This is a genomic window from Planktothrix serta PCC 8927, from assembly GCF_900010725.2.
GTDB lineage: Bacteria > Cyanobacteriota > Cyanobacteriia > Cyanobacteriales > Microcoleaceae > Planktothrix > Planktothrix serta.
The window spans coordinates 1-57,671 of record NZ_LR734824.1; the positions used below are offsets into that span (position 1 = coordinate 1).

General features: G+C 39.6%; 54 protein-coding genes and 1 pseudogene (1 of these 55 running past the window's edge). 32 read left to right on the forward strand and 23 right to left on the reverse strand.

Annotated features, from left to right (window positions below; translation table 11 throughout):
* Positions 1-251 precede the first annotated feature (251 nt).
* The 3 genes and pseudogenes from PL8927_RS00300 to PL8927_RS28295 all read left to right on the forward strand — a co-directional run.
* On the forward strand, positions 252-446 hold the full coding sequence (locus tag PL8927_RS00300; RefSeq protein WP_026785549.1) for a hypothetical protein: 195 nt from the start codon (positions 252-254) through the stop codon (positions 444-446).
* A 160-nt stretch (positions 447-606) separates the two neighbouring features.
* Entirely contained in the window at positions 607-888 is a 282-nt protein-coding gene (locus PL8927_RS28290; RefSeq protein WP_231505867.1) for a hypothetical protein, read from the forward strand.
* 18 nt (positions 889-906) lie between these two features.
* Positions 907-1,272 (forward strand): annotated as a pseudogene (locus PL8927_RS28295) (Uma2 family endonuclease); the annotation flags it as partial.
* A 233-nt stretch (positions 1,273-1,505) separates the two neighbouring features.
* Here PL8927_RS28295 and petM read toward each other — a convergent pair.
* Positions 1,506-1,607, reverse strand: coding sequence for a cytochrome b6-f complex subunit PetM (gene petM / locus PL8927_RS00310; RefSeq protein WP_083616392.1), 102 nt, complete (start codon positions 1,605-1,607; stop codon positions 1,506-1,508).
* Between the two features lie 88 nt (positions 1,608-1,695).
* Between petM and PL8927_RS00315 the strand changes: the two genes are divergently transcribed.
* Positions 1,696-2,547, forward strand: a complete 852-nt coding sequence (locus PL8927_RS00315; protein WP_083616394.1) for an alpha/beta hydrolase — start codon at positions 1,696-1,698, stop codon at positions 2,545-2,547.
* Positions 2,548-2,559: 12 nt separating this feature from the next.
* Positions 2,560-2,877, forward strand: coding sequence for a cupin domain-containing protein (locus tag PL8927_RS00320; protein WP_083616396.1), 318 nt, complete (start codon positions 2,560-2,562; stop codon positions 2,875-2,877).
* On the opposite strand, the gene PL8927_RS00325 is transcribed toward PL8927_RS00320, so the two are convergent.
* Positions 2,874-3,566 (reverse strand): hypothetical protein, encoded by a 693-nt coding sequence (locus PL8927_RS00325; protein WP_083616398.1) that lies wholly within the window; start codon positions 3,564-3,566, stop codon positions 2,874-2,876. The genes PL8927_RS00320 and PL8927_RS00325 overlap by 4 nt on opposite strands.
* A gap of 123 nt (positions 3,567-3,689) precedes the next feature.
* On the opposite strand from PL8927_RS00325, the gene PL8927_RS00330 reads away from it, so the two are divergent.
* Positions 3,690-4,502, forward strand: a complete 813-nt coding sequence (locus tag PL8927_RS00330; protein ID WP_083616400.1) for a PHP domain-containing protein — start codon at positions 3,690-3,692, stop codon at positions 4,500-4,502.
* Between the two features lie 6 nt (positions 4,503-4,508).
* Here the strand turns inward: PL8927_RS00330 and PL8927_RS00335 are convergent, their stop codons facing one another.
* The 3 genes from PL8927_RS00335 to PL8927_RS00345 all read right to left on the reverse strand — a co-directional run bounded on the left by PL8927_RS00335 (position 4,509) and on the right by PL8927_RS00345 (position 8,817).
* Positions 4,509-5,939, reverse strand: coding sequence for a sensor histidine kinase (locus tag PL8927_RS00335; protein ID WP_083616402.1), 1,431 nt, complete (start codon positions 5,937-5,939; stop codon positions 4,509-4,511).
* A gap of 245 nt (positions 5,940-6,184) precedes the next feature.
* Positions 6,185-7,288, reverse strand: a complete 1,104-nt coding sequence (locus PL8927_RS00340) for a GGDEF domain-containing protein (RefSeq protein ID WP_083616405.1) — start codon at positions 7,286-7,288, stop codon at positions 6,185-6,187.
* Positions 7,289-7,782: 494 nt separating this feature from the next.
* A complete protein-coding gene (locus PL8927_RS00345) occupies positions 7,783-8,817 on the reverse strand; it encodes a hypothetical protein (RefSeq protein ID WP_083616407.1) in 1,035 nt (344 codons plus the stop codon).
* A 260-nt stretch (positions 8,818-9,077) separates the two neighbouring features.
* Here PL8927_RS00345 and PL8927_RS00350 point away from each other — a divergent pair, with 260 nt between their 5' ends.
* Both PL8927_RS00350 and PL8927_RS00355 read left to right on the forward strand, forming a co-directional pair.
* Positions 9,078-9,371: a nucleotidyltransferase family protein gene (locus PL8927_RS00350; protein ID WP_083616801.1), complete on the forward strand. Its 294-nt coding sequence runs from the start codon at positions 9,078-9,080 to the stop codon at positions 9,369-9,371.
* Positions 9,368-9,709, forward strand: a complete 342-nt coding sequence (locus PL8927_RS00355; protein ID WP_083616409.1) for a HepT-like ribonuclease domain-containing protein — start codon at positions 9,368-9,370, stop codon at positions 9,707-9,709. Before PL8927_RS00350 ends, PL8927_RS00355 begins: the two co-directional genes overlap by 4 nt.
* A 132-nt stretch (positions 9,710-9,841) precedes the next feature.
* Here the strand turns inward: PL8927_RS00355 and PL8927_RS00360 are convergent, their stop codons facing one another.
* Complete coding sequence (locus PL8927_RS00360) at positions 9,842-12,262, reverse strand: tetratricopeptide repeat protein (protein WP_231505868.1); 2,421 nt, start codon at positions 12,260-12,262, stop codon at positions 9,842-9,844.
* Between the two features lie 254 nt (positions 12,263-12,516).
* Between PL8927_RS00360 and PL8927_RS00365 the strand changes: the two genes are divergently transcribed.
* A complete protein-coding gene (locus PL8927_RS00365) occupies positions 12,517-12,711 on the forward strand; it encodes a hypothetical protein (RefSeq protein WP_156093047.1) in 195 nt (64 codons plus the stop codon).
* Positions 12,712-13,064: 353 nt separating this feature from the next.
* Here PL8927_RS00365 and PL8927_RS00370 read toward each other — a convergent pair whose 3' ends face one another.
* The 5 genes from PL8927_RS00370 to PL8927_RS00390 all read right to left on the reverse strand — a co-directional run bounded on the left by PL8927_RS00370 (position 13,065) and on the right by PL8927_RS00390 (position 20,965).
* Entirely contained in the window at positions 13,065-13,796 is a 732-nt protein-coding gene (locus PL8927_RS00370; protein ID WP_083616414.1) for a hypothetical protein, read from the reverse strand.
* Positions 13,797-14,202: 406 nt separating this feature from the next.
* Entirely contained in the window at positions 14,203-16,089 is a 1,887-nt protein-coding gene (locus PL8927_RS00375) for a tetratricopeptide repeat protein (RefSeq protein ID WP_156093048.1), read from the reverse strand.
* A 108-nt stretch (positions 16,090-16,197) separates the two neighbouring features.
* The gene (locus tag PL8927_RS00380; RefSeq protein ID WP_083616418.1) at positions 16,198-17,679 is read right to left on the reverse strand and encodes a TldD/PmbA family protein; all 1,482 of its coding nucleotides are present in this window, start codon (positions 17,677-17,679) and stop codon (positions 16,198-16,200) included.
* A gap of 145 nt (positions 17,680-17,824) precedes the next feature.
* Positions 17,825-19,984: a hypothetical protein gene (locus tag PL8927_RS00385; RefSeq protein ID WP_083616419.1), complete on the reverse strand. Its 2,160-nt coding sequence runs from the start codon at positions 19,982-19,984 to the stop codon at positions 17,825-17,827.
* A 276-nt stretch (positions 19,985-20,260) separates the two neighbouring features.
* On the reverse strand, positions 20,261-20,965 hold the full coding sequence (locus PL8927_RS00390; RefSeq protein ID WP_083616421.1) for a DUF1997 domain-containing protein: 705 nt from the start codon (positions 20,963-20,965) through the stop codon (positions 20,261-20,263).
* A gap of 131 nt (positions 20,966-21,096) precedes the next feature.
* Between PL8927_RS00390 and PL8927_RS00395 the strand changes: the two genes are divergently transcribed.
* The 3 genes from PL8927_RS00395 to PL8927_RS00405 all read left to right on the forward strand — a co-directional run bounded on the left by PL8927_RS00395 (position 21,097) and on the right by PL8927_RS00405 (position 22,917).
* Positions 21,097-21,759, forward strand: coding sequence for an NAD(P)H-binding protein (locus PL8927_RS00395; RefSeq protein WP_083616803.1), 663 nt, complete (start codon positions 21,097-21,099; stop codon positions 21,757-21,759).
* The gene (locus PL8927_RS00400; protein ID WP_083616423.1) at positions 21,759-22,463 is read left to right on the forward strand and encodes a glycoside hydrolase family 24 protein; all 705 of its coding nucleotides are present in this window, start codon (positions 21,759-21,761) and stop codon (positions 22,461-22,463) included. Before PL8927_RS00395 ends, PL8927_RS00400 begins: the two co-directional genes overlap by 1 nt.
* A 172-nt stretch (positions 22,464-22,635) precedes the next feature.
* A complete protein-coding gene (locus PL8927_RS00405) occupies positions 22,636-22,917 on the forward strand; it encodes a UPF0175 family protein (RefSeq protein ID WP_083616425.1) in 282 nt (93 codons plus the stop codon).
* A 27-nt stretch (positions 22,918-22,944) separates the two neighbouring features.
* Here the strand turns inward: PL8927_RS00405 and PL8927_RS00410 are convergent, their stop codons facing one another.
* On the reverse strand, positions 22,945-23,262 hold the full coding sequence (locus PL8927_RS00410) for a helix-turn-helix domain-containing protein (RefSeq protein ID WP_083616427.1): 318 nt from the start codon (positions 23,260-23,262) through the stop codon (positions 22,945-22,947).
* Positions 23,259-23,633, reverse strand: coding sequence for a type II toxin-antitoxin system RelE/ParE family toxin (locus PL8927_RS00415; RefSeq protein WP_083616429.1), 375 nt, complete (start codon positions 23,631-23,633; stop codon positions 23,259-23,261). Before PL8927_RS00415 ends, PL8927_RS00410 begins: the two co-directional genes overlap by 4 nt.
* Before the next feature lie 180 nt (positions 23,634-23,813).
* Here PL8927_RS00415 and PL8927_RS00420 point away from each other — a divergent pair, with 180 nt between their 5' ends.
* On the forward strand, positions 23,814-24,080 hold the full coding sequence (locus PL8927_RS00420; RefSeq protein ID WP_083616431.1) for an AbrB/MazE/SpoVT family DNA-binding domain-containing protein: 267 nt from the start codon (positions 23,814-23,816) through the stop codon (positions 24,078-24,080).
* Positions 24,077-24,391, forward strand: a complete 315-nt coding sequence (locus PL8927_RS00425) for a putative toxin-antitoxin system toxin component, PIN family (RefSeq protein ID WP_083616432.1) — start codon at positions 24,077-24,079, stop codon at positions 24,389-24,391. Before PL8927_RS00420 ends, PL8927_RS00425 begins: the two co-directional genes overlap by 4 nt.
* A gap of 100 nt (positions 24,392-24,491) precedes the next feature.
* On the opposite strand, the gene PL8927_RS00430 is transcribed toward PL8927_RS00425, so the two are convergent.
* On the reverse strand, positions 24,492-26,687 hold the full coding sequence (locus PL8927_RS00430) for a phosphoketolase family protein (protein WP_083616435.1): 2,196 nt from the start codon (positions 26,685-26,687) through the stop codon (positions 24,492-24,494).
* Between the two features lie 245 nt (positions 26,688-26,932).
* Here PL8927_RS00430 and PL8927_RS00435 point away from each other — a divergent pair, with 245 nt between their 5' ends.
* From PL8927_RS00435 to PL8927_RS00445, 3 genes are all read left to right on the forward strand, one after another.
* Positions 26,933-28,318, forward strand: a complete 1,386-nt coding sequence (locus PL8927_RS00435) for a cytochrome P450 (RefSeq protein WP_083616437.1) — start codon at positions 26,933-26,935, stop codon at positions 28,316-28,318.
* A 232-nt stretch (positions 28,319-28,550) separates the two neighbouring features.
* The gene (locus PL8927_RS00440) at positions 28,551-29,900 is read left to right on the forward strand and encodes an AAA-like domain-containing protein (RefSeq protein WP_083616439.1); all 1,350 of its coding nucleotides are present in this window, start codon (positions 28,551-28,553) and stop codon (positions 29,898-29,900) included.
* A gap of 195 nt (positions 29,901-30,095) precedes the next feature.
* Positions 30,096-30,899: a HEAT repeat domain-containing protein gene (locus tag PL8927_RS00445; RefSeq protein WP_231505869.1), complete on the forward strand. Its 804-nt coding sequence runs from the start codon at positions 30,096-30,098 to the stop codon at positions 30,897-30,899.
* A gap of 40 nt (positions 30,900-30,939) precedes the next feature.
* On the opposite strand, the gene dnaN is transcribed toward PL8927_RS00445, so the two are convergent.
* Together dnaN and dnaA are read right to left on the reverse strand one after the other, a co-directional pair.
* Positions 30,940-32,100 (reverse strand): DNA polymerase III subunit beta, encoded by a 1,161-nt coding sequence (gene dnaN / locus PL8927_RS00450; protein ID WP_083616441.1) that lies wholly within the window; start codon positions 32,098-32,100, stop codon positions 30,940-30,942.
* A 909-nt stretch (positions 32,101-33,009) separates the two neighbouring features.
* Positions 33,010-34,383 (reverse strand): chromosomal replication initiator protein DnaA, encoded by a 1,374-nt coding sequence (gene dnaA, locus PL8927_RS00455; protein ID WP_083616443.1) that lies wholly within the window; start codon positions 34,381-34,383, stop codon positions 33,010-33,012.
* 233 nt (positions 34,384-34,616) lie between these two features.
* Here dnaA and PL8927_RS00460 point away from each other — a divergent pair, with 233 nt between their 5' ends.
* The 5 genes from PL8927_RS00460 (at position 34,617) to PL8927_RS00480 (ending at position 38,541) form a co-directional block, all read left to right on the forward strand.
* Positions 34,617-35,906 (forward strand): HhoA/HhoB/HtrA family serine endopeptidase, encoded by a 1,290-nt coding sequence (locus PL8927_RS00460; RefSeq protein WP_083616445.1) that lies wholly within the window; start codon positions 34,617-34,619, stop codon positions 35,904-35,906.
* Positions 35,907-35,973: 67 nt separating this feature from the next.
* Positions 35,974-36,516, forward strand: coding sequence for a peptide deformylase (def, locus tag PL8927_RS00465; RefSeq protein WP_083616448.1), 543 nt, complete (start codon positions 35,974-35,976; stop codon positions 36,514-36,516).
* Between the two features lie 179 nt (positions 36,517-36,695).
* On the forward strand, positions 36,696-37,265 hold the full coding sequence (locus PL8927_RS00470; RefSeq protein WP_083616450.1) for a TerD family protein: 570 nt from the start codon (positions 36,696-36,698) through the stop codon (positions 37,263-37,265).
* An 81-nt stretch (positions 37,266-37,346) separates the two neighbouring features.
* On the forward strand, positions 37,347-37,916 hold the full coding sequence (locus PL8927_RS00475) for a TerD family protein (protein ID WP_083616452.1): 570 nt from the start codon (positions 37,347-37,349) through the stop codon (positions 37,914-37,916).
* Between the two features lie 28 nt (positions 37,917-37,944).
* Positions 37,945-38,541 (forward strand): TerD family protein, encoded by a 597-nt coding sequence (locus tag PL8927_RS00480; RefSeq protein WP_083616454.1) that lies wholly within the window; start codon positions 37,945-37,947, stop codon positions 38,539-38,541.
* A gap of 164 nt (positions 38,542-38,705) precedes the next feature.
* Here PL8927_RS00480 and PL8927_RS00485 read toward each other — a convergent pair whose 3' ends face one another.
* Positions 38,706-39,467 (reverse strand): phycobilisome rod-core linker polypeptide, encoded by a 762-nt coding sequence (locus tag PL8927_RS00485; protein ID WP_083616455.1) that lies wholly within the window; start codon positions 39,465-39,467, stop codon positions 38,706-38,708.
* Positions 39,468-40,365: 898 nt separating this feature from the next.
* Between PL8927_RS00485 and PL8927_RS00490 the strand changes: the two genes are divergently transcribed.
* From PL8927_RS00490 to PL8927_RS00500, 3 genes are all read left to right on the forward strand, one after another.
* Positions 40,366-41,028 (forward strand): DUF3120 domain-containing protein, encoded by a 663-nt coding sequence (locus tag PL8927_RS00490; RefSeq protein WP_407947365.1) that lies wholly within the window; start codon positions 40,366-40,368, stop codon positions 41,026-41,028.
* Positions 41,029-41,148: 120 nt separating this feature from the next.
* Complete coding sequence (locus PL8927_RS00495; RefSeq protein ID WP_083616459.1) at positions 41,149-42,126, forward strand: adenylate/guanylate cyclase domain-containing protein; 978 nt, start codon at positions 41,149-41,151, stop codon at positions 42,124-42,126.
* Between the two features lie 136 nt (positions 42,127-42,262).
* Positions 42,263-42,787, forward strand: a complete 525-nt coding sequence (locus PL8927_RS00500) for a hypothetical protein (protein ID WP_083616461.1) — start codon at positions 42,263-42,265, stop codon at positions 42,785-42,787.
* 214 nt (positions 42,788-43,001) lie between these two features.
* Here the strand turns inward: PL8927_RS00500 and PL8927_RS00505 are convergent, their stop codons facing one another.
* Positions 43,002-43,271 (reverse strand): hypothetical protein, encoded by a 270-nt coding sequence (locus tag PL8927_RS00505; RefSeq protein ID WP_083616463.1) that lies wholly within the window; start codon positions 43,269-43,271, stop codon positions 43,002-43,004.
* Between the two features lie 634 nt (positions 43,272-43,905).
* Between PL8927_RS00505 and PL8927_RS00510 the strand changes: the two genes are divergently transcribed.
* The 4 genes from PL8927_RS00510 (at position 43,906) to PL8927_RS00525 (ending at position 47,816) form a co-directional block, all read left to right on the forward strand.
* Positions 43,906-44,505, forward strand: a complete 600-nt coding sequence (locus tag PL8927_RS00510) for an NfeD family protein (protein ID WP_083616465.1) — start codon at positions 43,906-43,908, stop codon at positions 44,503-44,505.
* 98 nt (positions 44,506-44,603) lie between these two features.
* The gene (locus PL8927_RS00515; protein WP_083616466.1) at positions 44,604-45,929 is read left to right on the forward strand and encodes a flotillin family protein; all 1,326 of its coding nucleotides are present in this window, start codon (positions 44,604-44,606) and stop codon (positions 45,927-45,929) included.
* Between the two features lie 70 nt (positions 45,930-45,999).
* On the forward strand, positions 46,000-47,316 hold the full coding sequence (locus PL8927_RS00520; protein ID WP_083616469.1) for a flotillin family protein: 1,317 nt from the start codon (positions 46,000-46,002) through the stop codon (positions 47,314-47,316).
* Between the two features lie 104 nt (positions 47,317-47,420).
* Positions 47,421-47,816 (forward strand): ribosomal maturation YjgA family protein, encoded by a 396-nt coding sequence (locus PL8927_RS00525; RefSeq protein WP_083616471.1) that lies wholly within the window; start codon positions 47,421-47,423, stop codon positions 47,814-47,816.
* Positions 47,817-47,842: 26 nt separating this feature from the next.
* On the opposite strand, the gene nfi is transcribed toward PL8927_RS00525, so the two are convergent.
* The 5 genes from nfi to PL8927_RS00550 form a co-directional block, all read right to left on the reverse strand.
* On the reverse strand, positions 47,843-48,505 hold the full coding sequence (gene nfi / locus PL8927_RS00530) for a deoxyribonuclease V (RefSeq protein WP_083616472.1): 663 nt from the start codon (positions 48,503-48,505) through the stop codon (positions 47,843-47,845).
* 162 nt (positions 48,506-48,667) lie between these two features.
* The gene (locus PL8927_RS00535) at positions 48,668-50,392 is read right to left on the reverse strand and encodes a diflavin flavoprotein (RefSeq protein ID WP_083616474.1); all 1,725 of its coding nucleotides are present in this window, start codon (positions 50,390-50,392) and stop codon (positions 48,668-48,670) included.
* 106 nt (positions 50,393-50,498) lie between these two features.
* Positions 50,499-52,229, reverse strand: a complete 1,731-nt coding sequence (locus tag PL8927_RS00540) for a diflavin flavoprotein (RefSeq protein ID WP_083616475.1) — start codon at positions 52,227-52,229, stop codon at positions 50,499-50,501.
* A 158-nt stretch (positions 52,230-52,387) separates the two neighbouring features.
* On the reverse strand, positions 52,388-53,623 hold the full coding sequence (locus PL8927_RS00545) for an RNA-guided endonuclease InsQ/TnpB family protein (RefSeq protein WP_083616477.1): 1,236 nt from the start codon (positions 53,621-53,623) through the stop codon (positions 52,388-52,390).
* A 422-nt stretch (positions 53,624-54,045) separates the two neighbouring features.
* Positions 54,046-55,074, reverse strand: coding sequence for an adenosine deaminase (locus PL8927_RS00550; protein WP_083616479.1), 1,029 nt, complete (start codon positions 55,072-55,074; stop codon positions 54,046-54,048).
* A gap of 603 nt (positions 55,075-55,677) precedes the next feature.
* On the opposite strand from PL8927_RS00550, the gene PL8927_RS00555 reads away from it, so the two are divergent.
* The 3 genes from PL8927_RS00555 to PL8927_RS00565 all read left to right on the forward strand — a co-directional run.
* Complete coding sequence (locus PL8927_RS00555; RefSeq protein ID WP_083616481.1) at positions 55,678-57,018, forward strand: adenylosuccinate synthase; 1,341 nt, start codon at positions 55,678-55,680, stop codon at positions 57,016-57,018.
* Positions 57,019-57,227: 209 nt separating this feature from the next.
* Positions 57,228-57,443 (forward strand): hypothetical protein, encoded by a 216-nt coding sequence (locus PL8927_RS00560; RefSeq protein ID WP_083616482.1) that lies wholly within the window; start codon positions 57,228-57,230, stop codon positions 57,441-57,443.
* 40 nt (positions 57,444-57,483) lie between these two features.
* A protein-coding gene (locus PL8927_RS00565) for a hypothetical protein (RefSeq protein WP_083616484.1) crosses the window boundary here: on the forward strand, positions 57,484-57,671 show its 5' portion. The gene runs 28 nt beyond the window's last position; 188 of the gene's 216 nt are visible here — the first part of the coding sequence; the start codon lies at positions 57,484-57,486; its stop codon lies off the right edge, out of view.

The following is a 57,671-nucleotide window of genomic DNA, read 5'->3' on the forward strand; positions in this document are numbered from 1 at the left end:
GTCTTAACTGACTACGTTTTTTGAGTCAAGACACCCTGTTGGATGCGTAGCTAGTCCCTGGCTCTGTCGTTAGTGGTTAAACATCTTTATCGGGTTAAGGAAGTGCTGCTAACCTAACAAGCTCTTAAAACCTTATTGAAGCTAACTTTACCCTAGAAATAGGAGTTAGGAGGGCAACCATACCCTCCTCCCCGAAAGGGGGAAAAATATAAAGCCTAACTAAAAGTTAGGGGTTTCTACCCATTTTTCCGATGAATAAACAACCCCATATCCCCGATCCAGAAACATCTAAACGCTTGCTTGCTAACCTCCGCCGCTCTCGGATGGAGGTTCAAGAAGTGAATTTAGAATTAGGAGAAATTAATGCGATGCTGGCAGAACAGCTTCGCGAACAAAGATTGAAGCGAGTCAGGCGATCGCTCAATAACTCAACAGCAGAATTGTAAAATTAAGCTGCTACGCAGCTTATAATCCCTACACTGTATCGGCTCAATGGCTCACCATTTGGCTCAATATAAAAGGCTCATTTAGATCATTTGGCTCATTTTTGCCACCAAAGCATGATATAATCAAGCGCGATCGCACATTATCGGGCAGGTATCGAAGATGACAGCCACCCTGATTCAGCCACCCCAAGAGAAACAAAGTCCCCTTGCAAATCATGTTCTTTTAAAAAATATTAGTTGGCAAACCTATCAATTGCTGTTACAAGATTTAGCGGAGCAGCCGGGGATTCGCTTGATTTATGACCAAGGTTTACTAGAAATTATCACACCTTTAGATCCCCACGAAGGTAACAAAAAACTATTAGGCCGTTTGGTAGAAACTCTGACTGAAGAATTAAATATTGAAGTCAGGAGTTTGGGATCGAGAACTTGCCAACGTTAAGAGTTAAATCGAGGTTTTGAACCTGATCAATGTTACTATATTCAAAATGAACCTTCAGTCTGGGATAAAGAGCAAATTAACCTGCAACAAGACCCACCACCTGATTTAATTATTGAAATTGATATTACCAGTAGCTCTATTAATCAATTAGAACTTTATAAAGCTTTTCGTGTACCGGAAGTTTGGCGGTATGATGGAAAAAATATAATATTCTATCAATTAGAAGGAGAAGCCTACCGAGAAACTGATAACTCTCCTACTTTTCCCTTTCTTTCTCAAACTGACATTATGCACTTTTTGGAACTCAAGAAAACGACTAGGGAAAATGCTTGGATTGGCTTATTTCGTAAGTGGGTAAAAAGTCAAATTCCAACAGAAAAATAAAATATTACAACCCCTACACGGATTGCTATTGCATCCCCTAGTCCAAGAAAAAGGCGATCGCTTGTTGAATCAAAACCCTGAAAATGTCAGCATAGCCCATCGTCAAGCTTATAGTTATTATATTCACTATCCCAGTTAGACTGTTGACGGTTGAGGAGTCAGAGGAAACAAAGGTGCAGGCCAAAAACCAATTTTCTCCCACCTCCCCGGCTCCCTCGGCTCCTCCTACTTCCCTATTCTCCGCCTTGGATTTTCAGTAACAGAAACCCACCACACAGACCGACGAGAATCATAGAAAAACAGACAAAGGCGGTTGAGAAGATTTCTCCAGCCATAATATTGCATCTCCATTGATGATAATTAAGGCTTATTGTATCGGATGGTTGACACCGACTATAGTAGTTTGAACGCTAAACTTGATTTATGTCCAATTTTGCTGAACTCGGACGTTTATTTTTTGAGGGGATAGAAGTTTATCCCCAGATTGCTTATCGCCGAATTAATGATGTTACGGTTCATCTGGATATCTATAAACCCAGAAACCTAAGAGGAAAGAATAAAACCCTGGTGGCGATTCATGGAGGGGGGTGGATATCAGGAACAAAGGAAGAAGTTCTTCCGCAACTGATTCCGTTTTTAACTCAAGGATGGTCTATTGTTAATGTTGAATATCGGATAGGAACTGTAGCGTTAGCTCCGGCGGCGGTTGAAGATGTGCGTTGTGCTTTGCGTTGGGTATTTTCCCAGGCTTCTAAATATCAATTTGACCCGGATAAAATTGTCGTTATTGGAGGGTCAGCCGGGGGACATTTAGCAACTTTATGCAGTATTTTACCCAATGCTGCTGGATTTGATCAATTAACGGAAACATCTGATCACAAACCTCCTAAAAACTTACCAGAATTAAAGGTTGCAGCGATTATTAATCTGTTTGGGATTATGGATGTTAACGATATTTTAGCCGGAATTAATCGCAAAGATTATGCCGTTCTTTGGTTCGGTCAACAACCCAATACTCAGGAATTAGCAGCTAAAATTTCCCCGATTAATTATGTGCGATCTGGATTACCGCCTTTGTTAACCATTCATGGAAATAAAGATGAGTTAGTTCCCTATCAACAAGCGGTTAAAATGCACCAAAAGTTAGATGACTTTGGGGTTCCTAATCAATTATTAACCTTAAAAGGCGCAGGCCATGGAGGCTTTTCTCCAGAACAAGCTTATTTACTGTATCAAACCATTCAGAATTTTTTGCAAACTTATAAACTTGGATAAGAGGATTAAATCATGATCGGAAATTCTTTGAATTTAAAAGATAAAATCCAATACGCAGCCGCAGGGGTTTTAAGTTCAGTGCTTTGGAAAGACAATATTTGCCAATATACCCTATTTTGTTTGGCAGAAGGAACCGATATTTCCGAACATACCTCTAGCCGCAATGCAACGGTTCAGGTATTAGAAGGAAAAGGGATATTAACGTTAAATGGGGAAGAAATTCAATTAGAAGCGGGAGTTTTTATCGTGATGGCGGCTAACGCGCCTCATGCGTTAAAAGCAGAGTCTAATTTAGCCTTTTTACTCACTCTATCCGCACCGGAATCTTAAACCTGGATTTGTCGGCGTTGATGTTGTTCTTGATTGAATGCTATTTCTTCCGAGGTGAGTAAATAGTATTCAATTTGCGATCGCATATCCCATTGAACTTCGGCAAAAAATAATAGGGTTCCACCCAGGATTAAACCACTAATTAAAAATTGCCAACCCATAAAATAAGGTAATACAAAAATACCCAATAAATGCAGGAATCCAGCAATTAAAAATGCACGGGAATGTAACCCGATTCCTGTTCCTAAATAACCTAACGCACACAATCCTAACCACAGGGGACAAAGATTGCTTAAAATCTCTGACCATCCCCAAAAAATCCCCAGATTCGTTAATCCTAAACCCAATACCATCAACCCCACCCACCAATAAACCATCCAAATCAATCGTTCAACTTGTACCCAATAATAACTTAACGCCATCATTCCGACGGTTCCCACGATGGTTAGAATTGACCACCAATAAGCTTGGGTAATCCAGCTAATGGGTAAAAATTGAGCAATCGCAAAGATAATCAACGAAATCCAACCCCAGAGCAAGAAAACTTGATCAATTCGGGTGTAAAAACTCGATAACAGCGTAATATTACCGAATTTCAAGTTTATTTTTAATAATCCCTTTAAGTCTTGAATATCCAAATGGTGCTGCTTGCTGCGAATAATCGGTTTTGTGGGATGAAAAAAGCTCATGTAAACTAAAGATTAATAATTTTCATAAATCTTAACAAACTCTCTGCAAAGGATCAAGACCCAATCCCAGATTCACCGGACTATACTCAAATTAGGGATTCCCCTTAAAATTACGTTACACGGATGTTAGAACTTCACTGTCATACCACCTACTCCGATGGTCAACTCACTCCGACTGAACTGGTTATCGCCGCCACCGAAGCCGGAGTTAAAGCCTTAGCTATTACAGACCACGATACTGTATCCGGTTGGGAAGAGGCTTTTCAGACGGCGGCATTTTATGATATAGAAATTGTACCGGGGGTGGAATTATCAACGGTTTACAATGAACGATCACTGCATATTTTAGGGTTTTATCCCGATAAAAATAAACTCGAAAATCCCCTCAAAGAACGTTTAAGTGGGCGTAAAAATAGAGCGAATCAAATAATAGAAAAACTAGGTAAACTCGGTTATCCGATTGAGTTAGAGCCGATGGGAGAAGGAGTGGCTGCGGCACGTCCTCATATTGCAAAGGCTATGGTAAAAGCGGGTTATGTTAAGTCTTCCCAAGAAGCTTTTGAACGGTGGTTAGGAGAGCATAAACCTGCCTTTGTTCAGTATGACAAATTTTCTAGTATTGAGGGGATTCAATTATTAAAATCCTGTGGTGCGGTTCCTATTTGGGCGCATCCTTATTTATATCACGGGGGAAAATTTGAAACGGTTTTTAAAGAATTATTAGAAGCGGGATTAATGGGGCTGGAAGTTTATCATCCTTATCATAGTTCTTCGCAAATTCAACGGTTAGAAAAACTTTGTGATGAGTATGGGATATTAAAAACTGGAGGGAGTGATTATCATGGGGTAGGAAGCTTAAATCAGTTTAATTTATCTCTGGGTTTATTAGAACCCCTTAAACAAACTGCTCATCGTTTAGCGGTTTCAGTTAATTAAACATTATTAAAAAATCGGTAATAAAATCTCAAATTCTGTCCCCACACCGAGAGTAGAAATAAAGTTGAGTTGACCCCCATGTTTTTCGCTAATAATTTGGTAGCTAATTGCTAATCCTAATCCGGTTCCTTTTCCGGCTGGTTTAGTGGTAAAAAAGGTATCAAAAATTCGAGATTGAATTTCCGGGGGAATTCCGTTTCCATTATCCCGAATCTGAATTGATAGCCATTCTGAGTTAACATCAATATTAAGAATATCTTGGTCAATTGTTTCTTTGTAAGTGGGTAAAGAATACAATAAACGATTCCCTTGAGAAAGTTGAGCTAACTGAGCCGGATAGATTTGCTCTTCAGATAGCATTTTAACTTGAGTATCAATCTCAATTCTAGGAGATATTTGACCGTTTTGTTTTCCCTCTTCTAACGCATCAATTGCATTAGAAATCAGATTCATAAACACTTGACTCAGTTGACCAGAATAGCACTTAAATAAAGGAATATCACCATAATTTTTAATCACTTCAATTCCTTGTTTTAGGCGATTTTTTAAAATCAATAAAGTTCCATCAATACAATCATGGATATTAATTTCCCGGCGATAATTATCACCGACATGAGAAAAACTATGCAAACTATTAACAAGTTGACTCAGACGTTCTGAACTGACGACAATACTTTTAATTACCTCTCCTAAGTCTTGTTGCAAAAATTCAAAGTCAATTTCGGCTTTGAGATCATCAATCAAAGCACAAGGTTTTTCTGTATTCTCTTCATAGGTTTTAATCAACTTCATTAAATCTTGATAATAATTCGATAGACAGCCAGAATTACCTAAAATACAATTCACTGGGTTTCTGATTTCATGGGAAACCCCGGCGACCATTTTTCCTAAACTGGCTAATTTTTCGGTTTGAATCAGTTGCGATTGAGCTTGCTGACGTAATAATTCAGTGGTTAATTGATTAATATGAGATTGAGCGACTAATAATTGTTGAATATCGAGAAGTTGATGCCAATTTTCTGTTAACTGAACTACAATCGGTTCATACAATAATTCAGGCGATCGCTGTACAGCATGGTGAGCCGCTTCTACAATTAAAGTATTTCCGGGTAAAACTAATAATTCCGTTTGAGAAAACCGTTGTAATGAGCGAATAGAACGTTGTAAAAACAATTCTCGCCCATAAGGACGACTTAAACGTTCTAAAAATCTTCGTCGAGAAATCATCCCACTCAATTGACCTTCTTCGGTTAAAATTACCCCAGGAATTAGGGGATTTACTTCTAACTTTTGAGTGAGAATTATTCCCGGTTCGTTGATATCAACTTGAACATCATACAAAGATAACTCTTGTAGCGTAGATTCTAGCTCTAAGTTATGAATGGATGAGAAAGGAAGGACTGAGGATGGCGTTTCCATATCGTAGACATTGACCATAATGATATCTATGACAATTAATTAAAGTTTAACTTGTATTTAACTTGTAGGATAAGGGATGCTTTTTCACCCTGAAAACCTTTGATTCTATTTTATTCTATAATTTATAGTTTGAAGCGAAATTTAAAATTTAACGTGTTATTAATATGTTTACCTATTGTTAAACTTCTTCGGAACGAATACTCCTAAAACCCCAAATACTGCGTTAAGACAGGGCGGTTTACTCCGTGATTTTAGCTATTTTTCTAGTGATTTTGAAGCGATACTTGAGGACTTGTAACCCAGAGGTAGGGGTCTCTCATGCTGAAAGAGACCACCCGATCTCGTCCTTGATTTTTAGCTTCATACAAAGCTTGGTCAGCTGCAATAATTAAATCTCCTGGTGTTTTAATCTGGTTCATGATTTCGGAATTACCAAATTCTACAGTCGCAATTCCTAAACTTATGGTGACATGGGAACTCACGGAAGAACTAGGATGATGAAGCTGAATTGCTTTGATATTATCTCGCATTTTTTCAGCAATTAAAATAGCTTGATCTAGGTAGATTTTAGGTAAAACAACTACAAATTCTTCTCCCCCATATCGGGCGACTAAACCTTGATCTAAGGTCAGGGTTTGTGCGATTACTTGAGCTATTTGTTTAAGACAATCATCTCCGGCTTGATGTCCGTAGGTATCATTATAAGCTTTGAAGTAATCAACATCAGTAAAAATCAGAGAAAGTGGAAATTTCGTGAATTCAAGTTGTAACCATTGTTGTTCAAAATATTGATCAAAAAAATGACGGTTAGCGACTTGAGTTAAGCCGTCTAAGCTGGCTTTGATTTGTAGTTCCTGATATAATTCTTGTAAGATTTGATTGGATAATTGATGAATTTGAGCCTGAGCGAGTAAAAGTTGGTACATATCAATCAATCGATAAATTTGAGGTGCGAGTTGAACAACGATGGGTTCATAAACTAAATCCGGTAAGCGTTTTAAAGCCGATTGAGTCGCTTCTAAAATGGGAGTGGAACCAGCCAAAATTAAAAGCTGTTTTTTTTCCAAGCGATACAACAGTTTTAACGGACGCTTTAAAAACAATTCAATTCCATAAGGACGACTTAACCGTTCTAAAAATCGCCGTCGAGAAATCATCCCAAAAAATTCTTGCTTTTGCGTTAAAATGACTCCGGGGAATAAAGGATTATAATTAAAATAGTTAGCAACAACTTCCCCACATTCTGAAACATCAACTTGACAATCATACAAGTGCTGATCTTGTAGGGTTGAGGATAAACTAGAACAGAGGATAGAAGGGATGGGGTGCGACAGGTTGTACAAATCAAATTCGTTGGAACTTAGCATAAAATGTTGATGTTGTTTGTAAAGATATGATATTCTGATCGATTAAGGTTTTCACAAACCTGCATCAGATCAGTTACCATCTATCATAACTAAGTTGCCATGTAAAGCTATAGGCAAAAATTAGTTTAATATATTCACGAAACCAACAATTTTAGTCTCAAAAATTATCCTATTAAATTATTGAATATCCGTAGATTTGTTGAAATTAAAAGAGTAATTTAACCGAGAAAATACTTAGGAATTATGCAGAAACCGAGTTTTTTATACCGCTACGCGCTCTTAGAACAGGGAACACTTCGACCCTTCGGCAAGCTCAGGGCATCGCAGGCTCAGTGCTTCGCAGTAAGCAGTGAAATATAGCGGTTTTCAGTCCGATGAGGTACCGTTAACCCTTTCTATAAAAACCAGCCAGCGATGGCATCAGGTACAGGAGTAACTGATGCCATCGCACACCTCTATAAGCAGAAATTTTGGTAGAAGCCACCCCTACGGTTTTAATCATTATCTGATAGAATTTGTAAACGAATTCTGCCCTCGCTACCATCGCCTAATTGCACTTCAATAATTTGACCTGCTAACTGTTCTAAACAGCCTAAAAGCGATCGCAAATGGGGGGTACTTGCTCCCGTATCCACATATAAACGATCGGCTAAACTTCCGACTCGTTTCCAACTGCTATAGAGTTTAACCATCGTTTGTTCGAGAGCAGTAGCTTGTTTGACTAAATCAGAAGCCGTATTTAAACATCCCACCCGCAGCGCTTCTTCTAATGCCATTTCCATATCGACAGAAGACTGATTTAAGGCTTGAACTTGAGCCGCAGCATCCAAATATTTCGATAAATTTTTAGCTTCTGATGTTAACTGTTTAATCGTATCAACATCAGGATTTTCGATCATTTCCCGTTGCAATTCTGTTATATGTGCTTCGGGTAATTTTTCCATTTCTCGAACTAATGGCGCCAAATAGCGAGGCGGCATTGAACCCTCCGTTGCTTTTTCCCGAATTTCATCAGGAATTAAATCGGAACTCATCGCCGTCCATTCATCATTGAGTTGTCGAACTTCGCGGCGAGTAATGCGATCGCCTTTACAAGCAGCATCACTCACCATTTGTTGCACTTCTGCGGGTGCTTTTGCAGTTTCTATAAATGCTCGTTTACTAAAATTATTAATCGCATCGGGGTTAAGATGACCTTGAAGTAATAGGGCATCAGCGCTATTTGCTAATTCAATTAAAGCATAAGCTTGACTCTTGCTAATTTCCCGTTCTTTTAACCAATTTAAAAAGCCTGTACCCCGTCCTTCCCCGCCTTTTTTTTCTCGATCGCGGACAACTCTTAAGATTCTGCCGCGCCAGATTTCCGTTTGCAAGTCGAAGCGATCGCAAACTTTCCAAGCGACATCAATTTGGTGTTCAAAATCCAATTCAGGAATTTCTGCTTCTGGATCAGGGAGTTCAAAATGCAGATCCTGAAATTCAGCTAAAACCTGGATCAGTTCATCGGGAGTTTGGGGACTGTCGGCCATCGGACGCACGCTTGTTGGGAGACTGCCGGATCATTATTGCACAATTGGGGAACTTCTGGAGTTCTTCTGGGGGTGTTGTGTCCAGTTCAGGCAGGCTATCATCGTTAATAATTTACAATTGTTTAACTCTTGTTCTAGCGATTTTGGGCTATTTTTGGTAAAATGTCGAGCTAATCAAGCCGATGAGCTTAATTGATTTTAAGAGACGAGCGATCGCAGATTTATTAATGATTACAGTAAAAATAATTAGGATTGAGATCATGAAAATTAGAGAATTCCTACAACAAAAACGAGAAGATATTTTGCAAATAGCCGATCAACATGGAGCATTCAATGTGCGAATATTTGGCTCGGTTGCCAGAGGGGAAGAAACAGAGAATAGTGATATTGATTTTTTAATTGATTACGATATTTCTAAAATTTCTCCTTGGTTTCCAGTGGGGTTAATTGAAGATTTAGAGCAAATTTTAAATCGTAAGGTTGATGTGGTGACAGCGAAATCTTTACATTACTTTATTCGAGAAAAAATATTGAATGAGGCAATTAAATTATGAAAGAAAATAGAATTTACTTAATCCATATTCGAGATTGTTTACAACGCATTAAATCTTATACGGCTACGGGAAAAGATGGCTTTTATGAACAGACGATGATTCAAGATGCAGTGATGAGAAATCTTGAGGTGATGTGTGAATCTATCAGACTATTACCTGATGAATGGAAAGCATCAGAACCTAATACACCTTGGCACAGAATTGTTGGATTTAGGAATAGACTAGCCCATGAGTATTTAGGGATTGATTTAGAGGTTATATGGGATATCGTTGAAAATTACTTACCCGGGTTAGAAACCGCAATTGAAAAAATAGCAGAAAGATTTTGGCAGGTATAAACTATTGATTGAAATTCGACTGTTTAGACTATTAGCACAGAAACCGGGTTTCTGACTATTATTTCTGGGATGAAATCAAGACTTATTGTTCAGAAACCCGGTTTCTTGGTTTGTGTACCTCAGTCCTATTTATTATTCATTAATGATCGACTTTCTCACCCTCTCAACTCGTCGAGGCGCTTCAATTTCTGTAAACAGTTGAATAGCATTATCAAAATTAGGTTGACTGTTTTCCCTATCCCCCATCTGTTGATAGGTTAACGCCTGTTGATAATAAGCTTCAGCAATGTCACATTTTGCCCCAATTTGTTCTAAAATTTCTATCGATTCTTGATGATGAGTGAGTGCGGTTGTAAAGTCGCCCTGCATTCGGTAAAGTTCTCCTAGACCTGTTAAGGCTTTGGCTTTTACTTGAGTAAAGTTAGTTTCTTGAGCAAATGATATGGCTTGATTATACATTTCAAAAGAATTTAGAGTCTCGCCAATATTCTTATATGCTACTCCCAAGCATAGAAAAGTGTAACCTTGGCTCCAAATAGTCACTTTAGCTTCTTTTAAAGGTTTACTTTTATTAAGATAAGATAGTGTTGTTTCAGTGTTACCCCAATATGAATTTATTAAAGCAAGGTAAACATAACTGCATAATTGAATATGATAAAAGTGATCTTGATAAAGTTGATTCTCTTTTGTTATTAAGATTATTTTTTTGTTAGAGAGTGTGAAAATCGTTTCTTCAAATAAAAGATAAGATTGTCCTAAATCCCCTATATCTAAATAGCACAATCCTTGATTAAATAAGGATACAACGGATAATCTATACAATTGATATAAATAAAAATCTAGTTCTGGACTTTGTTCAGAATCAATATATAGTGTTTTTATTTTTTCTGCTATTGATTTACATTCCTTATGATGATTTATTGCTTGATGTATAGAACCTCTTAGCCATTGTATATCACCTAATATCTTGTATAACCTAGCTTTAACATAACTATTCTCTAGCTTGTCTTTAACTTTATTAATTAATGAAGCAGTTTGTTGTAATAAGCCAAATCTAGCAAATGATCCACCTAGTGGTTCACCTCTTTGCCACTTGTTATACCTTTCTTTTTCTATTATAGAACCTGCTTGTTCAAAATCATCAATTTCTACATAATGATAATAAGCTTCTAACGCGGTTAACCCATCTTTTATCGTTTCAACACTTTCAACACTCTCCGTCCAAAACTCCGCAGCTTTAATATTAGCGGTTTCCCAATCTTCACTTTTTCTTAAACGTGCGATCGCTTCTTCCCTAACCATTGGATGTAAAAAAAATTCACCCTTGTTAACTTCTACTAAAGAACGATTTTTTAACGACTCAATCACTCTGCGCTGTTCACCTTCTGGAACATCCCATAATAAACACAATAACCCATTATCAGGAACAGTGGGAACATCTTGATAGCGGTAACACCCCAACCGACATAATAATTTAAACGCATTAATATCAAGTTCTTGCAAACGCTTAAACTGAGAATTAACTAAATTTTTTAAATCGGGTTTAGCTAAAATTTCAGCTTGGTTACAATTCCAATAAGTTTGAATATCTCCTTGATTATCTTCTTGAATTGCACCGCAAAGAATCCGCATCGCCTTAGCATTTCCCCCATAGACTTTGTGCATTTCAGTTAAAATAGACTCATAATTATTAATCTGATAATATTTAAAATATTGTTTCCAGGTACAATAGTCTAACTCAGGTAAACGATAGGTTTCAACCGTAATATCCCCTTCACACAAACGTTCACGACTGGTAATTAAAGTTACTGACTGCACCATCGGATCTGTTAACATTCTCAATAGTTCGATATAACATCGATGGGGTTCAATAAATCTAAACTCAGAATCTAGTGCAGGTTCTAAGTTATCAATTAATATCCCTATTTTTTGATTTTGTAACAATCGTTTGAGTCGTCCCAAGGACACCATAAAATCCCGTCCAGGTTCCTCCTCAAAATCCTTTTTCAGCCATTCCTCAACAATAGTTTCAACAGGCGAGATGGTTTCCCTTTCCTTCGCCATCGTCAAATATAAGATTTTATCAAAATTTTGATTCTTCAGAAATTCTGTAGCCAGAGTTGTTTTCCCAATTCCTGCTGCGGCTTGAATTAAAATAATTTTCGCACCTTGATTAATTTTGGTTTTAAGGTGAGCGATCGCATTTTCCCGACCAATAAAATTAATATTTTCGTTAACAATATTTTCGGGAATGGTGATCTCATTGTTACTATCAATAAAATTAGATGCAGGGGTTATAGGTGTGGAGGGAGAGGCGATCGCAACTTTATTATAGTAACGCTCGACAACCGCTTGCACATTATCCCGCTTTACCTTTTCTTCACATAAGTTTGACAACCTTTGCCAAAGTTTGTATGCAGCCGTCTTAACACTTTCACCTACAAACCCCTCGCTATTTCCAATTTCATCATAACTTTTGCCCTCTTTACCCCTCCACGCCTCTTTCAAGATAGTAGTTTCAAGGGTACTCAAGGTTTTGAGCTTCTTAGCCATTAGTTGTGAACTGATAAAGTCCAAAACTGAATTGATGTCCATAGATGTATCCACTGGTAAGTCGCAGCCTCTAATAATAACTATAGATGACTTTGACTGACTTTGGTTAACTCAGGCTCACTTTATCACCCTTTTAAAGCTAAAAAGATCATTTTTTAAATGATTGACTTTCATCTACTGACCATTAAAGAAATTCATTTTATTCTATTGATTAGAAAGACAGTAAATTATCAATCTTTCAAGGAGATAAAACTATGTCTAGCAAAGAAAACACCCCCCGTTATGACGTTAAAACTAGCAGTGATCATACCCTTGGTGGCTTCGGCTCGAAGATACACAGAACGGTCATCCGGGATAACGCCACTGGTCAAACTCACACGGGTACTTCGTATACCAGTGCAGAAAAGTCCCGCGATAATGCGTTTGATAAAGCCAATAAAAATCGCTAAACAGGAGATCTACCCCCTTCTGCAAGAGGAACAAACCACGTCTGGGCACATTTAGATGCCGACAAGTGCGTTTATAACAAGTAGAGACTTACCTAGGGGGGCGGGTTCGCCAATATCTCGAATACCTGCTAGAAATTTCACTGAACCCTCCCCTTTTTATTATCAATTAACTCCTTAATACTAAAAACTTTAGTCAGTTTTAACCAACTAAAGTTTTAGCTTTATTAAGTCTTTAACCTATTTTAATAGGTTTGAGCTTTGAGCCTGAATTTTAATTCAAGGCTGTTTTTTCTAGTTGATTAATCATCAACTCATCCTAGATGGTGCGTGCGCGTTGCTTACACACCCTACAATTAACGAGTGTAACGACCATTATTCGGATAAGGTTGGGGATAAGTTTGATTGGTGTTACGATCATAACGCTCATAGCGATCGCTCCCATTATAAGTTCCTGAATTATACCGACCATTATAATTCCCATTAGTCTCACCCCGTTTCCAAGCTTCATATTCTTGATCTAAACGTTGATCAAGAGCATTATGAGAATCTCGGATCATTTGGGCTTTTTGCGCTGAGGATAAATTGTTATATTGGGGTTTTTTCACCTCTTGTCGCATTTGCTGTTCTAACTCCGCATGACGCTGTTGACGATATTTATCAAATGACTGTTGACTATTGCGATCGTTGCGATTATTGGTATTATAACGACCATTATTATTATAACGATCGTTGTTATTATAACGACCATTATTATTAGATTGCCGTTGTTTCAAGTTGTCATATTCTTGATCTAAACTTTGATCCAGAGTATTATGAGCATCTCGAATCATTTGGGCTTTTTGGGATGAGGATAAATTGCGATATTGAGGTTTTTTCACCTCTTCCCGCATTTGCTGCTCTAACTGTGCATGACGCTGTTGACGATATTGATCAAAATTATTGAGATTATTTTGAGCCAGAATTAAATCTTGAGAGGACTGTCTTGGAGAAGTTGTGTTAATTGGGTTATTAGGCATCACAGCATAGGCTGGAAGCATGGAACTGGCTGCTAATACCACTGTCGCTAAGGTTAATGTCGGTTTCATAGGTCTACTCAACTTGAGAAAATGGTGGATTCTTTTCCTTATTTTAAACTAAAACTTTCTGCCGTAGTTTACATCATCCTGAAAGATGATTTTACCAATTTTGATAAGAATTCCTAGGCTATCTGGGAAAAATGCGAGTCAGCAATTGCTCTAACTCCTGACTTACTTTAATAGTCGATGGACATCCCAAAAGGTTCCCTAACCAGCGAGAACCCAATAAACCCAGTTTCTATCGGTGTTTAGTTATTAGTGAAAGCATTAAGAGTTAATTAACTGTCCACTTTTTGTCTAATCCCAGTCAATATTCCTCAAAGCTGTGTTCACCCTGATAGTCACTTGAAGGGAAAACCTTAATGTTTAGTAGGCGTAAACAGGGTAACTTTATCCTCCTACCCCGACCTAGGGATTAAAGTCGCTTTAATAATACTCCAGTTTGCCAATAATAGGCTTCTTGTTTAACAGCTAAAACCTGGAAAAAGGGTTTCCATTTTTCAGCAAAATAATTGATATCATAAAAAACCAATGATCTTGTATCTCGTCCTAATGTAAACATGGCAAAATCTTGATTAATATATTCCAAATAGTTTTGCATACAGGCTTGTTTTTGTTCTTTTGGCCAGATATTATTATTAGATAGCCAGAGTTCAGGAAATTCTCTGATTTTCTCAAAAATATAACGTTCTTGAATAGTAATAAAAGCCAGTCCTCCGGGTTTTAAAATTCGACGGAGTTCTAACAGCCAAGCATCTGCTAAATCATCAATATGAGTAAACACTGAGCCCGCATAAATTAAATCAAAATAGCGGTCTTCAAAGGGTAAATGGGGCATTGTTGTCCCTACAAAAAAATGAAAGGGAGGACTCATATTTTGTTGACACCATGCAATACAATCCGCGTTAATATCCGTTCCCCACATTTCACAAATATCAGATAAATCGGCTAACTCCCGAAGAATTCGCCCCGATGCACAGCCAAAATCTAAAATCCGGCTTCCTGTTTTTAAGAAATAACCAGACTCTCGCAATACACTCAACATTACCTGAACTTGAGTTTTTCCAGAGTTAAGATAATACTGCTCATTTTCGGCAAAAACTAACATGATCTCTTTGGGGGGAACCGGAAATTGCCATTTCCCTGTCTGGGAATTTTTGCCCAAAGGAACAGGTTTAGGTAACAGATAAGAAGGCGCTTGTCCCGATTTAGGGTAATATTTTAACCAGTCAATCGGTTCTAATTGACCTGATGATGGGGTAGAAGGTGAAATAGAAGAAATTCCGATGAGTTCATTCAATTTTTGTTGGGTTGAAATATCATCCGGTTGCAGTTGTAAAGCTTTTTCAAAACAAGCGATCGCCTCTTGTTTTTGTTGTACATTCAGATACGCTAAACCTAAGTTATAATAACAGGAGGCTTCCGTTGAATTTAATTCCAGCGCTTGTTGATAAGCTGGAATGGCATCTTGCCATCGTTGTAATTGAATGAACCCTTCCCCTAAATTTTTATAAGACCAAAAGAAATCCGATTTAATTCGATGGGCTGTGGTATAAACATCAACGGCTTCTTGCCATCGTTTTAAATTGCAGAGGGAATCCCCTAAATTAATATAACACCAAAAGAAATTCGGATCAATAGAAATAGCTTGTTGACAAACTGGGATGGCTTCTTCCCATTGTTCTAACTGAATTAAGGCTTTGCTTAAACCAACATAAGACCAAAAAAAGTCCGGTTTTAATTCAATGGAATGGCGATAAATTGGAATCACCTCTTCCCATCTTTCTAAGGTGGTTAATACTTCTCCTAACTGTTGATAAACTCCCCAAAAATCAGGATCTAATTCCATCGCTTTTTTATAGATAGGAACGGCTTTTTCCCATTGTTGGGTCTGGGTTAAACATTGTCCTAAACTATTATAAGCCCAAAAGCAATTAGGGTCTAATTTAATCGCTGTTTCATAGATAGGAATAGCTTCTTCCCATCGCTTTAATTTAATTAAAGCTTCTCCTAAATTATTATAAGCCCAAAATTCATTAGATTTTAATTCAATCACTTTTTGATAAGCTATAACCGCTTGTTCAAATTGTTCTGTTTTTAGAGAATAATAGCCAATTCTTTGATACCCTAAAAGTAAGCTGGGTTCAAGATTAATCAATTTTTGGTAACAAATGATTGCTTCGTTAAACTGTCCACTCTCTTGATATTGAGTGGCTTGTTGAGATAATTCACTCATCAGGGAAGCATAGGGATGAGAGGATTGAGTAATAATTAAACTATCTTCTGGGTTAGATTGGGTCATATTTTGGGGTACAAACTGTTGCAATGGGTTACTTTTATTTATTCTATCAGTGAATGGCTGTATTTACTCAATAAACCCTGATTAATAATGCCTTTTCTATCAGAATCATCAGCCTCCAATATTAATATTTTGTACCCGAACTGGAACGCAAGCATGGGTCATTTGAGCAATTTGTAAAGGTTCTCCTTTTCCACACATATTAGTGCCACATTGTTGCCATTCAGAAGCAGGGCCAATAGCATCGACTTGGTTCCAAAAATCCGTTGTCATGGCGTGATAGGTGACATCTTTTAACATTCCGACAATTTTGCCATTTTTGATTTGCCAAAACCCATCGCCACCAAATTGAAAATTACGCCGTTGTTGATCAATGGAAAAACTACCAATACCATCTATTAAAATTCCCTCTTTGGTATCAGCAATCATCTCGGCTAATGTTGCCGTATGACTGCCTCCAATTGGCCCTGGTTCTAATCCTAAATTGGGAATTCTCACCATCGGTAAACTTGACCAACTATCAGCAAAAGCACAGCCCTTACTACTTGATTTTCCTAAGCGATAAGCGGTTTCTCGATCTGTTAAATAATCCACTAAAATACCCTCTTTCACTACATACCATTCTTGAGAGGGAACTCCTTCATCATCATAACCGATGGTACTCCGTCCTGCGGGTTGGGTGCGATCGCATTTAAAATTAATCCAAGGCGCTGCATATTGGAGAGTTCCGAGTTGATCCGTTGTGGCAAAACTGGTGCCTGCAAAGTTAGATTCATAGCCATAAACCCGATCTAATTCGGTGGGATGACCAACGGATTCATGAATAGTTAAATAAAGATTTGTCGGCTTTAAAATTAACGTGCTTTGAATTCCTGACGGCCCTTTAGGAGCATAAACTTTTTCTAAAGCTTCTTCGGCGACCCGTTCAATTTGACTCAATAAATCGGTTTGATCAATATGTTCATAACCAAGATTTAAAGGAGGTCGTTCATAACTGCGACTTTGAGCATCCCCATTCGCAACCGCCGTACAGCGATATCCACTATAACTGCGATAAATTGTTTGTTCAATTAATGACCCTTCTGTGGAAGCAAAGAGTTTATTTTCTTGGTTAAATTGTAGATAAGAATTTGCTTTTCTAATTCCTTGTTCTTGATACTGAAGTAAGCGATCATTGATCGTTAATAATAAATTAGCTTTTTCGCTAATTGGAATTGAAAAGGGATCAATTTTAATCGGTGTAATATAGGTATCTTGGTAGGCTTTAACGGGAACTAAACGCACAGGATTTTGTTGACATAAACGGCTTCCTTTGGCAATTTCAATCGCCAAATTAACCATCCGAATTAATTCTTCTGGGGTTTGGCGATAACTCGCAGCAAATCCCCAAGCGCCCTTCAGCAAAACTCGGACTCCAAAACCAGATTTCTGATGATCGGTGAGGTGACTTAAGGAGTGATCATGAGCATGAAGTGTTTGATTTCGATAGGTACAAAAACGAATATCTCCATACTCACATCCCGCTTGATCAATTAAATCAATCGCAAGAGTAGCTAAATCACAGGTTTTTTGGCGGGTAGAGGTTGTTAGCATATTTTGTTAATGGGGTAATAGAAAGAAACCCCCAAACTAAAAATAATAATAAAAAAGATTAGGAATAACATAGAACAATTGAGGTGTGTTGTCTGTTAACCGTCAACCGTCAACCGTCAACCGTCAACAGCCAACAAGCCTCTACCTATTCCAAGAATAAATTAGGATCGGGTGCACCTTGTCCATCCGTAGGACTCGGTTCAACAGCCGATGGAGGCGCGGGTTCGGGTGCAGGCGCCACCACTTCAGCCGCAGGTTCTGGGGGTGTATAGGGATCATCCGAGTAACCTGAATCTGGTGCTGCATTTGAGGGGCTAGAATAACCACTATCCTCAGAATAGCTGGGTTCTGAATAATTGGAATACCCACTATCGCCAGAATAGCTGGGTTCTGAATAATTGGAATACCCACTATCGCCAGAATAGCCCGAATCATTAGAGTAGGAATCCCCTTGAGATACCGGACGAGCCGTTTCTACAGGCTGCTGTTGGGCTGCGATGGCCGTATCTCGTTCGGCGGCCCATCCGGCGATCGCCCCTTGAGCCTCAGAATATAACGCCCGACCATAGCCAATTTGAGCAGCTTCAGCAATGGCGCCACTGAGATTTCCCTTCCCGGCTAAACCATAAGCTCGATTCAAAATTGGCCGATCTTCAGTGGTTTGAACTTGAGCCACCCAACCGGAAATTTTATCTCGTGCGGGCTGATACAACGCCCGACCAGAGTTAATTTTAGAAGCTTTATCAATCGCAGCACTGAGATTTCCCTGTTTCGCTAAAGCTAACGCTTCATTCAGTAGGGGCTGATCCTCTATAATTTCAATCCGTTTTGTCCATTCTGCAATTAACGTTTGGGCTTCAATCCTTAACGGGCGTCCTAAAGCCACTTGACGCGCTTGTTGGACGGCGGTTTCAAACCCGTCTATGCTTCCCGTTTGGGCTAAACGTCGAGCTAGAGCAATGTAGGGCTGATCCTCTAAGCGTTGAATTTGTTTGCGCCAATGGGCGACTAAGGTTTGAGCATGAATACGCCGAGGTTGTTGGGGCGTAATCATTTGAGCTTGATCAATTGCCAATTGTAAAGTAAAGGGATGCTCAATATTCGCCGCCACCGTCGCCAACTGCAAATTCATCAGATCTTGAATTTGTTTGGAAATCTCCTCCGGTTTAACTTGAGCTTCCTCATAGGGAGGGCGATTATTCCCCATTTTATCCAGAGCCGCTTGTCCTTCCCAAAGCAGGGCCATTTGTTGCACAATCGGTTGACTATTGGTCTGATTCCAATTCAAGGCTTTAACTTGACCCATTAAAATCAAATTTTGGGATTCTGCATACAAGGGAGAATAATGGGGAACTAAACTGGCAATTTCTGTTAAATTCTCTATGTTTTTTTCCTTTAATTCTTTAGCGGCTAAATCCAGTAAAGAACGACTCCAATTTTTAATTTCTTTGATCGCCCCAGCTTGAATATAGAGTTTTTTATCAATTTGATTTGCTAAGGCGATCGCTTCAGCAAACTTTTCCGGTGTATTTTCTTTGGCTAATTCACGCGCTTCATTTAATCGTTGATTGCCTTGACGTTCTAAGCTTAAGCGATCCATGATTTCATTAAACCGCTTTTCACTCCAATGGGTATTATTTAATTTTGATAACGCCTGGGCATATTCAAAGGCTTTTGTCCAATCTAAAGCTTTCATTGCCATTTGGGCTTGATCATAAATTTTTTGCCCTTGATCCCAATTATTTTTCCATCCCTCAATGGCGATGGCTACCAATTCATAAGCGGGAGTATTTTTGGGAACAATATCGACAATGGCTAACGCCGATTTCAAGTCCCCATTACTCTCAATTTTCTGCTTGGCAATTTCAATTAAAGCCTGTGACCACTGTTTCATTTTTTGTTGCGCGAGTCCCTGGAGGGGGTGGTCTGCGGGCCAACTAGCAACCAAGGCAAAGGCTTGACGTAATGGTTCAACTTTACCGGACTTGGTAGCGAGATCGGCGCAATACAAGCGTTCACTATCGGGAGATAAGGCAGAGATATCATCACAGGTGGGGACTGGAGGCATTGTTAATAACCACAGCAGCGCCCCCGTCCCCGTTGTCCCAAACCCCAAGAAAATAATCAGCCACAGAAATGGCCAGCCCCAAAACCAGCCAGGAAGTTTTAACGGGATTCGTTTTTGAGCAGTTGGCTTTTCCTCTACGGCAATTTCTGAGGAGTTCTCCGAGGGTGAAGCACTTTTTACCTCCTGATTAAATTCTGATGGGGATAAGCGGGTTTGGTCAAATTGTGGCTTCGTCATTCCTTCACCGTACTCCTCATAATCGTTATCTCAGTCTAGCTGGATATAGAAAGTTTACTCCTAAAATTATGAGCATCACTTCCTAAGCAAGCCTGTCAGAGACAGAAAACTTGATCAAAATCATGGCAGATTTTATGCTAATCCTCCAACTATAGCAACAAGAAATTTACAATTTCCTTAATTCTGGGTGTGGAAACGGAATTAACAGTCAACCGTCAACCCTCGTAGGGGCGGGGTTCCCCCGCCCGTAACCGTCAACTGTCAACAGCAAACCCATTAAAAACGTTGTTTTGGGAAAGGAATTCCTAACGTGCTGTGAAAATCTTGTTGGGTTTTGGCGCTGAGACGGCGAGAAACTTGTTTAACGATATTTTTTAATAACGTATCCCCGGTTTTTTGAATTAAGGATTGAGATTTAGAACGGATAAACTTAGGAAATTGTACCCCAACAGCTAAATCTAAACACCATTTCGCTCCCGTAATTTGGGTCGGACATTCACCTAATTTAATCCCCCGTTCGGCGCAAAATTCTGCTGTAGGTAATTCTACTAAAGTCATGGTAGATTGAAAATCAACCTCATAACCGGGAGCCGTATAATTGGGCACCGGAACAGTCCGAATCCGATAAACACCCTCGGCATCCGGTGGTACTAATTCTAATCCAATCCGAGCTTCAACTTGATAACCAAAAGCCCCAAATCGTCCGATTAATAAATCATAAGCATTATTTCCTAACGGTTCTGTTTTCATCGGTAACGCGCACCGACAAAACCAGCCACTATGCTGACTTAAATATTCCGCCACCGTATCCATATCGGCGAACATTTCCATGCAGTCTTCAAACTGGCTGTGAAACCAGATTAGCTCCTGAGAATCCAGCGCTGTATTCGTCTCCTCTTCGGGGTTCGGGAGAGTAACAGAATCATCAATAAAATTATATGATGCTCTTGACGGTTGAAGTTCAGCGATATCGTACTGCATGATCTGTTTTCCTACGAGCGTTTCTTCCTATTTCCAGAATGCCATTTGTTATCTTAAACCGCTACAATAAATATACTGAAGTTTTGATGTTACTTGCAAAACTCAACCCCTACTTAGAAACGTTTGATAGCATGAAAGCATTTGTCGCGGGAGCAACGGGAGAAACAGGACGGCGGATTGTCGCTGAATTAGTTAAGCGGGAAATTCCTGTAAAGGCTTTGGTTCGGGATATTGAAACGGCGCAACAAATTTTACCGCCTACGGTTGAACTGGTGGCGGGAGATGTCTTAAAACCTGATAGTTTAGCCACAGCCATCCGTGATTGTACGGTTGTATTGTGTGCCACAGGTGCAAAACCGAGTTTTGATCCAACCGGGCCTTATCAAGTTGATTATCAAGGGACAAAAAATTTAGTTGATGTCGCCAAAGCCCAGGGAATTGAACACTTTGTTTTAGTGACTTCTCTGTGTGTTTCGCAATTTTTTCACCCGTTAAATTTATTTTGGTTAATTCTGGTGTGGAAAAAACAAGCGGAGGAATATTTACAAAAAAGCGGTTTAACTTATACAATTGTGCGTCCAGGCGGTTTAAAAAATGATGATAATAATAACAACGTTGTGATGCAGTCTGCTGATACTTTATTTGAGGGGAGTATTCCCCGAACTAAAGTCGCTCAAGTTTGTGTAGAAGCCTTATTTTTGGATAATTCTCGAAATAAAATTGTTGAAATTGTAGCAAATTCAGAGGCTCCTCCAAAACCTTTTGAACAACTTTTTGCTAGTGTATTGAACTAATGGGAATCTCTCGAAGAAAAGACCAACTTCGTCGTCGAAAGCGACTATTTTGGAGCGTTTTGCTGCTGTTCAGTTTAACCTTTATTGGAGTGAGAAGTTGTCAAGGAAAATCCGAATTTCAACCCTTAATTGATCAACAGGTGGAAGCACAATGGCCACCGTTAATTATGCGGGGTGGTGACCCCTATATTCGGGCTTTGATGCGAACCATTTCCGCCAGTGAATCCAGTTACTCTGACCCCTATTATGTTTTATATGGGGGCAAATATGTCTCGGATTTGGATCGTCATCCCGATCAGTGTATTAAGATTGTTACAGGCCCGAATAAAGGCAAATGTAGCACCGCCGCCGGACGCTATCAAATGTTAAAAACGACCTGGGAAGAAAAATCAGAACGCTATCATCCTAAACCCGCTCAATTTTGGTTTTGGCTTCCCTATAGTTTTGAACCAGAATATCAAGATACAGTAGTTTATCGCTGGTTATTAGATGATAAATTCTGGGGAGTCAATATTTCCCAATTATTACGCGAAGATAGACTCGATGAAGTGTTGGAATTATTATCAGGAACTTGGACAAGTTTAGGCTATGGAATTGAAGATAATATGATTACCAGTGACTTACCCGAAATTTATAATAAAATCTTACAAAATGAACTCAATCACGAAAATGGGGAATTGTGGGTTAATCAAGACTCTCCTTAATAAGATCTAGGTTATTAGAGCGATCGCAGAAAAACTCTTGCTATAATTGTAGGGTGGGCTATGCCTAAACCTAAGATCAATTAGAACCAGATCCTGACCAACCCACCTTAGAAGAAATTAGTGAAATTGTCAAAGAAGTTAGACTAAAAATTATTAATTAAGGAATAAAACTATGAACATTACCATCCCCGATGAAATATTAACATCTGCTAAAATGTCAGAAGATGACATTAAATTAGAATTAGCTATTTTACTTTATCAACAGAAAAAAATTAGCACAGGACAAGCTCGCCGTTTAGCAGGAATGCACTTAATTCAATTTCAAAAAGAAATGTCTAAAAGAGGGGTTTGTGTTAATTATGATGTTGAGGATTTTCAAGCTGACATTGAAACCTTAAAAAGACTTGGTGAATATAGATCCAGGGGAAGCAGAGGCGATCGCTTTAGCAATTGAAATTAAAGCAGGAGGAATTAATATTTTTCAAAGTGCGATCGCTGTTTCTACATCTTGATTTCTTGGACGAAGATATAAAGTAACTTCTATATCGAGTCGTTTCAAAAAATTGAGAAGTTTACCTTCACTGAATTGTTGAAATTCCCCCTTCATCAAATCAGATACTTCCCTTTGTGTAATACCGAGAATTTTGCTAATTTCCTGCTGTTTTAGATTACGTCTTTGGAGCAAACGTACTACTTGGATTCCTATTTTTCCCCGTGTCAAAAGTTCATCCGCATCATCCAAACCAAGGTCAGCAAATACATTACCACTACTTTCTTCAAAAATTTGTTCTTGTGTCATTGTGATTTCTCCCTTACCACTGCATCTTTATAACGTTGTTTAATCAGGTCAACATCAGCCTGGGGCGTTTTGATACCTTTCTTTGATTTCTTTTGAAAAGCGTGGAGAACATAAATTTTTTCCCCAATTTTAACAGCGTAAACGGCTCGATAAGTGTCTGTATCATAACGTTTAATAATTTCATAGACTCCAGAGCCGACTCCCTTAAAGGGCTTCGCTTCTAAAGGTGTTTCCCCCGCTTGTACTAATTGTAACGCATAACCGATAGATATACGCACTGTCTCAGGAAACTCACGGATATTTTGACGAGAATCTCCCATCCAAACTAAAGGGCGTAAAGAAATATCTATATTTTCCTCACGTTCAGTCATTTTAATTTAATTGAGTTGAGTTGAGAACTAGATAATTGTGGCATAGATTAGCAAAGCAGATAAAAATTAACTGACGTATTGACACGCTTGATGCTGAAGATTGTGTTAATATTGTTGAATATTCAGAACCAACTACTTTTTAGATTTTTGGATTAACTAATTTCCATAAAGGAGAAAAATATGACCATCAAATCCATTGCCAAAGTCACTTCTGAAGGAAAATTAGAAATTCCTCCCGAAATATTACAACAACTGCAACCTTTAACGGAATATGAAATATCCGTTACAGAAAGTGAAATTAAACTGACAAAAACTCAAAAAAAGTTAAGCTTAGATGAGTTATTTCAACGGATTGATGAATCCGAACCAGATCCCAATCAGCCGAGTTTAGAAGAAATTAGTGAAATAGTCAAAGAAGTTAGAAAAGAATTGTGGGGAAAATCATGAGAGTTGTTCTTGATGTTAATATCTGGATTTCTGCTTTATTATGGGGAGGTTTACCATCTCAAATATTACATCTATCCAGACAGAACAAGATAACTATTTTTGTTTCTGAATCTTTATTGGGAGAATTAGAAACAACTTTAAAACGTACCAAGTTTAAAAATCAGCTTAAAAAGCGAAATCATACCGTTGAATATTTAATTACGGGAGATCAAGATTTATTAGTGTTAGATAATTTTAGGGGAATACTGATTATGAAACCTACCGATTTTCTGAATTGTTATTTTTTATCTGAACGCAATAACAATGGTTAAACTGATTCTCTTAAAATAGGTTATCTCTAATTCACAATTTTTCCTTACTTTAGAAATTGATTTGTATCCCCCCCTGAGTCAGGGAGGGTGAGGAAAGGTATTAATGAATCAACTCAATGGCTCGTTTCGTCAACGCTTCCGAAGTAATCCCATTAAATGCCATTAATTCCCCGGCGCTGGCGGTGGTTTCGCCCCGTTTCCAAGCAAAGGTATCCCGCTTAGAATTGCTGCGTAACATAATCGGTTCTAACATCAAACTTGACCCTCCTGTTACTCCAATTAACGCATCTCCAGCAAACAGTTGATTAAAGGTTTCATCACTGGCAAAATCGTTATCCGGTTCCGAACAAGTCTCGGATAAAACATCGTGAGAACGATATAAACGCCGAGGGTTAATAATAGAAATAATTCGCACTCCAATTCCTTCCGTTTCCAAAAATGCCGCCGCTTCAAACACCGGAATTAAGGTCATATCCCCAATCACTGCAAACACAACGGTTTTATCCCCTGGGACTTCCTGTAACACCACAGCCCCATCTTTTAAGCCTTGGCGAGTTTGTTCAAACGTCGTGCGGATGGGTAACGGAGACTTACTCGCGGTAATAATAATGCTCTTATTTTTGGTTGTTAAAGCCCAATCGTAGCACACTTGAATGCTATTGGCATCGGGGGGAAACACCGGGAAAACGTTACCATTCCGCATCATGGCGGCGAAATAGGCTTCAATTTCCGGCCGTTGGTGTGTCCAACCGTTGCGACCCTGTTCTAAGGCTCCGGCGGTGAATAAACAAACCGTTGAGGGGGTAGCACGTCGTAACTCAGCCATGGCTTGGGCTACTGTTTGCAAAATTGGAACCCCGTTAATCGCAAAAGATTCATAGGAACACCATAAAGTTCTCGCTCCTAATAAGGATAATCCTACCGCTAAACCCGCACAAGCATCCTCGCTTAAGGGTTCATAAACTTGCCCTTGGGGTTGTTGAAAATAAGTATTATCCGTTGTTGGGTGAATAATCTTTAATCCCTGGTTAATATTGTTAATTCCAGAAGCGGCATTACCATCGGCATTAGTAACAATAAAATGGGGATCTTTTTGCCCAACATAAACGACTAATGACCCCATTGCGGTTGTTGCTACTTTGGGATCACCGCCAACCGGATATTCTTCTAGGGGTAATTCACCTAATTCGGGTAAATGGTAATCAAACTCGGTGACAACGGTTTTAGCCGCAGGGCCACCACTGGATCGTTCTAAATTGGTTCGCACTAATTCCCACGCTGCGATCGGTAACGCCCGTTCTTTTAAAGCGTTAATAATATGGGGACTATCCAAGGTATCCCCTGGATAAAGGTTGTGAGATTTTGCGCCCCGGGCGTGAACTCCTGCTCCTTTCAATTGTTTAATAATAAACACGGTTAATTGATCCCCTAAAGCTGATTTTGCAGCTTTATCCATTGCTCCTAAAATGGCTTGGGTAAATTCAATTCGTTTATTAATCGAAAAGGCGGTACTATCAACATAATCACCGGGTTGATTTTGGTCATCAAAATCTTTAGCATCGACTAAAATCACTTCTGAAAATCCGTTACCTTTCCAGTAAGCAATCATTTCTGCATTGGTTTTTGTCGAAACCATGCTATGATGTTCCTGGCTGTAGCCGTTCCACACCAACACGGGCAAGAAATTGGTCACGTCAGGATAGGCGGTGTGGAAGTGCATCATGCTACTCATGGGGTAGGGTTCACCCATGCCCCCATCGCCGAGAGTGAACGGAAATAGGACATTTCGGTGTAACAATGCCCCAGCCATAGCAAAATGTTGTCCCTGACCCAATGGCCCAGCAGGGTTGAGCAGACCCGGAATAAAGCCGGAAAGGTGGCCGAGGAGTCCATGTTTTTCGCGGAAGCGATCGCGCAATTGTTGAACCGTGAAAATCCCCATATCTTCTAGGGAACGATCTAAGAACACCGCACTATAAAACCCTGGGGCATGGTGTCCCACTTCCGTCATAATATTTTTATGACCGAGCATCACTAACGCAGCATAAGCTTCTACACTAGAGGCAAATCCTCCAGGGTGTCCAGAGGCTTTACTCGCGGTAATTTGTAAGGTTAAATAACGCAGAGCATCGGCATAAAGTAAGGTTTGATAGGCGGCTGTGGCATCATGGGGATCAGAAATTGATACACTATTTTCAGCAATAATTGGTGTTTTCCCATAGCTGTCAAATTCGGGGAAACTGTCGCTAAAATACTGAATTCCTTGACAAAATTCGGGTATTGTTGTTGCTGTCATGTTTAATCCTTTCTCGGTCATTCTAATTTTTCGAGTTAAGATTTATTTTACAATTGGTTGTCGCTAAAAATGATTATATTTTTCAACTATAGAGATAAATTAAAATCATTGATTTCAATAAATAGATAGAAAATCAGTCTGTTATTGCAGTGTCAGGAGAGTATTTAAGCTTGGTTGCAAATTTTTAGCAGATCGTTACTATAGAATAAACTCTAACCTAATTTGAACAGGCTGAAATCTTCACTATGAAAGCACAACTGCCTCCTGCATCTAAACGTCCTGCTCTTTGGGAAAAAATCTATTGGATTGCTGACCCCCTCGATTATATGGATACCTACGCCCGACAATATGAAGATATCTTTACCAATTATATTCTCGGTGCAAACAATCCTTGGATTTTTGTTAGCCATCCCCAAGGGATTCAAAAAGTTTTAACGGATGATATCTTTGAAGCTCCGGGTTCAGTGAATAAAATTTTAGCCCCTTTAACTGGAGATAACTCTATCTTCATATTAGAGGGCGATCGCCATAAACGAGAACGGAAATTATTAATGCCATCGTTTCATGGGGAAAGAATGCGAGACTATGGGGAATTAATAACAGATATTACTCACCAGATTATGGAAAAATTACCCCTAAAACAGACTTTTATAGCCAGGGATATCATGCAAGCAATTTCTTTAGATGTAATTCTAAAAGTTGTTTTTGGGGTGTATGAAGGAGAACGATATAATCAGTTAAAACCCCTTTTATCGGGAATGCTAGATATTGGTAAATCCCCCTTAACTTCTAGCTTCTTATTTTTCCCAATTTTACAACAAAATTTAGGATCTTGGAGTCCTTGGGGATATTTCTTGAAACAGCGTCAAAAAATTGATGAGTTATTATATGCAGAAATTCGGGAGCGTCGTGAAAACCCCGATGAATCTCGCACGGATATGCTGAATTTAATGATTGCTGCACGGGACGAAGAAGGCAACCCGATGACGGATCAAGAATTACGAGATGAGTTATTAACATTCTTATTTGCTGGGCATGAAACGACTGCTACAGCAATGGCATGGGCGTTATATTGGATTCATCATCAGCCGGAAGTGTATGAAAAATTAATGTCAGAGTTAAATAGTTTGTCGCGGGATGCTGATGGGATGGAAATTTTTCGCTTACCTTATTTAACGGCTGTTTGTCAGGAAACTTTACGAATTTATCCTGTTGGGATGTTAACATTTGCTCGAACTAATAAAGAATCAGTGGATTTGATGGGTTATCAATTACCTCCAAAAACCCCAGTGGTGGGCTGTATTTATTTAACCCATCGCCGGGAAGATTTGTATCCGCAAGCGGATCAATTTAAACCAGAACGCTTTTTAGAGCGTAAGTTTTCTGCTTATGAATTTCTTCCCTTTGGTGGAGGTAGTCGTTTATGTTTAGGAATGGCCTTAGCTCAATATGAAATGAAGTTAGTATTAGCTACAATTTTGTTAAATTATGAGTTACATTCGTTAGAAAAACAACCTGTAAAAGCAGTGCGTCGAGGGATAACTTTAGCACCAAAAGGAGGGATTAAAATGGAACTCCTAAATAAACGTTCACAACCCCCAAAACCCAGGGTCTTAGTCGGTACAGTTTAGTCTGATTTATACCTGTAATATCCCGGAAAAATATCCCGGTTGAGTGCTAGAATAGATCGAGGAGGGTAAATACTTTTAATCAGGGTTTTTATTCTCCCCATCACGACATATATCAAAGTTGAATACATCATAGGAAATTGACCCCAAAAGCCAACAGATTTTCCTATTTAATTTTATTAAAATACCCCAATTAAATAATTAATGAGTCTGTTTATAGACACTGGGATGGATCATGGTCAAGAGTGTTGAGGAACTTTTGGGATTAGCTGAAGCTTTGGTTACAGCCAAAGGTGGAAATCCCCTGAGTTATATCCAAAAGGTGATTTTAACAGAAGCCTTATTAGAAACAAAAAAAACTTACGATCAAATTGCCGAAGAAAATGGCTATTCTCCCAGTTATTTAAAAAATGGGGTTGCTCCGCACCTTTGGCAACTCTTATCGGATGTGGTGGGTGAAAAAGTAACTAAAGCCACTTGTCGCTGTTTATTAGAACGGGAATTAGAAACTCAAACTATCCCGAAAATTTTTCCTGAACTTGTTTTTACTCAACCGATTATTTTAGAATCCCCAGAAGGTCAAGTTCCGCTTAATTCTATTTTTTATATTGAGCGATCGTCCAGTGAACTGATTTGTTATCAAGAAATTCAACATCAAGGTACTTTACTGCGAATTAAAGCCCCTCGAAAGATGGGAAAAACCTCTTTAATGGCTCGCATTTTGGATTATGCTCAACAGCAAAATTATCACCCGGTTCGTTTAAGTCTTCATCTGGCGAGTAGTTTAGTCTTTAACTCAACGGAAAAATTCTTACGTTGGTTTTGTGCGAATGTGACTCAACAGTTAGGCTTAGAATCTAAAATAGATGAATTTTGGGATGAAGATGTGGGAGCATTAGTCAGTAGTTCTTTATATTTTCAAGGTTATTTATTAGAGGAAATTCAGCAACCGATTGTTTTAGCACTGGATGAAGTCAATCAGTTATTTGAGTATCCCTCCTTAGCTCGTGATGTCTTAGCTTTATTACGCTCTTGGCATGAAGAAACACGGGATATTAGCAATTGGCAAAAATTAAGGTTTGTGATTGTTTATTCTACCGATATTTATATTCCTTTGGATACTAATAAATCTCCGTTTAATGTCGGTTTAGGGATTGATTTACATCCTTTTAATCTCGATCAAGTTCAAACTTTATCTCGAAGGTATGGATTAAACTTAACCGAGCAAGAGTTAAAAGAACTTACAGAATTTGTTGGGGGATTTCCTTATTTAGTACGATTAGCATTTGATCATTGTGTGCGTCGAAATATTCCCCTCCCAGAGTTGCTAGAACAGGCAAACACTGATACAGGAATTTATAGCGATCACCTCCATGAACAGTTATGGTTACTTCAACAAGATCCTGATTTAGTCACTACTTATCAACAAATTATCGCTACAACTCATCCCATTAAAATTGAACAAGTAAAAGCGTTTAAATTAAAAAGTATGGGGTTAATTCATATTAATGGAAATCAAGTTATTCCCAGTTGTGAGTTATATCGTCAATATTTTCAAGAGTGTTTTAGAGAAATTTTATATTAATCTAAAATTGAAAAAAATTACTTTATATAGCGATTTTTAATCATGATTAAAACCCAATTCATTGTAGGGGCGAGGCGCGCCCAAAGTCCGTCAACTTAAGTTCCCCGCGCCCGGAACTAAAGTTCGGGCTAAAAGCTGAAGTCATNCGCGCCTCGCCCCTACGACAATCTGTTACCATTATTGAGATCTATACAAATGTTTGATCAATCAATCTATATGACAAATAGTTTAGAAGAGTTGAGATCCGGTAATGCAACCAGACAAGCTGAGGCATTACTAAAGTTAGTTGATGATGAAGTTTATGAAGCTGTACCGGATATTCTACCCTTATTAAACTCACCAGAAACTGCAATTCGTTCTAGTGCGGCTTACGCATTAGGTTATCTGGGAATTGATCAGGTTAAAACAGTAGGTTTTGCCTTAATGAATAGACTCAATGATCCTGAAGAAATTGTTAGGTCTGATGTAATTGAAGCTTTGGGAGCATTGCAATATATTGAGGCTATTACTCAAATTAAATGTAAATTAATTAACGATCCTTCTGCTTTAGTTCGTGCGTCAGCAGCAGAAGCATTGGGAGAATTGGGAGAACCCGAAGCAATAGAAACATTAGAAAAATCCTTATTAAAACTAGATGAAGATGAAGCTGTTCGCGCCTATGCTGCAAATTCTATTGGTCTTTTAGGGAGTGATTTAATTTTACCAAAACTCAAAATTTATCTTCAATACTTTGAGAAAAGTATCAAAATAAAAGCAGAACTACTAGGAGCAATATATTATTTAGGTGCAAAAGAAGCTTTACAACAACTGATAGGATTATTAGATGATGCCGATGAGAATTTAGCGATCGCAATTCTTAATATCTTAACTGATTTAAAAGATCGGACAAATTTAGATCAACTCTTACAAGATGCTCCTGAAATGGAAAGTAAATTGAAAAATATTAGTCAAAAGATGCCGATTTTAATTACTCATAAAAAACAGATTTTAACAGCTTAATATAAAAACCGGGTTTCTTCGAGAAACCCGGTTTCTGGGATTAATTTCTCAATTGTACTGGCATAACTAAATAAATCATTTTAATCCCACCCAACGGATTAACAATAACAGGGCTAGTCGCTGCATTCAACTGAATGGAAATTTCCGACGTATTAAATACTTTTAATCCTTCTAATAAGTATTTAACATTAAATGCTAACTCCTTCGGTTCATCCCCTGAAATTTGAGCCGGGAGAGATTCTAAAGCATTACCAACATCGGCGGCTTCTACGGATAAAGCAATTTGTTGATTAACATGATCAACGGTACATTTAACAATATCATTTTTTTGGGAAGCTAAAACAGCAATTCGTTCTAAGGCTCCCACAAATCCCCGTCGATCTAAATTAATCTGATTTAAAAATTGACTCGGAATCAACTGACGATAAGCGGGATAAGCTCCTTCTAATTTGCGAGTATTTAACCGTTGTTCGCCTAACTCAAAAATCACTTGACTTTCATCAAATCGCAATGTGATAATTACCGGAGAATCATCTTTTTCACCACTTCGCATCGCCACCATCCGTTCCACTTCCCTTAAAGCCCGTGCGGGAACAGTAACTTCAAATTCCTCTAATTCTTCATCGGGATCAGTTTCGCTTAAATTTTCCGTTTGCACAACGGCTAATCGATGACCATCGGTTGAAGCAAATTCTATCGTATTATTTTGAACCTTTAAATGTACTCCGGTTAAAACTTGTTTTGTTTCATCGGGACTGGTAGCAAATAACGTCCCCTTCAATCCAGAAATTAAAGATTCTGCCGCCAAATGAATCGAATCTTCTCCTTGAATAGACGGTAATTCTGGATATTCTTCTGCCGCCATTCCTCGGATTTGATATTCCCCCGAACTAGAAGTTAAGGTAACAACAGCCTCTCCAATTTCATCATCTAGGGTGATTTCTCCCCCTGGTAAACGGGAGACAATATCATTAAATAATTTAGCCGGGACGGTTAAAGTTCCACCTTCCTCAACCGTTGCTGACATACTCGCCCGAATACCTAAACTTAAATCAAATGCCGTTAAATTTAAGCGTTGATTTTCGGCATCTGCATCAACTAAAATATTAGATAAAATCGGATGATTCGGACGAGAAGGAATCGCCCTAGAAACCCAAGATAAATTAGAACTTAATTTGTCCTGCTCAACAATAATTTTCATAATAAAAAAAATGGGAAGTTTGGAAACCGCATCTCTTCAGAGCGCGGAGGAAAAACGACTCAGGGGAATTTATTCCCCGTGAATACTAGATTAGGAATCGACAAAAATTGTTGTATTTGCCGATTCCCGGTTTTTTGGGATTTCTCCCACTCCTATTGCTAGGGTAATGTTAGCTTCGCCAATGTTATCGGTCGGTACTATCTCGAAAGCACTGTCTTACCCCTCGTAAAACTGTTTAAATGCCCGAGTTTTAGAGCTTGGGACTAGCTTCGCATCCCAAGGTAAGAACTTTAACGCTTCCCGATAACGTAGCCAGTTAAGGCTAAGGCTGGTCAGCTATCCAAAGGAGAGGCATGAAGCCCCGTCTCTTCAGAGCGGGGTGCTGACAATTCGCCCAAGACTGATCAGTATTACCCTAGGAATTCTCGCCAACGGTTTCTGATGTTGACGAGAGAACCAAACATTTGATTATACCTCACAAAACCCTCGATTTGACTCCGCTAAAATCTCTCAAGGAAGGAATGAAATCTCCATTCAGGGCCTAAAATTGGATAGGAGATCCAGGGAGTTCAAGGATATAACCTGTGGAAAACCTGTGGAAAACCTGTGAAAAAACATCACACTTCACCCCACAAATTCCCTGAAACCATCAGTCTTTCATCCCCATCTTGACGTTATCCACAATGTTTTCCACACCAAACAATCAAGGTGTCAGGTTTCGGGTTTCTATTATTTTCTCCCCTTCCCTTGCTCCTCCTACTTCCCCTATTACCTATTGCCTATTGCCTATTGCCTATTGCCTATTGCCTATTGCCTATTGCCTATTGCCTATTACCTATTGCCTATTGCCTATTGCCTATTGCCTATTCCCTATCCCCTGTTCCCTGTTCCCTGTTCCCTGTTCCCTTCTCAATGCGAACGACTGTTAAAATTAATTTTATCGCTAAGTTGTCGTAAGGTTTGAGCTAAATCCCGATCTTGGTGACGTAATTGGGAAATTTTTTCACAACTATACATAACAGTGGTGTGATCTTTTCCCCCAAATAATTCTCCAATTTTCGGTAAACTTAAATCGGTATGTTGTCGCATCAAATACATGGCTACTTGACGCGCTAAACTAATTTCTCGCCGTCGAGAACTCCCCTTCAAATCTTCTAAAGAAACCCGATAAATTTCGGCAACAATTTGCATAACGGCTTCGGGTGAAGATTCCTCTAATTTTTCCGTTGAGGTTAATACTGGAGTAATATTTTCCACCGTCATTGCTAAACCCGAAATGGATAAATAAGCGATCGCTCGAATTAAAGCTCCTTCCAATTCCCGAATATTAGAACGATAATTAGACGCAATATATTCAATCACTTCACGCGGTAACTGAACATTTTCATATTCCGCTTTTTTCTGTAAAATTGCCATCCGGGTTTCCAAATCCGGCGGTTGAATATCCGCCACTAACCCCATCGAAAATCGAGAACATAAACGCTCCTGTAATCGAGGAATTTGATGGGGAGGGCGATCGGACGCTAACACCACCTGTTTTCCGGCTTCATGCAACGTATTAAAGGTATGAAAAAATTCCTCCTGAGTATATTCTTTACCTTCAATAAATTGAATATCATCGACTAATAATACATCCGCTTCTCGATAATGTTCTCGAAAACTCTGCATACTATCTCGACGAATTGCCGTAATTAAATCATTAGTAAACTTTTCCGTTGAAACATAAAATACTTGAGAATAAGGTGCAATTTCTAACCGATAATGACCAATAGCTTGCATTAAATGGGTTTTTCCTAATCCCACACCTCCACACAAAAATAACGGGTTAAACTCCCGACCTGGAAACTCCGCCACCGCCAAAGAAGCCGCATGAGCAAGACGACTATTCGCCCCGACCACAAACCGAGAAAACACATATTTGGAGTTTAAATTCGTGGGTTTGGGGGGTGAATCCTGGGGGTTTTCCGTTCCCACCGAAGCAACAGGAGACGGCCAAACCAAGTTAAATGGGCTAGAATCCGATGCAGATTCGTTAATCTGGGTTGTAATGTAAATTTCTACCGGATAACCCAGGATGTCCTGCACCGTATCGGCGATCAATTCTCGATAATATTTCTGAAGCCAATTGCAAGAAAACGGGTTTGGCGTGCGAATGATTAAACAATTGTTGTCTAGTTGTTCAGCCCAAGCGGTTTTAATCCAGGTATCAAAAGTTGGACGTCCCAATTGTGCCTGAAGACGTTCCAGAACTTGATCCCAGAGATGATCGATGGGGAGTTCCATAGCTAGACCCACGAGTTCAAACTACACGATAACAGTTTCCCTAACATTCCTGAGACAGGAGCAACGGAAATTTAAAATTGTTCAACTTCTGCAAACCCTCGAAAATAAAAGCGATAATAATAAAGGAATGATCCAATTAGAGTCAACAGCAATCAATAGGAGGCTAAGAAAAACCCTGAACTCTAGGAAATAGTTCAAAACTACTGATATTATTAACACTTTAAAAGCCGTCGATGAAGAGTACATCTGACAAAGAAAATCGCCAAAACCCCCTCCGTACTGTTTTCTTATTACTGATCGGAGGCGGGGTTGCCTTACTCGGTGATCGCTGGTTAGCCACCCGCAACGCTTCAATTGTTCAACCGTCAACACCTCAACCTCTGGCTCAAGTTTCCCCCTCTGCTTCTGGTAATGCCAATAATAACGGGAGTTCTCCCCCCAACCCGACTGCTTGGTTAGGTCAAAAAGCTAATTTAGCAGCAGCGTTAAAACCTGTAGACTCTAACTTTATTGTCAATGCCGTTAATGAAGTTGGGCCAGCCGTGGTTCGGATCAATGCCTCTCGTCAAGTAGCTCGTCGAGGATTTGATCAGTTTGGGGACGGTTTTCCAGAGGAATTTTTTGGGGCTGAATCTCCTAAACGCCGTTCTAATCGACCAATTGAGCAAGGGACGGGTTCAGGGTTCATTCTGTCTGCTAATGGCGTGATTATGACCAACTCTCACGTTGTTGAGGGAACTGATCGGGTACAAGTAGTTTTAAAAGATGGCCGTCGGTTTGATGGAAAAGTCCTAGGATCGGATTCTGTAACTGATGTTGCTGTAATTAAAATTAATGCGGATAATTTGCCCAGTGTGAAAATTGGCGATTCTGAGGCATTATCTCCTGGGGAATGGGCGATCGCTATTGGCAATCCATTAGGATTAGATAACTCAGTTACAGTGGGAATTATTAGTGCTACAGGACGTTCTAGTAGTGATGTTGGCGTTCCCGATAAACGGATTGGTTTTATTCAAACTGATGCAGCAATTAACCCTGGAAATTCAGGGGGGCCACTGCTTAATGCTAGAGGGGAAGTTGTGGGAATGAATACCGCAATTATTAGTGGCGCTCAAGGTTTGGGATTTGCTATTCCGATTAATAAAGCTCAACAAATTGCCCAACAATTAGCCACAACCGGACGCGCTGAACACGCTTATTTAGGGATTGAAATGGTCACACTCAGCCCCGAATTGCGTCAAGAATTGCAAGAAACTCCTGATTTAGAATTCCTGATTACTCAAGATAACGGGGTTTTAATTGTTAATGTTATTCCGAGTTCTCCTGCAATGAAATCTGGATTAAAACCCGGAGATATTATTGTAAAAATTGATGATAAACCGATTACAAAATCCGATGCGGTTCAAGAATTAGTTCAAAATCAAAATGTGGGGACACCGATGAAAGTAGAGTTAAATCGTAAAGGACAACCCCTGACTTTAGAAGTAAAAACAGGTAATATGCCTGAACAAATTCAGGGGTAAAATGTTATCAGTTATCAGTTATCAGTTAATAAATTAATTATGTTCGTAATGGTTAACAATTAATCAAATGAGTGAAATTTTAGCGATTTCGGAATTAGGAAATCCGGTTTTACGGGGTTATGCTCATCCGATTCAAAATATTTGGGAGGAGCGAATTCAAACCTTAATTGATAATTTAATCACAACGGCTTCTCAAGCTAATGGAGTCGGTATTGCTGCCCCTCAAGTGGGGGTTAGCGATCGCTTATTTATTATCGCTTCTCGTCCCACATTGCGCTATCCTAACGCACCCCTTATGGAACCGACAGCGATGATTAATCCTAAAATTATTCAGCATTCTAACGAAACTGTTAAGGACTGGGAAGGCTGTTTAAGTGTCCCTGGAATTCGGGGATTAGTCCCCCGTTATCAAGCCCTAGAAGTTGAATATACCAGTCGAGAAGGGAAACTCTGTCATCAAGAATTAACGGATTTTGTGGCTCGGATTTTTCAACATGAACTTGATCATCTTGAGGGAATTGTATTTTTAGATCGGGTTGAAAGTACCCAGGAGCTAATTACAGAAGCCGAATATCAAAAACGTGATATAGCAATCCCAAATAGGTTGTAACAATTTATAACTGATATGAAACAGCCAGAAGTATTATCTCTGTTCCCTGTTCCCTGTTCCCTGTTCCCTGTTCCCTGTTCCCTGTTCCCTGTTCCCTTCTGAACCGAGATTTTGCGAAATAGTTACCCTCGCTATTGTAGAGTATTTGTAAGTCAATTTCAGGAGAATTTATTAAAGCTATGACGATTAATTTAAGCAAGGGAGAACGGATTAGCCTTTCCAAAGAAGCACCGGGTTTAAAAAAAGCCGGAGTTGGATTAGGATGGGATATTAACGCTTCTGACACTGGAGCCGCTTTTGATTTAGATGTGTCGGTATTTATGATTGCCAGTAATGGCAAAATTCCTAACGAACAATATTTCGTATTTTATAATAACTTAAAATCTCCCGATGGATCTGTTGAATCTTTGGGAGATGATCGCACCGGAGAAGGAGGCGGTGATGATGAAACCATTCTCGTTGAGTTAAATACCATTGATCCCAATATTCAAGAAATTGTCTTTGTCGTCACCATTTACGAAGCCGAAGCCAGACGGCAAAATTTTGGACAAATTCGCAATTCTTACATCCGAATTTATAACAATGAAAATGACTCTGAGATCACTCGCTATGATTTAGAAGAGGATTTTTCCAGAGAAACTTCTATCGAAATGGGTCGCCTCTATCGCAAAGACGGCGAATGGCGCTTTCAAGCCGTTGGACAAGGCTATAATTCAGGTTTAGAAGCCTTTGTTCAACAATATACCTAAAGGGGTTGACGGTTGACTGTTGACGGTTAACCGTCAGCCACTCAGACTGATAAAATTTACAATCTGTGGAGTTGATTACCCATGTCAATTAATATTAAAAAAGGGGAACGAATTAGTTTATCCAAAGAAGCTCCGGGTTTAAAACGAGCATCTATTGGTTTAGGATGGGATGTGAATGCCAGTGATACAGGAACAGCCTTTGATTTAGATGCTTCTGTGTTTATGGTGGCAGAAGATGGTAAAATTCCAGTCGATGAATATTTCATATTTTATAATAACTTAATTTCTCCTGATCAATCTGTTAAACATTTAGGAGATAGTCGGACTGGAGAAGGAAGCGGGGATGACGAAACTATCATCGTAGATTTAACAAAAATTAATCCTTCTATTCAAGAATTAATCTTTGTTGTTACCATTCATGATGCGGATCAACGGCGACAAAACTTCGGACAGGTGAAGAATTCTTATATTAGAATTTACGATGCGGACACTCAAACCGAAGTCACAAAATATGATTTAGAAGAAGATTTCTCACGGGAAACGGCTGTTGAATTTGGGAGATTATATCTAAAAAATGGCGAATGGCGATTTCAAGCCGTCGGACAAGGTTACAATGCTGGGTTACAGAGTTTTGTAGACAAATACGTTTAAATTTAATTTCTTTTGGAGGATTTCAACCATGACTATTAATTTAAAAAAAGGTCAAAGCATCATTCTTGATAAAAATGAATATGATTTATCAAAGGTCGTGATGGGGTTAGGATGGGATGTGGCTAAAAAAGGATTTTTTGGAGGATTATTAAGCGGATCTGCCGATTTTGATTTAGATGGATTTGCCTTGTTATTAGATACTCAGGGAAAATTAAAAACTCAGCAAGAAGATGTTGTTTATTTTGGGCATTTAGCCACAAAAAATAATACCGTTATTCATTCAGGAGATAATCTAACGGGAAAAGGATCAGGAGATGATGAAAGCATTATTATTGATTTCAAAAATCTTCCCCAAGCTTATCAGCGAATTATTTTAGGCGTTAATATTTATCACGGAAAAGAACGCGAACAACACTTTGGAATGGTTAATAATGCCTTTGTACGAGCAATTGATGCTGCGGGTAAAGAAATTGCACGTTACAGCCTCTCCGGTGAACCCGCTTACACAGGTCAAATTTCTATGTTACTCGGAGAACTAACCCAAGAAAACGGACAATGGAAATTTAAAGCATTAGGAACACCCTTAAACACCAGTTTAAACGGTGTTATTCGTTCATTTCAGTAGTTGAATTCATCGATAACAGGTAGGGGCGACGTATTCGGTTATTGAATAATGGGTATACCCATCAATCCTTATCCGAATCCACCGCCCCTACAACTGATCACTATTTTCAACGCTATTTTAATAACGTTTGTGTTGAAAATTAGCTCGCCTGGCGATCGCCAATATTAGCGTTTGCGGTAGGGAACCATTGTATCAATATTGATATCGCCCAAAGCAACGCGAGTTGCGGGATTGATAATCGGAGAAACAGCCCGTGCTAAACCCAAGAAATTGGACGGATCGCCCGCTTTGGCTTGTTTTTCTTGGGGAATAAAGCGACGAACCTCGTTTTGCCAGACCAGTTGAGGGAACCCAAGCTGGTTACGGTGGTATTCGTTATAGCGAGGTGTTCTGAGATTAAAAGGAACTTCCCCTTCATTGCGCTGAAGCAGCACCCGACGGCGTTGGTAAGGAACCGTATCATAACCGAAGTTATCCAGGTATTCATCGCTATCGAGTAACTCATCAATAAAGCCTTTAGGGCCTTTGTTAGCAACCACAATAGACCATGCGATCTTTTCACGTTCGCTATAAACGTCCCGTCCGAGGATGCGTTGAACACACATCTCGACAAAACGGTAGTTGCTATTGGTTTGGTAGTTACGAGACAGGAAGGGATCGGAAGTCGCTAAACCCCGAATAAAGTCCCGCACGTTAATTTGACCAAACTTAAGCTGAGACTCTAAGCAAGTTTGAACATTGCTTTTGAGCATTTGATGCTCGCTGTAAATTTGGCGATAAGCAGCCCAAATGATGTCATTCCACTCAGTACCAGAAGGCATATTTTCAGCCGTAAAGATTCTGGGTTGTTCATCACCGGCTACTTCAAAGCCAGCTACGCGAACATTGCGGCTGGTCGGGCCATAGCTTAATAAAGGAAGCGCCACCTTAATATCTCCTTAAATCTCGAACTCAAGGTCGTTTGTTATCTTCTGTTAGCATCCTCCACTCCCCCCAGGGGAACGGATTCCTACCAGGCCAAGCCTCTCGGTGGGTTGACGTATCAAGAACTGCCAAAAAAATAGGTCTTACACCCTCTCCACGTCCGTTTTAAGTCTCCGAATGCCTTCCGGCGACTCCCTAAAAAACCTTGGGTTTTTAGTTTTGCCTCTAGATCTTAGTACGAAGCCATCCTAGAAGGACGGAGTATGAAACCCAATTTTTGATGACTTTACCATAATCGCTCAGAGCTTTAGAGCGACATGGTTGACTATCCTACAGATTAGGGGATTAAGGCAACTCAATCTCAATTTTTAGGAATCAATGCAATAATATGTAACATTTTTTGATAAATTGGATGCCCACCGTTGGCGGTTCTGCTAAAATAGAAATCAAATCCCCTGGGGGGGGATAATTGTTATGATATATTAAATGTCAGCACCCCGCACTGAAGTGACGGGGCTTCATGCCTCTAACTTTAGTTAGTTGACCAGCCTAAGTCTTAACTGACTATGTTTTTTGAGTCAAGACACCCTGCTGGATGCGTAGCTAGTCCCTGGCTCTGTCGTTAGTAGTTAAACAGTTTTACGAGGGGTAAGACAGTGCTACTAGCCTAACAAGCTCTTAAAACCTTGGCGAAGCTAACTTTACCCTAGAAATAGGAGTTAGGAGGGTCACCATACCCTCCTCCCTGAAAAGGGAAATATAAAGCCTAACTAGAAGGAGGAGGTTTCTACCCATTTTTTCTGATGATAATTTACTTAATAAATCTTAAACATCTTGCTCAATATACTACTAGGTTCTATTTTGACTACAACTCAACCGATTCAGTCTACCTCTCGGTTTATTCAGACAGTTCTAGCCAAAGTTAGGAGATCTCAGCCTGGGCTCGTATTTTTAGCCTCGGTGTTTCTCGTCTGTGTTCCTGTATTTTTCCAAGCACCTCTCGTGCGACAATGGCCAGAACTGACCTTAATTCTGACCTTGGGATGGCTAGGAATCAGTTGGAAATTACTCAGACAACCCGCCACTTGGGTTTGGGGAGACTTATTATTAGGATTTAGTTGGAGTTGGCTAACGGGGGCCATCTATTGGGGCTGGTTACGGTGGGAACCTCTGTTACATTTACCCGTAGAAGCTTTAGGCGTCCCCTTCGCCGTGTGGTGTTTATATCGCGGCTGGGGTAAAGTCGGAAACTGGTTTTATCTGGGTTCTCTATTTGGGACAGCCGTTACAGATGGATATTTTTATATCACCGGATTAATTCCTAGTTGGCGACAACTGATGAACGTTGAACCCGCCTTAGCGTTACCCATTTTTCAAAACGCGCTACAAATTGTCAGTACCCCTTGGGGGATTAGTTGGGCCGTCGGATTTGCCCTATTTTTATTTGGCGTTGGGGTTTTTCCTTTACAATCGAAGGAACAACATTGGTGGGCTTTTGGGGGTGCCGTATTGAGTACAATCTTGGTAGATAGTTTATTTTTGATTGCAGCTTGTCTAGCCTAAGACAAAATTAATCAAGAGGGTGCATAGAGAGAAAAATGTTTATGATGTTAGGCGTGGCTTTTAAATAGCCTGCGGTCAAAAATTCATAGACTTAAATTCTCCAATGTCCTCTATTAACTAATTGTGACGTTGCAAACAACCCCCCACTTAGTCTTACATACCGAAGGTGGTAATCGCTATTTACCACTGATGGGCAAAAATTACTGGACATTGGGTCGCAGTGAAGACAATACCTTTGTCGTTAAAGACCGATGGATTTCTCGAAATCATGCGATGTTACAACGCATGGAAAATGGCGAGTTTTTTTTAATTGATTTAGGAAGTCGGAATGGTTCTTTTCTCAATGGTCGTCGGGTGACAATTCCCGTTACACTCCATAATGAAGATCATATTGTTTTTGGACAAACGGAATTAGAATTTTATTGTCCTGATATTACTCAGGAAACTGACCCTTCTGAACCGGAATCAGAGGATTTTACCGCTACATTAACAGTCCGTCGTTTAATCTCAGTTATGGTGATGGATATTCGGGATTTTACCGTATTAACCCGACAATTAGATGAACGGATTTTATCAGAAGTAATCGGACGTTGGTTTCGTCACGCCGGACAAATTATTCGAGAAAATGGCAGTTGGGTTGATAAATATATTGGGGATGCAATTATGGCGGTTTGGTTTCATGGAACCCAAGGCGTCAGTCCCCAAGAAATGATCAAAATTGCTACAGCATTAAGTCAATTACATAAAGTAACTCTGGAATTAAGTCATCTTTATCCTTTACCTTTTCCCTTGCGCGTGGGGGCTGGAATTAATACCGGATATGCAATGGTGGGAAATACTGGAAGTGGGGGAACTGCTGATTATACGGCGTTAGGAGATACGGTAAATGCCGCCTTTCGTTTAGAGTCTTCGACCAAAGAAATGGGGATGGATATTGCATTAGGAGAAACCACTTATAAATATCTACTACAAGCTTGTCCTCAACAAACCTTTAAACAATATACAGTTCACCTGAAAGGGTATGATACTCCTACAATTACCTATGGGGGAACTTTTGATAATTTAGATGAGTTTTTGGCACTGAAATCAGAAGGATAAACAAGATCATGCTGTGATTCTAATAATTGTAATATTTTGATTTATTTTACCCCCCAATTGCTAACATTTTATAACTGATTTAGGGTAGCTCCAGAAGTAAAGCGTATAATATTAGAACCATTTGACCCCATTGATTATGAAGCTTTCCACTGACATCAAAATTCCTTTTCCCCGTCCCCTAGTCTTTAGTACCTATCGAGATCGATTAATTGAGGTGGTTAATTTATTACCCCCTAAAAATGGCGTTAAGTTAGTCTCTCGTCGGGTCGAAGCAGATACGGTTTATACCGTTTATGACTGGGAATCATCAGAAGATGTCCCCGCACTGTTTGAAGATATATTAAAATACGATAAACTCCGGTGGACAGAATTTGACACTTGGAATCAACAAGACTTTACCCTAGATTGGCAAATTAAAACCCAAGCGTTTACAGAAGCCTTCCATTGTTCCGGTAAAAATACCTTTTTAGAGGATAAAAATCACACCTTAATTCAAACACGAGGAGAAATAGAATTAGACCCCGATCAACTAGATGGAATTCCTGTATTTCTCAGAAGTCAATTAGCGAATGTGTTTGAGGAAGTTCTCGGAAAAAAACTCGAACCCAATTTAATAGACATGGGGAAAGGGGTGCAAAAATATTTGGAAAAACACAATTGACACTCTCAGGTCTGAAGACACGCTCGTTTTCAATCTCCCAGACTTGTCTTATAATCCCATTAAATCTTGATCACAGATGCGATGCCTTGGCAGGCGGCTACGCCATCGCAACCCATCAAACTCACGTTATTAATGATAAAGTTATCCCCCTTCTCCTACACAGCAAGGAGTTGGGGGAGAGGTGACTACAGGGAAAATCAAATAGCCCTGGAGGTTAAGCCGCCGGAGTCGCGGTTTTTTTCATGAATTCAAAATAATTATCCCAAAACTGTTTTTGAGATTCCATTACTGCTTGATTCGTAACTTCTTGAACTTTGAAGCTTGTTTGTAGCAATTCTTCTTGATAACTTAGGGTTTTTTCATAAGCTTCTTGAGGATTCAAGGAATGGGGAGTTGCTTTGAGATTTTCTAGCCAAGTGTCAAACAGTTGTTTTTGCCAATTCACTAACTGTTTTTGGTATTCGTTGATAAAATCATTGTTCATGAGTTAAAAAACCGCTAAAGACCCCATCTTAATTGAGAATGGAGAGAAAGCAGGGCGGAATATACTGCTTTCTAAGGAAAAAACACAGGTTTATCCTGGTAATCGTTAATAGTCTTTGAGCTTGAATGAGTCTGTAAGTGTACAGAGGGAAAATTAGCAGAGGTTAATTTCTTAAGTAATTATAGTGAACTACCTAAACTTCTCTACGAGTAAGTGTAGGCTTCCTATCCAAAGAATAGCTTTCTATCCCGAAGAACAGCGAGTCTTACATTCTAACGATAGGCTACTCCCTCGTTCCAAAGGTAAAAGACAAGGCTGATCAAAAAAATTGTTTGAAGTTTAGCTTGGTTTTCGCTTTACTTACCTTGTTTTATCCTGATGATAGCACAAGTTTTTTAACAATCCCAACAATCCCCACCGCAATTCATCCCACACTGCCCTACCGGGTCAGACGTGGGGCGCTATGAGCGGAAAATGCTAAAACTTTGAGCAATTGACCAGTCAATTTCAGTCACAACCTGTAAATTTATCAGTATCAAAACGCAAACTTTCTTAACAAAAGCAGTTACATCCGTTCCGACATTTGCCACAATAGAAGTATTTTAATGGTTATTCCCCACTTAAGAACCCGATTATGCTGACGCTGTATCTATTCTGTCTGACAATTGGTGGGGGTTTTGTGATTCTATCCGCCTTTGCGGGACTTGATGGTATCGATTTTGATCCCAATTTTGAGATAGATGTAGAATTGTCTGAACCTCCAAAGGATGTAGAAACCCTCCCCACCCGAAAAAACCCCAAACCCCGTCAACGTCGGTTTCATCTTCCCTTTTTTAGTTTCCGATTTTGGACATTTGGGAGTTGTTTTTTTGGCTTAACCGGATTTATTTTAACAAAACTTAATCTATCCTTTCCCCCTGGCCTAATTTTTGCGATTTCCCTAGGGGTTGGGGTCAGCTTTGGAACTACAATTGTGGGAATTTTACGGCGACTGCACCAACAACAAGCCAATAGTTTGATTTTATCTGAAGATCTGATTGGATTATCGGGAACCGTTGAAATTCCCTTTGATCAAACCGGCAAAGGGACAGTGCGATTATATCTCAAAGAATCAATGGTGGATGTTGTCGCTATTACAGAGGATGATTGTCACTTTCAGAAAGGAGATAAAGTTTTTGTAGTCGGAAGAAATCATCATAAAGTCTTAGTGATTCCAGAAGAAGCCTTAAACTAAAATTAAGAATTAAGGATTAAGATTGGGGAAGATTTATAAAAGATCGCAGATAATAGACCTAATCAGGATTATTCATTTTATTAATAGGAGGAGAAATGATGCCAGATTCCATTCCCCAGGAACAGAATATACCCCTAATCACAGAAGTTGCCCAAGCTCCCACCCCCGATAATGTACCCAACAACACTAACAGTATTGGAACGGCTTTACCCATTGCTTTATCTATTTTTGGTGTAGTTCTTCTCCTGTGGTTTCTCAATACCTTTCTGCAAATTTGTAAACCCAATGAAATATTAATTCTATCTGGTCGAAAACGTCGCAATAAAGACGGTCAAGAAGTCGGATATCGGGTAATTTTTGGCGGACGCACCCTTTGTATTCCGATTTTAGAAACCGTTAAAACGATGGATTTACGGACAATGCCTGTGCGTGTGGAAGTCAAAAATGCTTATTCTAAAGGAGGAACTCCGTTAAATATTCAAGCGATCGCTAATGTTAAAATATCAAATGATCGGGCAATTGTAGGAAATGCAATTGAACGATTTTTAGAGCGAGATCGTTCAGAAATTTCTCGTGTGGCAAAAGAAACCTTAGAAGGAAATTTACGCGGTGTTGTGGGAACTTTAACCCCAGAACAATTAAACGAAGATCGTCTTCAATTTGCGGAACGCATCGCCGAAGATGTATCACGGGATTTATCCAAATTAGGCCTACAATTAGACACCTTAAAAATTCAAAGTGTATCCGATGATGTGGATTATCTCAACTCCATTGGTCGCCGTCAAATTGCCTTAATTGTTCGAGATGCGGAAATCGCTGAATCAAATGCTCTCGCAGAAGCTGAACAAACAGAAGCCGACTGTCGGCGACAAGCAGAAGTGGCAAAAACCCAAGCCCAAACTGTTGTTTTACAGAAAGGAAATGAACTCAGAAAAATCAAAGCTGAATTAGAACAACAAGCACGTTCAGAAGAAGAAAGAACCATTGCGGCTGGAAAAGAAGCCAGGGCAAAAGCTGAACAATTATTACAAACTGTCCGGGCAGAATTGGAACGGTTACGGTTAGAATCCGATGAAGTTTTACCTGCGGATGCTCAACGCCAAGCCCAGGAATTAAGAGCAAGAGGAGAAGCAGCATCTTTAACTGAAAATGCCTTAGCTGGTGCAACGGTAACGGATTTATTAAATCAAGTTTGGCAGGAAGCGGGGGCGGATGCTTCACAATTATTCTATTTACAACAAATTGAAATGATTCTGACTGAAGCGGCTAAAGTTTCGACCCGTGTAGACTTACAAAAAATTAATGTGATTGATAGTGGAGATGGAAAATCGATTGCGGGTGTTGTTAATGCCTATCCTGAAATTTTCCGACAATTTTTAGCAACTGTTGAACAAACATTAGGGGTTAAATTAGCTGGAAAATAACACCTCGTTATCGGTCTTGAACGCTCAAAATTACGCTGAACGTAACCACAAATTTTAGGAGATTTTAAACATGGAAATTATCATTGCCTTATTAGGTATTTTAGGATTAGGAACAGGGGCGGGATTTTTAATGATTCGCAACCTGTACTATATTTGTCAACCCAGTGAAGTGTTAATTTTTGCCGGAAGTCGTCGTCCGGTTGAAGGGGGGCAAGATGTTGGCTATCGTTTAGTAAAAGGAGGAAGTAGCATTAGAATTCCTTTATTAGAACACGCTTTTCGCATGGATTTAACCAATATGATTATTGAGTTAAAAGTGTCTAATGCCTATTCTAAAGGAGGAATTCCGTTAACAGTTGAAGGAGTCGCTAATATTAAAATAGCTGGGGAAGAACCGACTATTCATAATGCGATTGAACGGTTATTAGGGAAAAGTCGCAAGGAAATTGAACAATTAGCGAAAGAAACCTTAGAAGGAAATTTGCGCGGGGTATTAGCGAGTTTAACCCCAGAACAGGTGAATGGGGATAAATTAGCCTTTGCAAAAAGTTTATTAGAAGAAGCAGAAGATGATTTAGAAAAGTTGGGGCTAGTGTTAGATACGTTGCAAGTTCAAAATATTTTTGATGAAGTCGGATATTTGGATTCTATTGGTCGAAAACAACGGGCAGATCTATTCCGAGATTCTCGAATTGCAGAAGCAAAAGCCCATGCAGAATCTATCATTCAAACCGCAGAAAACGGTAAAAATACGTCCTTGAAAAAGTTAGAAACGGATATTGAAGTGGCGAAAGCAGAAGCAGAACGTCGGGTTAAAGATGCTATTACTAAACGACAGGCGGTGATCGCGGAATCAGAATCAGAAACGGCTTCACAGGTGGCAAAAACTCAAGCTGAAGTGTTAGTTCAGAAAGCTCGAATTAAGCAAGTCGAACAACAGTTACAAGCGGATGTTGTCGCACCTGCGGAAGCTCAATGTAAACGCGCTTTTGCTGAAGCGAAAGGAAATGCGTCTCAAATATTAGAAGCTGGAAAAGCTCAAGCGGAAGCGGCTAAACGATTAGCTGAATCTTGGAAGTTGGCCGGGTCAAATGCGCGGGAGATTTTCCTGTATCAAAAATTAGAAGTATTATTAAAAACAATGGTGGCAACGGTTCCTCAAATTGAAGTCGATAATGTTACCGTTGTCAATAATCAACAAGGAGGAAGCGCGACAAAATTAGCGGCATTTTTAGCAGAATTGAAACAAACAACGGGAATTGATGTAGCAGAAACCCTTGAAACAATGAGTCATAATCATTCCCCATCTTCAGCCATTTCTCCGATTCTTCCTAAATCGTTAAAATCTGTTCCCACAAATTCCTCAGAACTTCATTCAGAAATCTAATTCTGTTGATTTGCTCTCGTTTCTAGGTTCTTCCTAGAAACGATTGGGGTGACTTTTTCACTAGAAGAAATGGATATGATAGCCCTAAAGGGCTTACTACGACGATGAAACAGTATCAACGAATTATTTTTATTAGTTTAATCGCGTTAATTCCGATAGGATTAGCGAGTAAATTTTATCAGGGGCCGTTTGATTTATGGCTGAATAATTCTGTGGGTGGGGTATTTTATGAAATGTTTTGGATATTTTTAGTGGTTTTAATTAAACCTCAATTATCCCCTGGATGGGTCGCACTTTGGATATTTATAATTACTTCTAGTTTAGAATTTGCTCAACTCTGGAAACCTCCTTTTTTAGAAGTGATTCGGGCGACTTTATGGGGTCGTTTGTTACTCGGAACAACCTTTTCCGGGTGGGATTTTCCCTATTATATTATCGGTTGCGGGTTGGCTTGGTTAAGCTTAAAATATCTTAAATCTTATTTAAAATTAACAGATTAAATTAATGACTGGGTATATAATAAAAATTAAGTATGGGAAGCTAATTTATCCGCCCATCGGGTAGTTTCCGGTAAACGATATTTAGTAGTACAGTTTAACACATAATCAATAGACGTTTCTAAACTAATCCGATGACCTGGGGAAATATAAAGGGGTCTAACATTCGTTCTTGAACGTAGCACCGCACCGATAATTTCTCCTTTATTTTTTAACGGTGTCCAACTGCCTTTTTCAGCCGGGAGATCGTCATGTTTTCCGATTAATAAAGATTTAGCCGCCCCAATGGTCGGTTGATCAATTAATACTCCTAAATGACAGGCTAATCCAAACCGCCTGGGGTGGGCAATTCCTTGACCATCACAGATGATTAAATCAGGGGTTATTGTTAATTGTTCCAACACATCTAAAATTACAGGAATTTCTCGAAACGATAAAAACCCAGGAATATAAGGAAAGGTGGTTGGACGTTGAGCGATCGCAGTTTCTTGTAAAGTTAAATCAGGAAAACTTAAGACTGCCACGGCTGCTTGAGAAATGGTATAATTCTGTTTAAATCCCACATCAACCCCAGCCACATATTTGACAGTTTCTAATTCATCTGTTGTCCGAACTAACGATTTAAGTTGGTTTTGAATTATCATCGCATCTTCAACCGTTGTTGGCCATGTTTCCGGGCGTTGAATGTTCATGGTTTTTTCTAATCTTGGTTTCACTGAATTGCAATTTGTCCCAAACGCTTGAGAATCTGCAACACCTCATAGAGTTGGTTACGACGGGGGCGGATGCGATCGCAATTTATTTAAAACCGGGTTTCTTCAATAAAAGTCTCAAAAACCCGATTTTTATCTGGATTAATACTGCGATCCTGTTTTGCGATAATGAACGGCTGTAACCCCTTCTGGATTTAACACCTGACCATTATTAACACTTGCATAAATTACCCAATGATCACCACATTCCATCCGGTTTTTAACCTCACATTCCAGATAAGCTAAGGCATCTTTTAAGATCAAACAACCATTAGATGCTTCTTCTGTTTCTATGTCTACAAACCGATCTTCTCCGGGTTCAAATCGCTTCAGAAAATGTTTTCGCAGTTGTTTTCCTTCCTGCAAAATATTCAGAACAAAGCGATCGCCAATATGAGTTAAGGGTTCCAACGCCCGATCCTTAGCGACGGCGACGGTAAACCCAGGAGGGTTAAAGGTAGCTTGGGACACCCAGGACGCTAACATGGCACTATTTAGCTCGCCTCGATGACCGGAAACAACACACAACGAACCCACCAAACGCCCCATGGCTTGGGCGGTGCGATCGGCTCCCGATGAGGTTGCTGTAGGACGAAAGGCCCGCCGTTTTTGGGTGCGTTTTAAGGTTTGGGCAAAATCAACCGCCGCTTCTTTGCAAGTTTGTAGGGTAATATCCGTTGGCGCAAATTTCACCCGAATGGGTTCAAAACCAAATTTATAACCCGCATCTTTTAAGCGACCTTCTAATAAATCAATGGCTTCTCCACTCCATCCATACGACCCAAAAACTCCCGCTAATTTATTCGTAGAAGCCGTATTTAAAATCACCCCTAAAGCAGTTTGAATTTGGGTTGGCGCATGACCTCCTAAGGTCGGTGAACCAATAATAAATCCATCACATTTTTCTAAGGCTTCTTGAATTTCTGAGGATTTGGCATATTCACAATTAATTAATTCAACCGCAACATCAGATTTTGTTAATCCTTTAGCGATCGCTTGGGCGACTGTAGCCGTATTTCCATAAGCTGAAGCATATAATAAAGCTACATTTAACTCCTGTGCTTTTTGTTTTTCACTCCAATTTTGATATAAATTTGTTAATTCAGTTTTGCCATATTTGACTAACGGCCCATGACCTGTTCCGTATAATTTAATCGCGGGTAAGTCTTTAATTTTATCGAGAGTGGAGAGAACTTGTTTAGCTTGGGAAGCATGAAGACAGTCATAATAAAACCGCCGATCATCGCTATATACTGACCAGCCTTCATCAAACACTTGATCGCCGCAAACATGGGCTCCAAATAGTTTATCGGAGAATAAAATTTCCGTCGCCGGATCATAAGTTAAAAGGGCATCAGGCCAGCGAGGAGTGGGCGTGGCAATAAACTGTAATTGATGACCTTGACCTAAATCTAAGGTTTCTTCTCCTTTGATCAGGATAATTTTTAAGTTGTCGTCTTCAAAATATTCTCGTAAAGCTAAAGCGGCGGGATTAGAACAGACAAAAGTTGCCTGAGGTGATAATGCCAATAATGCCTTTAATGTCGCGCCTCGATTTGCATTAAAATGACCCAAAACAATATAATTTAACTGTTCTAAATTCAAGCGAGTTTTTAACGCTTCCAGATAATTTTGGGTAAACGATTCTCCAGGGGGATCAATAATTGCGGTTTGATCAGCTTCAATCACATAACTATTTGCCGTTGTTCCCCGTTGTAGAGAATATTCAACTTCAAATTTCAACCGATCCCAAGTGCGCGATCGCACCACTTTTGTCTGATTTCCAATTAAAAAAACTTGAACATCGCGCGCTTTTTGATTAGGCATAATTCTCAGGTGTCAGGTGTCAGGTTTCGGGTTCAGTCAACGGTCAACCGTCCCCCCCAACCCCGTGTACAGGGGGCAAGGGGAGCGTCAACCGTCAACATTCTTCTTAATAGTGATTTCCCACTTTGCGATGGTGAACCGCAGGTAATACATCAGGATCACTGACTCGTCCACTCTCAACGGTGGCGTAAACAATCCAGTGATCACTTAACTCCATCCGACTTTGGACTTGACATTCTAAATAAGCCAAGGATTCTGTTAAAATCGGACTGCCATTGTTAGCCGTTTGGGTGTTAATTCCTTCAAACCGATCCGCACCGGGAGCAAAGCGTTTTAAGAAGTGTCTCATCAATTTTTGATAATTATTTTCTGCCAAAACATTCAGCACAAATTGATCATCCACTTGCATTAAGGCTTCAATTGCCCGATCTTTTGCTACAGCAATTGTTAATCCTAAAGGTTGAAAACTAGCTTGAGTTACCCAAGAGGCTAACATCGCACTACTGACTTCCCCTTTTTGAGCCGTAATAATATACAATCCACCGCTTAAGCGTCCCATGGCTTTATCTAAGTTTGTATCCAGGGATTTCATCTGCTTAACGGTTTTATCCCGGCTTAACCATTGTCCGATATCTGTACCCGCTTCATCGCAGGTTTGATAGGTAGTATCATGGGGAGTTTCAGTAATCCGAATGGAAGGAAATGCTTGTTTTAATCCCGCGTCATTCAGTTTAACTTGCAAGGGATATAACGATAAATCATTGCCTCCCCCCGACTCATATAAACCGTAAGATTGTTTATTATGAGCGGATGCAATAATCGTATTAATCGTTTCTTCTGCGAGTTCAGAACCTACACCAGAAACGGGTGGCATTCCAATCACAAATCCGGTAGAACTCATTACTAATTCTCGAACTTCCGTAGCTTCGGCGGTGCGTAAATCCATCATTTCTACGGCAACACCTGTTTTTGTAATCCCGTGGGCAATGGCTTGGGAAAGGCGATCGCTGTATCCATAATCAGAGAAATAAAACACCGCTACCGTGGTTTCCGATTTAGTTTGTTCGTGGCTCCATTGCCAATAACGTCCTTTTAATTCTCCTAAATTATGTCGCAGTAACGGCCCATGTCCGGTGGCAATCGTGGTAATTTCTCCTAAAGGTTCCATGCGTTTCATCGCGTTAATTACTGAACGAGCATTAGGAGCCATTAAACACTCATAATAAAAGCGAAAATCGGGTTCAATATCGGCTAAGTTTTCATCGTAGGTATGATCGGAACAATAGTGCATTCCAAACGCATCGCAAGTAAATAAGGTTTGGCTTTTCCGATCAAAGGTGAAAATTGTATCCGGCCAATGTAAATTCGGGGCGGAAATGAATTCTAAAACATGATCATTTCCTAGATCTAAGCTATCCCCATTTTTCACTAACTGTCTTTTAAAGGGCGTATGGGTTAAATTTTCTAAAAATTGAATCGCAACTTTTGAACCCACAACAGTAGCGTTCGGAGCAAGTTCTAAAATATCTTTGACTAAGCCGCTGTGATCGGGTTCGGTATGACTAATAATTAAATAGTCAATATCCGCAGGATTAATTAATCCTTTCAAGGTGTCTAAATACAGTTGGCGAAACTTAGCATGGGATGTATCAACGAGGGCTGTTTTTTCTCCTCGAATGATAAATGAATTATAGGTTGTACCGTTTTGTAAACCAAATTCTATATCAAATCTATCCCGATCCCAATCCAGGGAACGAATAGTTGTGGTATCAACAGCAATCTCTTTAACTTCAATGGTTAAACGATTTTGTTTTACACGGTCAGTGAGGGCTACCATTCATGACCTCCCTAGATAATTCATTATGGCTTTTTAACTTATTCTCTATTGTGCCATGAATTATTCGTAAAGATTTATTAAAAAACCTATAGCTTTATTAAGATTTGCAAAATTGACATACTCCCTACGGCTAAAGCCGAGGGATTCTTGTTCATGGTTCACAGAAGTCCATTTGCTATCTCTGGTTGCCCATCAATAGTAGAGACGGTCTTCTCCCCATGCTTTCCCGATTGCTCGGCAGATCCCTTTTGCCCAAAGGTACTGTGTTGCCATTCCATTCCCAGAATTCCCATACCCTTCTGGAGAATATTAATAGCCGCTTCTCTATGACGACAAATCTCTATTCCACAATTAGGACAGGAATGGGTTCTGCTACTCAATGACTTTTTCCCCCGATGACCGCAACTAAAACAATATTGAAAAGTATAGTTAGGCGCAATCGCCACAACTGTTTTATCCCAAATTTTGCCGTAGTAGTTTAACCATTGGGTGAATTGATACCAACTCGGATCGGAAATCGACTTAGCCAAGTAGTGATGCTTGACCATACTCCACACCTTTAAAGCTTCATAGACAATCACATCGTTAGAGTGAACTACGCACCGAGCTTGCTTAATCGCCCAGTCTTTACGCTGTCTCTGAATTTTAAGGTGGATTTTACCCAGTCTTTTCCGAGCTTTATGATAATTCTTAGATTGGGGTTTTGCCCCTTTCACAAACTTTTTACTTAATCGTCTCTGAGCCTTTTTCAATTTGCGCTCAGATTTACTTAAGTAGTGGGGATACACTACAACGTTGTCATTTTGATCTTTAAAGAAATAGTTTAATCCCAGGTCTAATCCGACAACATTGCCAGTGTATTCAACCTTTTCCTTGCGGTCAATATCAAAGCAGAATTGGGCATAATAGCCATCTGCTCTTTTGACCACGCGAACACGGTTAATTTTTAATCGAAACAGGTCTTCCCTTGTTTCTTTGTTGCAATAAATAGATAAAGTACCGACATCAAAACCATCTGTGAAAGCGATATTCATGCAATCATCGGATAGTTTCCATCCAGAAACTTTATACTCTACAGAGCGACAATGCTTTTTAAATTGGGGATAAGCTTTTTTCTTTTTTTTCTTTCTACAACAACTGTAGAAGCTAGAAATCGAAGCCCATGCTCTTTCTGCACTAGCTTGACGAGCCGCCGAATTTAACTTTTTGGCAAAAGGAAATTCCTTGGCTAAGTCTTTGCATAGCGCATACAAATTAGCTTTACCTACTCCTTGATTATCCATCCAGTACCGAACACATTTGTTTCTAATAAATTGTGCGGTACGAATCGCTTCATCAATAGCTAGGTATTGCTCCTTAGTTCCGTTTATTAGCTTGGCTTCTCTAATTAACATGACTCAATCTTACCACAGAATATTCTAGATAAAACTTTTTCATGATGGATTTCTTCTAGGGGGGCTAAATTCTGGGGCTTTCCACTCGCTTTTCGGTAAAGGTATTGACCGTTGACTGTTGACCTTGCCTATTGCCCATTAACTGATGACTGATTTACAGAACTTTAGCAATTGCGGTGAATTTTTTACACGATCTTTAAATAGGGGGGTTGACCCCCTACACTAAAAAGGTTATATTATGCTATGTAGATGCACCCTGATGGTAGGGAGAGTTGCCAAGGCGACTCTCTCTTTTTTATTGGCGGTTGACGATTTTTTCCCGCAAACCCCACAAATGTCTTACCACTGCGGGGATACGCTTAAAGAGGATACAGCAGACAGGAGACAGGAGAATAAATCAACTGCTCACTGTTTCCAATTGTTTAGACCATTGCAGGTTCGGGTTTTAATAGACCATGAAGAATTTGTGCGGGAGGGTTTTGATGAGGCCATGCAAAGGCATGACGAAAGGCGGCTTGTTGACAAGCTTGTAATTCTTCAAACCCTAGAATATCAAGAGTTAATAAATTCTCGTATTCAAAGGGTAAACGCACGTTATGTAACCCGGCGTTATCGGTACAAATTGCAATATCAACTCCCGCATCAAAACAGCGTTCAAAAACAATTTTTAATTGCTGAATATCCTTGAGGGTTCCGGTTTTAATGTAGGTCGTGGGACAGACTTCTAAACACTGGTTTTGACGCGCTAATTCCGGTAATAATTCCGGGTGTAATAACGGAATTTGGATACCGTGACCAATTCGCATTAAATAGGGCAATAATTCAGGATAACAACCTTGTGGGGTTTCATATAAATGTCCGGTGGTTTTTAACCCCAAGGATAAGGCGTATTTGTACAAATCAATAAACTCATCTAACCGTTGAGCATAATGATTATCACCTCCGGCGATATCAATAGCACAAACATATTCAGGCATTTGTGCAGCTAAATCAATAATAGCTCGGTTGACTTCAAGCGGAAGTCGGGTGTGCATACATAAAATTTGGCTGGTAATAATTGGAGTATCGCTGCTTTGACTGGCTTTTCCTACGACTTCCACAATTTCAGCCATACAATCAATTCGTTGGGACTGGCTGAGATGTTCAGGTGTTCGTAAATAGGGGGTATAGCGTAATTCTAAATACGCCAAATTTTCAAAAGTATAAGCACCCCGCATCAACCGATAAATAAAATAGGGGAGGGTTTCAACAGTCTGCACACTTTCAACCATTGTATGCAGTTCTAAATATTCATCTAAGGTGTTGCGGGGTTTGGTATAAAAATCCTCAAACTGTTCATATTCTACAAACCCTTCAGTTAACGGAGAGTTATGACGTTGGAAATACCGCCACAGAATACGCGGTACAACTGAACCCCCTAAATGGCGATGTAACTCGGCGTGTAACGGCATAGTGACTCTTAAATATAGGTTAAAACAATGGCGATCGCGCTACCCGTTTAAACATCTCTTGACTAACAGGATTAACGGATCAGGATATTGAGCATTAACGATAACACAACCCTCAAAAAATATGGGGTCAAAACTAATGTTTTTATGAAAATTCTTATTTTTTAGGAGAATCACCCAAAACCCATTTTTATTTGTTATAGTTCGAGGGAACAGGGAATAGGGAACAGGGAACAGGATTTACAAATGTCCTAACTGTAATCCGTAGTGCTATAAAATAAAATTTTGGATAAAAATTAATAAATTAGAAAAAAAATACTTTTGCTACTTGTTTTCAGATTGAACTCAAAAAACGAGATAGTCTGTAGTAGAGACGCGCCATGTCGCGTCTCTACAGGGTTCAACGAGGGTCAACAACCCACCACTGACTTGAGTACAAGTACAGTGGGGGCTTGAAATACAGCCCTAGTTCGTACCCGCCTAAGTCTTAACTGACTCCGTTATTTGGATGAACTATTGGGTAACAGTTCACAAAACTTAATTTGACAGAGTTTCCTAAATAACAGATAATCAGGATTTGTGTAAACTGTCGGAGTGAAAACTCTCTTGGCTAACGTAGTTGTTATCGGTGCCCAGTGGGGCGATGAAGGAAAAGGTAAAATCACCGATCTGCTCAGTGGTTCAGCAGACGTGGTTGTCCGCTACCAAGGTGGCGTAAATGCAGGTCATACGGTTGTTGTTGACAATCAAACCTTCAAACTGCATCTGATTCCTTCAGGCATCTTATATCCCGATACCGAGTGCATTATCGGTTCAGGAACCGTGATTGATCCTAAAATTTTAATCGAAGAACTGGATCAACTCGAATCCTTGGAGATTTCTACCCAAAATTTGATGATTTCCCAGACCGCCCATGTTACGATGCCTTACCATCGCCTCTTGGATCAAGCATCAGAAAAACAACGGGGATCGCAAAAGATTGGGACAACGGGCCGGGGAATTGGCCCGACCTACGCCGATAAGTCTGAACGCACCGGAATTCGGATTATTGATTTGATGGAAACTGAGAGTTTACCCGATCAATTGCGCTGGACGATTAACAATAAAAACGTTATCCTCGAAAAGCTTTATAACCATCCTCCTCTCGACCCGGAAGCGGTGATTGCGGAATATTTGCAATATGCAGAACGGTTGCGTCCCCATGTCGTCGATGCGTCACTGAAAATCGACGCAGCAGTGCAGGCTCGACGGAATATTTTATTTGAAGGGGCACAGGGAACCCTGTTAGATTTAGATCATGGAACCTATCCCTATGTGACCTCCTCTAACCCTGTAGCAGGCGGTGCTTGTGTGGGAGCCGGAGTTGGCCCGACGATGATTGACCGGGTAATTGGGGTGGCGAAAGCCTATACAACCCGGGTCGGTGAGGGGCCATTCCCAACGGAAATGGTGGATGGGATTGGCCAGGTCTTGTGCGATCGCGGTGCAGAATTTGGAACCACAACCGGACGTCAACGCCGTTGCGGTTGGTTTGATGCGGTGATTGGTCGTTATGCGGTTAGAATTAACGGTTTAGATTGTTTAGCCATTACCAAATTAGATGTTTTAGATGGCTTAGAGGAAATTAAAGTTTGCGTTGCCTATGATATCGATGGAGAACGGTGCGAACATTTCCCCAGTAGTGCGCGAACCTTTGCTCGGTGTGAACCGATTTATGAAACTGTTCCGGGTTGGAAAGAATCAACCGCAGACTGTCGGAAATTAGAAGATTTACCCCAAGCCGCACTCAGTTATCTGAAATTTTTGGCGGAATTAATGAAAGTTCCGATCGCTATTGTTTCGTTAGGAGCGAGTCGAGATCAAACGATTATTGTTGAAGATCCGATTCACGGCCCCAAACGAGCACTATTAGATGCAGACGGACAACCTATAACCGTTGGCGGTTAAAAGTGTTGCATCCTGTCTTTTTGTGGTAATATTTTTTCTCTTTAAAACGTAGCTTGGAATGTCAATCCATGCTACGTTAAATATTTTACTCCCTCTGCTGGGGATTGCGTTTATATACTAGGAGGATGTCAACGAAGAATCTCCACTGTAGAAGTACCGAGAAAACATCGGATTAGTGCCTATCTATAAAATCTTAAAGGAAGTATTAAATGCCTGATTTTATGTCCGATGAAGACAGAATGATAGAAATATTAATTAAACATAGAGACTTGAAGAGATTTGTTATAAAGAAATTGAAAGAAGAAGGAATAAGTTGTCAGGAAACCACTAAAAATGATCCGAAAGGAGATATTTTAATTGTTAATCCTGAAGATGTCGCAAGGGTTAAAGAAATTATTAATCAAATGCAGAACAAGTCTAATTGATCAAAAAACTGTAATTGAATTCTTAAAACAATATTAAATCATGAACGAGCCAGAACAACCCCATATTGAAATTAAGGGACAAAGAGTAACTAAAAGAGATGCAAAGAAAATGATTGAAAAAGGTTCTATTATAGGTGTTGTATGTGGAGGTAAAATTACATCTCATGCTAAAAAATTATTAGATAGTGCCAATATTGCCTATGCAGAAGTCCCTGAAAGCGAGTTCAT

Coding starts and splice junctions, on each gene's coding strand:
- PL8927_RS00300 (WP_026785549.1), top strand. CDS start 252: ATGAATAAACAACCCCATATCCCCGATCCAGAAACATCTAAACGCTTG.
- PL8927_RS28290 (WP_231505867.1), top strand. CDS start 607: ATGACAGCCACCCTGATTCAGCCACCCCAAGAGAAACAAAGTCCCCTT.
- petM (WP_083616392.1), bottom strand. CDS start 1,607: ATGGCTGGAGAAATCTTCTCAACCGCCTTTGTCTGTTTTTCTATGATT.
- PL8927_RS00315 (WP_083616394.1), top strand. CDS start 1,696: ATGTCCAATTTTGCTGAACTCGGACGTTTATTTTTTGAGGGGATAGAA.
- PL8927_RS00320 (WP_083616396.1), top strand. CDS start 2,560: ATGATCGGAAATTCTTTGAATTTAAAAGATAAAATCCAATACGCAGCC.
- PL8927_RS00325 (WP_083616398.1), bottom strand. CDS start 3,566: ATGAGCTTTTTTCATCCCACAAAACCGATTATTCGCAGCAAGCAGCAC.
- PL8927_RS00330 (WP_083616400.1), top strand. CDS start 3,690: ATGTTAGAACTTCACTGTCATACCACCTACTCCGATGGTCAACTCACT.
- PL8927_RS00335 (WP_083616402.1), bottom strand. CDS start 5,939: ATGGTCAATGTCTACGATATGGAAACGCCATCCTCAGTCCTTCCTTTC.
- PL8927_RS00340 (WP_083616405.1), bottom strand. CDS start 7,288: ATGCTAAGTTCCAACGAATTTGATTTGTACAACCTGTCGCACCCCATC.
- PL8927_RS00345 (WP_083616407.1), bottom strand. CDS start 8,817: ATGGCCGACAGTCCCCAAACTCCCGATGAACTGATCCAGGTTTTAGCT.
- PL8927_RS00350 (WP_083616801.1), top strand. CDS start 9,078: ATGAAAATTAGAGAATTCCTACAACAAAAACGAGAAGATATTTTGCAA.
- PL8927_RS00355 (WP_083616409.1), top strand. CDS start 9,368: ATGAAAGAAAATAGAATTTACTTAATCCATATTCGAGATTGTTTACAA.
- PL8927_RS00360 (WP_231505868.1), bottom strand. CDS start 12,262: ATGGCTAAGAAGCTCAAAACCTTGAGTACCCTTGAAACTACTATCTTG.
- PL8927_RS00365 (WP_156093047.1), top strand. CDS start 12,517: ATGTCTAGCAAAGAAAACACCCCCCGTTATGACGTTAAAACTAGCAGT.
- PL8927_RS00370 (WP_083616414.1), bottom strand. CDS start 13,796: ATGAAACCGACATTAACCTTAGCGACAGTGGTATTAGCAGCCAGTTCC.
- PL8927_RS00375 (WP_156093048.1), bottom strand. CDS start 16,089: ATGACCCAATCTAACCCAGAAGATAGTTTAATTATTACTCAATCCTCT.
- PL8927_RS00380 (WP_083616418.1), bottom strand. CDS start 17,679: ATGCTAACAACCTCTACCCGCCAAAAAACCTGTGATTTAGCTACTCTT.
- PL8927_RS00385 (WP_083616419.1), bottom strand. CDS start 19,984: ATGACGAAGCCACAATTTGACCAAACCCGCTTATCCCCATCAGAATTT.
- PL8927_RS00390 (WP_083616421.1), bottom strand. CDS start 20,965: ATGCAGTACGATATCGCTGAACTTCAACCGTCAAGAGCATCATATAAT.
- PL8927_RS00395 (WP_083616803.1), top strand. CDS start 21,097: ATGAAAGCATTTGTCGCGGGAGCAACGGGAGAAACAGGACGGCGGATT.
- PL8927_RS00400 (WP_083616423.1), top strand. CDS start 21,759: ATGGGAATCTCTCGAAGAAAAGACCAACTTCGTCGTCGAAAGCGACTA.
- PL8927_RS00405 (WP_083616425.1), top strand. CDS start 22,636: ATGAACATTACCATCCCCGATGAAATATTAACATCTGCTAAAATGTCA.
- PL8927_RS00410 (WP_083616427.1), bottom strand. CDS start 23,262: ATGACACAAGAACAAATTTTTGAAGAAAGTAGTGGTAATGTATTTGCT.
- PL8927_RS00415 (WP_083616429.1), bottom strand. CDS start 23,633: ATGACTGAACGTGAGGAAAATATAGATATTTCTTTACGCCCTTTAGTT.
- PL8927_RS00420 (WP_083616431.1), top strand. CDS start 23,814: ATGACCATCAAATCCATTGCCAAAGTCACTTCTGAAGGAAAATTAGAA.
- PL8927_RS00425 (WP_083616432.1), top strand. CDS start 24,077: ATGAGAGTTGTTCTTGATGTTAATATCTGGATTTCTGCTTTATTATGG.
- PL8927_RS00430 (WP_083616435.1), bottom strand. CDS start 26,687: ATGACAGCAACAACAATACCCGAATTTTGTCAAGGAATTCAGTATTTT.
- PL8927_RS00435 (WP_083616437.1), top strand. CDS start 26,933: ATGAAAGCACAACTGCCTCCTGCATCTAAACGTCCTGCTCTTTGGGAA.
- PL8927_RS00440 (WP_083616439.1), top strand. CDS start 28,551: ATGGTCAAGAGTGTTGAGGAACTTTTGGGATTAGCTGAAGCTTTGGTT.
- PL8927_RS00445 (WP_231505869.1), top strand. CDS start 30,096: ATGTTTGATCAATCAATCTATATGACAAATAGTTTAGAAGAGTTGAGA.
- dnaN (WP_083616441.1), bottom strand. CDS start 32,100: ATGAAAATTATTGTTGAGCAGGACAAATTAAGTTCTAATTTATCTTGG.
- dnaA (WP_083616443.1), bottom strand. CDS start 34,383: ATGGAACTCCCCATCGATCATCTCTGGGATCAAGTTCTGGAACGTCTT.
- PL8927_RS00460 (WP_083616445.1), top strand. CDS start 34,617: ATGAAGAGTACATCTGACAAAGAAAATCGCCAAAACCCCCTCCGTACT.
- def (WP_083616448.1), top strand. CDS start 35,974: ATGAGTGAAATTTTAGCGATTTCGGAATTAGGAAATCCGGTTTTACGG.
- PL8927_RS00470 (WP_083616450.1), top strand. CDS start 36,696: ATGACGATTAATTTAAGCAAGGGAGAACGGATTAGCCTTTCCAAAGAA.
- PL8927_RS00475 (WP_083616452.1), top strand. CDS start 37,347: ATGTCAATTAATATTAAAAAAGGGGAACGAATTAGTTTATCCAAAGAA.
- PL8927_RS00480 (WP_083616454.1), top strand. CDS start 37,945: ATGACTATTAATTTAAAAAAAGGTCAAAGCATCATTCTTGATAAAAAT.
- PL8927_RS00500 (WP_083616461.1), top strand. CDS start 42,263: ATGAAGCTTTCCACTGACATCAAAATTCCTTTTCCCCGTCCCCTAGTC.
- PL8927_RS00505 (WP_083616463.1), bottom strand. CDS start 43,271: ATGAACAATGATTTTATCAACGAATACCAAAAACAGTTAGTGAATTGG.
- PL8927_RS00510 (WP_083616465.1), top strand. CDS start 43,906: ATGCTGACGCTGTATCTATTCTGTCTGACAATTGGTGGGGGTTTTGTG.
- PL8927_RS00515 (WP_083616466.1), top strand. CDS start 44,604: ATGCCAGATTCCATTCCCCAGGAACAGAATATACCCCTAATCACAGAA.
- PL8927_RS00520 (WP_083616469.1), top strand. CDS start 46,000: ATGGAAATTATCATTGCCTTATTAGGTATTTTAGGATTAGGAACAGGG.
- PL8927_RS00525 (WP_083616471.1), top strand. CDS start 47,421: ATGAAACAGTATCAACGAATTATTTTTATTAGTTTAATCGCGTTAATT.
- nfi (WP_083616472.1), bottom strand. CDS start 48,505: ATGAACATTCAACGCCCGGAAACATGGCCAACAACGGTTGAAGATGCG.
- PL8927_RS00535 (WP_083616474.1), bottom strand. CDS start 50,392: ATGCCTAATCAAAAAGCGCGCGATGTTCAAGTTTTTTTAATTGGAAAT.
- PL8927_RS00540 (WP_083616475.1), bottom strand. CDS start 52,229: ATGGTAGCCCTCACTGACCGTGTAAAACAAAATCGTTTAACCATTGAA.
- PL8927_RS00545 (WP_083616477.1), bottom strand. CDS start 53,623: ATGTTAATTAGAGAAGCCAAGCTAATAAACGGAACTAAGGAGCAATAC.
- PL8927_RS00550 (WP_083616479.1), bottom strand. CDS start 55,074: ATGCCGTTACACGCCGAGTTACATCGCCATTTAGGGGGTTCAGTTGTA.
- PL8927_RS00560 (WP_083616482.1), top strand. CDS start 57,228: ATGCCTGATTTTATGTCCGATGAAGACAGAATGATAGAAATATTAATT.